This window comes from Paenarthrobacter sp. NPDC091711 (genome assembly GCF_044756605.1).
Taxonomy (GTDB): Bacteria; Actinomycetota; Actinomycetes; order Actinomycetales; family Micrococcaceae; genus Arthrobacter.
This window is the reverse complement of sequence record NZ_JBIVTF010000002.1, coordinates 56,095-113,765: the sequence shown is the minus strand read 5'-3', so window position 1 is coordinate 113,765 and position 57,671 is coordinate 56,095. Positions and strand designations below refer to the sequence as shown.

Genomic DNA, 57,671 nt, shown 5'->3' with positions numbered 1-57,671 from the left:
GTTACCCCATTTTGACCCGGACGCCCTAGTGACGGTATTGTTTAGAGTCGTTGTGCGTGTCCTATCTCGATGACACATGCCTTACGGGGGATCCAGTTGCAGGATCGCTAACTCCTGAGGCATTTCGAGATCCTGGGATAACTGGTACATAGAGCCCTCACCTCTGCTCCGGTAGCGCATACATAGTAGGTACACGCCTTATTGCGTGCCGCCTAAAACATGAACGCCAGAACAAGAACGAGGCAAAACCGTGCGTACGTACACCCCGAAGCCCGGCGATATCAACCGCCAGTGGCACGTCATTGACGCCACCGACGTTGTCCTTGGTCGTCTTGCCAGCCAGACCGCAACACTGCTGCGCGGAAAGCACAAGCCGACCTTTGCGTCCCACATGGACATGGGCGACTTCGTCATCATCATCAACGCTGAAAAGGTTGCCCTCACCGGCGCCAAGCTGGAGCAGAAGCGCGCATACCGCCACTCCGGTTACCCGGGCGGCCTGACCTCCGTCAACTACGCCGAGCTGTTGGAATCCAACCCGGTTCGCGCTGTTGAGAAGGCCATCAAGGGCATGCTCCCCAAGAACTCCCTCGCCGCTCAGCAGCTGGGCAAGCTCAAGGTCTACGCAGGCCCGGAGCACCCCCACGCTGCACAGCAGCCGAAGACTTTCGAAATCACCCAGGTCGCCCAGTAGTCCTGGCCACCAACTAAACTTTTTATTACAAGGAGAACCGTGGCTCAGAACGAAGAACTGACCGCCGAAGCCGTCGAGGCTGAGGAAACACTCACCAGCTACACCTCTGAAAGCACATCTGGTGAAGATGCGCCGAAGAAGGAGCGCCCGGCACTGACCGTTGCCGGCGCAGCTGTTGGCCGCCGCAAGGAAGCCGTTGCACGCGTTCGCGTTGTGCCGGGCTCCGGCAAGTGGACCATCAACGGCCGCACGCTGGACAACTACTTCCCGAACAAGCTGCACCAGCAGGACGTCAACGAGCCCTTCAAGATCCTTGATCTTGAAGGCGCCTACGACGTCATCGCCCGTATCCACGGCGGTGGCATCTCAGGCCAGGCCGGTGCGCTGCGCCTCGGTGTTGCTCGCTCGCTGAACGAGATCGACGTCGACAACAACCGCGCCACCCTCAAGAAGGCCGGTTACTTGAGCCGTGACGCCCGCGTCATCGAGCGCAAGAAGGCTGGTCTCAAGAAGGCACGTAAGGCTCAGCAGTACTCCAAGCGTTAATTCGCTTCGCCCCTTCGCTGGGGTATCGGAAGCCCGTTCCGCCATGTGGCGGGGCGGGCTTTCGTCGTTTCAGAACCCATTTGAAGAGTCAAGGGCGACGGGTGGATGTGACCCTCCGAAGCGCCTTGGACCAGTGGTGTCCTGACGTCGTCTAAACTTGACCCGATGTCTAGATTATTTGGAACAGATGGCGTCCGCGGTCTCGCGAACGGATTGCTCACCGCCGAACTGGCTATGCAGCTCGCGCAGGCAGCCGCCGTCGTACTCGGCCATGACCGCACAACAAACGGCAAGCGGCCGCGCGCCGTCGTCGCAAGGGACCCCAGGGCCAGCGGCGAGTTCCTTGCCGCTGCCGTTGAGGCCGGGCTTTCCAGCTCCGGTATCGACGTCTATGACGCCGGTGTTCTCCCCACGCCTGCCGCGGCTTACCTTGTGGCAGATCTCGACGCCGACTTTGGAGTCATGTTGTCGGCCTCCCATAACCCTGCGCCGGATAACGGTATTAAGTTCTTCGCCCGTGGCGGTCAGAAGCTTCCGGACGATGTTGAGGACGCCATCGAGGCACAGCTGGGCAAAGAGCCGCAGCGCCCGGTGGGGGCCGACGTCGGACGCATCCAGCGGTTCTCAGACGCCGAGGACAGGTACATCGTCCACCTGCTCGGCACGCTGCCCAAGCGCTTGGAAGGCTTGAAAGTAGTTCTCGACTGCGCCCACGGTGCTGCGAGCGGCTGTTCGCCGCAGGTATTCAAGGATGCCGGCGCTGACGTAGTGGTCATCGGAGCTGAGCCCGACGGCCTGAATATCAACGACGGCGTTGGCTCTACGCACTTGGGCCCGCTGAAGGAAGCCGTGGTCAAGCACGGCGCGGACCTTGGCGTAGCGCACGACGGCGACGCGGACCGCTGCCTGGCCGTTGACCACGAAGGCAACGAAGTGGACGGCGACCAGATCATGGCGATCCTGGCGTTGGCCCTCAAGGATGCAGGAAAGCTCAAGGACAACATCCTCGTGGCCACGGTCATGAGCAACCTTGGCTTGAAGATTGCGCTCCGCGATGCCGGTATCACCATCCGCGAGACCGGTGTTGGTGACCGTTATGTCCTGGAGGAAATGCGCGCCGGCGGGTACAACCTTGGTGGCGAGCAGTCCGGCCATGTCATCTTCTCGGACTTCGCGACCACAGGCGATGGGGTCCTTACCGGACTCCAGCTCGCAGCCCAGGTAGCGCTGACTGGCCGCAGCCTCAAGGAACTGTCCAGCGCCATGACAAAACTTCCGCAGCTCATGATCAATGTCAAGGGCGTCGACAAAGCCCGGGCCGCCACCGATGAGGGCGTTGCCGAGGCCGTAGCCGCTGCGGAGCTTGAACTGGGGGAGACCGGCCGCGTGCTGCTCCGCCCTTCAGGCACCGAGGCACTGGTCCGCGTCATGGTGGAAGCCGCTGACATGGAAACGGCGGAGCGCGTGTGCACGCACCTCGCTGCCGTAGTCAAGGAACGTTTGGGCGCTCCCAGCCAAATGGCAGTATAAGAAATCACGCTTTTTAGGCCCGCACTCCTGCTTGAGTAGACGCAGGGGAGCGGGCCTTGGCGTTTAAGGTTCTAGAGGTAGTCCGGCGCTGCTTCGAGCCCGAAGTACTCCTCCAGGGTCGCAATGCCGCGCGTTGACATGTCAGTGGCAGCTTCCACCCCGATGTAGCGTAGGTGCCAGGACTCGTAAAAGTAGCCGGTGGTGTCGTGGAGCATCCATGGATAGCGGACCACGAACCCGAACTTGTGGGCATTGGCTTTGGCCCACACGGCGGCGGGCTGCTCAGCGAAGCACGGCTGGAAGCTGCAGGCACCCGCACCGTCGCCGATGTCAAAGGACCAGCCCGTTTGGTGCTCAGAGTGCCCTGGACGGGCGGAAGCCCGGTCGGCGGCGGCCTGACCGGTGCTGGCGACGTATCCGCCGTAGGTGGCCACCTGGGTGGAATAGGAACGGTAACCAGAGGCCAACGTCATGATGACGCCTTCAGCGGCCGCGGCCCCGAACATCTTTTCAGCGGCAGCCGCCGTCGTGCTGTTAAGCAAAGCAGCTTCGCCGCTGACGGCCAACCGCACGCCCGGCTGAACCAAGTCTGCCGGCACGAAGTCCTGGGGAGCCAAAGGCCGGTGTTTATTGACCACAACCCAGGGACTTGTGGGGTCCGTCAGGGAGTGCTGAGGGGCAACGGCTTGCGAGGGGGCTGCGCTTGAGGGCGTCGCGCTGGCCGCCGTTTCAACGGGCGCGGGTTCGGTGGGCGCAGCGCTTGGCGTGGCCGCGGAGCTCGTTGCGGAAGCTGAAGGGGCTTCGCTGGCGGCGTTGGCGGCAACGGGGGAGGGAGTGGCGTTTTCAGGAGTGCAGGCCGCGAGGGCAGCCATTCCAGCGCCAGCGGTCAGCAGGCTCGCGAATACCCGCCGGCTAGGCAGCGGTTGAGGATTGTGGGGCACGCTAGACCTTCCTCAGCAGCATGCGGCGGATTGAGTGGTCGGCGTCCTTGGTGAGTACCAACTGCGCACGTCCGCGGGTAGGCAGGACATTCTCCTCGAGGTTTGGCTCGTTGATGCGTTTCCAGATGCCTCGTGCCGTGGATTCGGCGTCGTCGTCAGAGAGTGTTGCGTAACGGTGGAAGTAGGACTCGGGCTGGGCGAAGGCCGTGGTCCGCAATTTCCGGAAGCGGTCCACATACCACTCCTCGATGTAGGAGGTCTTGGCATCGACGTAGATGGAGAAATCGAAGAAGTCGCTGACGGCCAGTCCTTGTTTGCCGTCCATGCGGGGACGGGCGGGGGCCAGGACATTGAGGCCTTCCACAATCAGGACGTCGGGCCGGCGCACCACAACTTCCTTGCCCGGAACAATGTCATAGGTGACGTGGGAGTACCACGGCGCACGGACTTCCTCGGCGCCGCCTTTGACTTCTGAAACGAAGCGAAGAAGTCCGCGGCGGTCGTAGGACTCGGGGAATCCTTTTCGCTCCAGCAAGTGCCGGCGCTTCAGCTCGGCCAAGGGGTAGAGGAAGCCATCCGTGGTGATGAGTTCCACGTTGGGGGTACCGGGCCAGCGCCTGAGCATTTCCCGGAGTACACGGGCGATGGTGGACTTACCAACAGCAACTGATCCGGCCACGCCGATCACGAACGGCGTGCGTTGAGTTTGCTCGCCCAGGAACGTGGTGGTGGCTGCGTGGAGTTGGTGCGACGCCTCGACGTACAGGTGGAGAAGGCGTGAGAGCGGGAGGTAGACCTCCCGGACTTCCTTCATGTCCAAGGGGTCTCCGAGGCCGCGGAGGCGGAAGACGTCCTCTTCGTTGAGGGGCTGCTCCATCTGCGCTGCAAGCCTGGACCACGTCTGACGGTCCAGCTCTACAAACGGGGAAGCGCCGTCGCCATTAGCTTCGGTGCGTTGCAAAGTCACGCTCATGATTCTGCCCTCCGCGGGACGGATCAGGAAATGCACGACGACGGGCAGGTGAATTGTGAGCGCTGGATTCCTTGCGTGGGGCCGCAGGAGGGGGGACGTCCCACATCAGTTGTTTGCACTAGCCGCTAGGCTTGTACCCATGTGTGGAATCGTAGGCTATGTTGGCAATTCGTCTCGCAAGGCAGCTGGATACAGCGCTCTTGACGTTGTGGTGGAAGGGCTGCGCCGTCTGGAATACCGCGGCTATGACTCCGCCGGCGTCGCAGTAGTGGCTGACGGGACCATCTCGTCCCGTAAAAAGTCCGGCAAGCTGAGCAACTTGATCGCAGAACTGGAATCAAACCCCGTTCCCGAGTCGCTGACCGGCATCGGCCATACCCGTTGGGCTACGCACGGCGGACCCACCGACCGTAACGCGCACCCGCACCTCTCCGACGGCGGCAAGCTGGCGGTCATTCACAACGGCATCATTGAAAACTTCGCTGAGCTCAAGCAGGAACTGCTCGGCAAGGGCGTGACCTTCGAATCGGAAACAGACACCGAAGTTGCGGCCGCCCTCATTGGTGACATCTTCCGCACCCAGCTCAACGGCGACGGCGGCAACCTCACCGAGGCGATGCGTCTGGCATGCCAGCGACTCGAAGGTGCTTTCACCCTTCTCGCTGTCCACGCGGACCAGCCCGACGTCGTAGTGGCTGCCCGCCGCAACTCCCCGCTGGTTGTAGGCCTGGGCGACGGCGAGAACTTCCTCGGCTCCGACGTCTCCGGCTTCATCGACTACACCCGCCGTGCCGTGGAACTGGGCCAGGACCAGATTGTCACCATCACCGCGGACTCCGTGGAGATCACCGACTTCTTTGGCGCTCCCGCAGAGGGCAAGGAATACCACGTTGACTGGGATCCCGCTTCTGCCGAAAAGGGCGGTTTCAGCTCCTTCATGGAGAAGGAAATCCACGACCAGCCGGACGCCGTGGCTCAGACCCTCCTGGGCCGCTCGGACCTCAACGGCAAGCTCACCCTTGACGAGGTCCGCATCGATCCCGAGCTGCTCAAGCAGGTAGACAAGATCATCGTGCTGGCTTGCGGTACCGCGGCCTACGCCGGCCTGGTGGCCAAGTACGCCATTGAAAACTGGTGCCGCATCCCCACCGAGGTGGAGCTGGCTCACGAGTTCCGCTACCGCGATCCCATTGTGGACTCCAACACGTTGGTGGTTTCCATCAGCCAGTCGGGCGAGACCATGGACACGCTGATGGCTGTCCGTTACGCCCGCGAACAGGGCGCCAAGACGATCTCCATCTGCAACACCAACGGTTCCACCATCCCGCGTGAATCCGACGCCGTGCTCTACACGCACGCCGGTCCGGAGATCGCGGTTGCTTCCACCAAGGCGTTCCTGGCGCAGATCACTGCTGCCTACCTGCTGGGCCTGTACTTGGCTCAGTTGCGGGGGAACATCTTCTCCGGCCAGATCAAGGACGTCCTCGCGGACCTCAACAAGATTCCTGCCAAGATCCAGAAAATCCTGGACAACGCAGGACCCTTGCGCGAGTTGGCCCGCAGCATGAAGGACGAGAAATCCGTCCTCTTCCTGGGCCGCCACGTTGGTTACCCGGTAGCCCTCGAGGGCGCCTTGAAGCTCAAGGAAATCGCCTACATCCACGCCGAAGGCTTCGCCGCCGGCGAGTTGAAGCACGGTCCGATCGCCTTGATCGACGACGGCCAGCCAGTCTTCGTTGTGGTGCCGTCGCCGCGTGGCCGCGACTCCCTGCACTCCAAGGTTGTCAGCAACATCCAGGAAGTCCGTGCACGTGGTGCCCGTACCCTGGTCATCGCTGAAGAGGGCGACGAATCGGTCAAGGACTACGCAGAGCACGTCTTCTACGTACCTGAAACCCCCACGTTGCTGATGCCGCTGCTCACCACCGTTCCGCTGCAGATCTTTGCTGCAGAACTGGCCGGTGCCAAGGGTTACGACGTCGACCAGCCGCGTAACCTCGCCAAGAGCGTCACCGTAGAATAACGCCATGATTGTTGGCATTGGCGTAGACGTCGTAGACATCGAGCGGTTTGGTCGGCAATTGGAACGGACACCGGGCCTCCGGGACCGCTTGTTTGTTCCTGCGGAGCGGGAACTCAACACCCGGTCCCTTGCTGCGCGTTTCGCGGCCAAGGAAGCTGTGGCCAAGGTGCTGGGCGCTCCGGCGGGCATGAACTGGCAGGATTGCTGGATCGGCCTCGACCAGAACGGCCCCACGGTCCAAGTCAAGGGAACAGTGCTTGCCGTGGCCGAGGCCAAGGGTGTCAAGCGCTGGCACCTGTCCATAAGCCACGACGGCGGCATCGCTACGGCGACTGTCATCGCCGAAGGCTAAACGGACACTCAACAGCAATGATCAGCGCCTTCACCGGACAACAGATCAGGGATGCGGAACAGCCGCTCCTGGACTCCGGTGAGGGCGCTGTTCTTATGCAACGGGCGGCTTACGGGTTGGCCCAAGTAGTGGCCCGTGAGGTCAAAAGCAGGCGAAAGCTTGCCGGCGCCAGCGTCACTGTGCTGGTAGGAAAGGGCAACAACGGCGGGGACGGTCTCTTCGCTGCGGCTTTCCTGGCCCGCCGTGGAATACGGACGACGGCGGTACTCGCCGCCGCGGAAGTGCACCAGCAGGCGCTGGCCGCTTTTGTCACAGCCGGTGGGACCTTTGTGACGTTGGAGGCCGCGAACGCGGAAGAGCTCGCTGTCCTGTGCGCGGGCCACGACGTCCTTATTGATGCGTTGCTCGGAACAGGGGCACGCGGCGGCCTGCGCGGCGCTTCAGCAGAACTGGTTGCCTCGCTCCAGGAGCTGCGTCCAGCTTTGGTGGTGGCCTGCGACCTCCCCAGCGGATTGGACGCCAACAGCGGTGAAGTGCATTGGCCGGTGTTGGATGCGGACGTCACCGTCACCTTTGGCGGCATCAAAGCCGGGCTGATGGCGGACCCGGGTGAAGGGTGTAGCGGGCGCGTGGAGTTGGTACCCATCGGGATTGAGGAATCCTTGGAACACCACCGCCCTGAGCTTCGTCGGCTCACGGCTGCGGAGCTCGGGGCTTTGATGCCCCATCCTGACCGGCGCGCCCACAAGTACTCACGGGGAGTTTTGGGAGTAGTAGCGGGTTCGGCGCGCTTTGCCGGAGCTGCTGCCCTGAGTGTGCACGCTGCTGCCCTCACCGGAGCGGGCATGGTGCGCTACATCGGGCCCCCGGAAGCGGCACAGCTGGTGCTGGCCCGCACCCCGGAAGCCCTCTGGGAAGACGACCACCCCGGCCGGGTCCAAGCGTGGCTGCTGGGGTCCGGGGTTGATGGCGAGGAGCAGTTGCAACGGGCAAGGGACGCCAGTATGTCGGCCATTGCCGACGACTTGCCAGTAGTGGTGGACGCCGGAGCTTTGAGTGTCCTGCCGGAACGGTGCCCGGCCCACTGGATACTGACACCGCATGCCGGGGAACTGGCCACGTTGCTGAATTCGCTTCCTTCAACGGGGGAACTAAAGGTAACCCGCGACGACGTCGAATCGCGGACCCTGCACTATGTGCGGCAGGCCGCCGAACAAACCGGCGCCACAGTCCTCCTGAAGGGTGCCACCACACTCGTGTCCTCGCCGTCGGGCGTGGTTTTCAGCCAGTCCGAAGGCACCGCGTGGATGGCCACGGCAGGGAGTGGCGATGTCCTGGCGGGCATACTGGGGGCCTTGCTGGCGCGGTCCACGGAGTTGATTTGCCACGACGACGGCGCGTACGCCGCCTTGGGTTTGGATCCCGCCGACCGATGGGCTGCCGTGGCTGCGGTTGCCGCGAGCGTCCACGGACGAGCAGGAGCCCTGGCATCCGAAGATTTCGGTGGAGGCCCCCTTACAGCCTCGGCCATCATGACGGCGGTTCCGCGCGTCATTGGTTCGCTCAACGCGGAATACGACCGAACAAGACCCTAAGGTTGCTGTCGGTGTCTGAGGGCTTGAGTAGGCTTGCAACAGTTGTTCGCATCATCTAGAGGAGAACGCATGGAAGTCTGGCCTGGATCGGCTTATCCGCTGGGTGCCACCTTTGACGGCACCGGCACTAACTTCGCGCTGTTTAGCGAGAAGGCCGAAAAAGTGGAATTGTGTCTCTTTGACGACGACGGCGGGGAAGTCCGCGTAGATGTTACCGAAGTAGATGGTTACGTATGGCACTGTTATCTGCCGCAAGTCCAACCGGGACAGAAGTACGGCTACAGGGTGCACGGTCAGTACGACCCCGACGCCGGCCAACGCTTCAACCCCAACAAGCTGCTGCTGGATCCTTACGCCAAGGCTGTCCACCGGCAGATTGACTGGGACCCGTCCTTGTTCTCATACAACATGGGTGACCCGGATTCGCGGAATGACGAGGACTCTGCACCGCACATGATGCTGGGCGTGGTCATCAACCCGTTCTTTGACTGGGACGGCGACAAGCTCCTGCGGATTCCGTACCACAAGTCCGTGATCTACGAGGCACACGTCAAGGGCCTCACTCAGATGCATCCCGAAGTACCCGAGGAACAACGTGGCACGTACGCTGGCGTGGCACACCCGGCGGTTATTTCCCATCTGCAGAAGCTGGGCATCACGGCGATCGAACTCATGCCGGTGCACCAGTTCGTCAACGACGGCATCCTGCAGGACAAGGGCCTGAACAACTACTGGGGCTACAACACCATCGGCTTCTTTGCGCCCCACAACAGCTACAGCTCCAAGGGCGATACGGGGCAGCAGGTCCAGGATTTCAAAGCCATGGTTCGGGCGCTGCACACCGCTGGTATCGAGGTCATCCTTGACGTCGTGTACAACCACACCGCTGAGGGGAACCACCTGGGACCCACTCTGTCCTTCAAGGGCATCGACAACTCCGCGTACTACCGACTGGTGGAAGACGACCAGAAGTACTACATGGACTACACCGGCACGGGCAACTCCCTGAATGTCCGCAGCCCGCACTCCCTCCAACTGCTCATGGACTCCCTGCGCTACTGGGTCACCGAGATGCACGTTGACGGATTCCGGTTCGACCTCGCCTCCACGCTGGCACGCGAGTTCTATGACGTGGACAAACTGTCCACCTTCTTCGAACTCATCCAGCAGGACCCCGTGGTCTCCCAGGTGAAGCTCATTGCCGAGCCTTGGGACGTTGGCCCCGGTGGATACCAAGTGGGCAACTTCCCTCCGCAATGGACGGAGTGGAACGGCCAATACCGCGACACCGTACGTGACTTCTGGCGCGGCGAACCTTCCACCCTTGGCGAGTTCGCTTCACGGCTGACCGGCTCGGCGGACCTCTACGAACACTCGGGGCGTCGGCCCGTGGCGTCCATCAACTTCGTCACCGCCCACGATGGCTTCACGCTGGCAGACCTCGTGTCCTACAACGAGAAACACAATGATGCCAACGGCGAGGACAACAACGACGGCGAATCACACAACCGTTCCTGGAACTGCGGTGCGGAAGGGCCCACTGACGATCCCACGGTCCTTGGCCTGAGGGCACGCCAGCAGCGCAACTTCATTGCCTCGCTGTTCCTGTCCCAGGGTGTTCCCATGCTCCTGCACGGCGACGAACTGGGCCGGACGCAGAACGGCAACAACAACGGGTACTGCCAGGATTCCGAACTGACCTGGATCAACTGGGACACCGTGGACCAGCCCCTGATCGAGTTCACAGCAGCTGTCAGCGCGCTCCGCGCCAAACACCCCAGCCTGCGCCGCAGCCGCTTCTTCGACGGCCGTCCGGTGCTGCGTGGTGAGGGCGAGCGACTCCCGGACATCGTATGGCTGGATGCCGATGCCAGCACCATGACTCCGTCCGATTGGGACGAAGCTTTGGGGCGGTCCGTGGGCGTGTTCCTCAACGGCGACGGCATCCATGGAAGGGATACACAGGGCCGACGCATCACTGACGTCAACTTCCTGCTGTACTTCAACGCCGACCAGGACGAGGTGGGCTTCCGGATTCCTTCGGATGAATACGCGCCGGCTTGGGACGTCATGATTGATACCGCCGGAGAAGGTGCTGAAGCAGGTGTGATCAAGCCAGATCAGATCCTGATGGTAGGCGGCAAGTCACTGGTGGTACTCCGCGCCCACAGCACCCCGGAAATTGAACCCGATCACTCGGTGGCAGCTTCCCTTGCGGCGTTGACGCAGACGAGCACTCCGGAAACCGCATCCATTACCGCTCCGGCAGTAACGTCCTTGCCTTTCGACTACAAGAGTTCTGCGCCCGAGGGTAATGACGGTGAAGGTGAAACAAAGGAAACGGAAGCATGAGGACGCCTGTCTCAACGTATCGTCTCCAGATTCGCCCGAGCTTCACGTTGCAGGACGCGGCTGAGCTCACCGGATACTTGCATACCCTGGGGATCGATTGGGTCTATGTTTCACCGATCCTGACAGCAGAAAGGGGCTCGGATCACGGCTATGACGTGACCGATCCCTCCACTGTTGATCCCTCTCGGGGAGGTCCGGAGGGGCTGGCGGCGCTGTCGCGGGCTGCGAAGGATAAGGGCTTGGGCATTCTGGCTGACATCGTGCCCAATCACATGGGCGTAGCTTCGCCCAAGCAGAACCCCTGGTGGTGGCAGCTCCTGAAAGAAGGCCGCGGTTCAAAGTATGCCGAGGCTTTCGATGTCGACTGGGACTTTGGCGGGGGAAAGATCCGCATTCCGGTCTTGGGAAGTGACGACGACCTTGACGAACTGAAGATCGTGGACGACGAACTGCGGTACTACGATCACAGTTTTCCGCTGGCCGAGGGCACATACACCTCAGGGGAGAGCCCGCGCGAGGTCCATGCACGGCAACACTATGAGCTGGTTGGCTGGCGCCGGGCGGACGCCGACTTGAACTACCGCCGGTTCTTCGCAGTGAACACCCTGGCCGGCGTACGCGTGGAGATTCCTTGGGTCTTTGACGAGTCCCATGAAGAGATAGTCCGTTGGTTCCGTGAAGGCTTGGTGGACGGGCTGAGAATCGACCACCCGGATGGGCTCGCCGACCCCGAGGGCTACCTCGCAAGGCTGCGTGAAGCGACCGGAGGTGCCTACCTGCTGGTGGAGAAGATCCTGGAACCCGGGGAACAGTTGCCGGAGACCTTCGAGTGCGAAGGGACCACCGGATACGACGCCTTGGCTGACGTCGACCGTGTCTTGGTGGACCCGACGGCGGAGGAGTACCTGAACTCCCTGGATGCCCGTCTCCGGGATGCCGACGCACCAGCGGACTACCAGGCCATGATTCATGCCACCAAGCGCCGGATCGCCGATGGGATCCTGCGCTCGGAAGTCCTGCGTCTGGCCCGCCTTGTGCCCGAATCCTTGGAGCTGCCGTTCGCCAAAGTAGCCGATGCCCTCGCTGAGGTCATATGCTGCTTCCCCATCTACAGGACGTATCTGCCCTATGGCGGGAAAACACTGACCGAGTCCGTGGAGAACGCCGCCAAGCAGCGCCCTGACCTGGCGACGGTCCTCAGCCACCTTCAGCCGCTCTTGATGGATGAATCCACCCTGCTGGCCCGGCGTTTCCAGCAGACGTCCGGCATGGTGATGGCCAAGGGCGTGGAGGACACCGCCTTCTTCCGTTACACCCGTCTGGGGTCACTGACGGAAGTGGGCGCCGATCCCACGGAATTCTCCATCCCTGGCAATGTTTTCCATGAGCGCATGGCGCGGCGGCAACAGCTTTTGCCGCTGTCCATGACGACGCTGAGCACCCACGACACCAAACGGAGCGAGGATGCCAGGGCAAGAATCTCCGTGATCTCCGAGGCCGTACCGGAATGGGAGCTTTTCCTGGGCATCGTCCATGAGCTCGCGCCCATCCCGGATGGCCCCTTGTCCGCCTTGGTCTGGCAATCCATCGCAGGCGCATGGCCGGCAGATCGCCAACGGTTGCAGTCCTACGCCTTGAAAGCGGCACGGGAGGCCGGCAACTCCACCAACTGGACCGATCCCAACCAGGATTTCGAACGCCAGCTGGCAGCCGCCGTCGACGCCGTTTTCGATGTACCGGAGGTAGGAGCCGCACTGACGAACTTCGTCAACGAGCTCGAACCGTATGGAACCTCCAACTCGCTGTCCGCCAAGTTGATCCAGCTGACCATGCCAGGAGTTCCTGATGTATATCAGGGGACGGAATTCAGGGACGGTTCACTGACCGACCCCGACAACCGGCGGCCCGTGGATTTCAAGGCCCGGATTGCCGCTCTGGAAGAGTTGGATCGCGGTGGCAAGCCAGCATTCACCGATGAGGCCGCCAAACTTCTGGTGGTTTCCCGGGCACTGAGGCTTCGCCGTGACCGGCCGGAGCTGTTCGCCGGTTACCTTCCGGTGGCGGCCCAAGGCGCAGCAGCGGGCCACGTGGTGGCCTTTGATCGCGGAGCCGAACGTCGGGGAGCTCTCACCGTTGCCACCCGCTTGCCCAAGCGACTGGCCGCGGAAGGCGGCTGGCGGGACACGTCCATTGAGTTGACCGTGAACTGCCGGGACGAACTCACGGGGGCCAGCTATGAGGCAGGTACCGTCCCTCTGGCCATCTTGCTGGAGCACTACCCGGTGGCCTTGCTGGTTCCAACGGACTAATTTCCGGACGGTGCGATCACCGTTTGTCGCTGATCGCACCGTCAACACCGTCATTGCAAAGCACGCTTGAAACACGTACAGGGGAGCATGATGCTGGAGCACGCTGCTGGAAAAAATCTTTACGACGTCTGGGCTCCGAATGCCGATTCAGTCCGGTTGCTGGCAGGAGGTCACGAGTACTCCATGGAGAAACATCACGACGGCGCCGCGGCCGGATGGTGGCGGGCGCCGGCTGACGTGGCGGCGCAGGAGACCGACGGGGTGCGGTACGGCTACATCGTGGACGGCGAGGGACCGTTTCCGGATCCGCGCTCGCGGAGGCAGCCGGACGGCGTCCACGCACTGTCCGCCACCTTCGATCCTTCCGCCCATGAGTGGACGGACGACGAATGGAAGGGGCGGAGCCTCAAGGGTTCGGTCATCTACGAACTGCATGTGGGCACCTTCACTCCGGAGGGCACGCTGGATGCCGCCGCAGGAAAACTGGATTACCTGGTGGACCTCGGCGTCGATTTCATTGAATTGCTCCCGGTCAACGGTTTCAACGGTGTTCACAACTGGGGCTACGACGGCGTCCTTTGGTATGCCGTGCACGAGCCCTATGGTGGCCCCGCCGCCTACCAACGCTTTGTGGATGCTGCACACGCTGCGGGCTTGGGCGTTATCCAGGACGTTGTCTACAACCACCTCGGGCCAAGCGGTAACTATCTGCCCAAGTTCGGCCCCTACCTGAAATCGGGGGAGGGCAACACCTGGGGTGATTCTGTCAACCTTGACGGCCACGGCTCGGACGATGTCCGCCGCTACATCCTGGAGAACGCAGCGATGTGGCTCCGGGATTACCACGTGGACGGGCTCCGTCTGGATGCTGTGCACGCTTTGCGTGACGAGCGTGCCGTGCACATCCTTGAGGAGTTCGGGGCACTCGGAGATGAAGTTGAGGCCGAGACGGGGATTCCCCGGACCATGATTGCTGAATCTGATCTGAACAACCCGCGGCTCATCTACCCCCGCAAAGACAACGGCTACGGCTTGGAGGGCCAGTGGAGCGACGACTTCCACCATGCCGTGCACGTCAACCTCAGCCGGGAGACCACGGGTTACTACTCAGACTTTGACTCGCTCGCAGTCCTGGCGAAAGTCCTCGAGCATGGTTTCCTCCACGATGGCAGCTACTCCAGTTTCAGGGAACGGCACCACGGCCGGCCCATCAGGCACGACCTCGCTCACCCGTCCGCTCTTGTGGTCTGCCTGCAGAACCACGACCAGATCGGCAACAGAGCCACTGGCGACAGGCTCACAGCGTCGTTGTCGTACGGGAAGCTGGCAATCGGCGCTGTGCTGACCATGACGTCCCCCTTCACACCCATGTTGTTCATGGGCGAAGAGTTCGGGGCTTCCACTCCATGGCAGTTCTTCACCTCCCACCCGGAACCTGAGCTTGGGAAGGCTACAGCGGAGGGACGGATCAAGGAATTCGAACGCATGGGATGGGACCCTGCGGTTGTACCCGATCCGCAGGACCCCGAGACCTTCCAGCGCTCCAAGCTTAGGTGGGACGAAGCCGGAGAAGGGGAACATGCATGTTTGCTGCAGCTTTACCGGGATTTGGCACAGCTGCGCCGTAACACTCCGGAACTGGTGGACGGTGGCTTCGGTGAGACGTCCGTTGAGTTCGACGACGACGAACACTGGCTGCAGTTCTCTCGCGGCACCGTCCGGGTGGTCTGCAACTTCGGGGACGAAACATTTGGCACGCCCTTGAATGGCTCCGTGATGCTGGCTACCGACGACGAAGTAGCCCTGCAAGACGGGACGCTGACTCTTCCCGGCGGTAGCGCCGCCGTCGTGCGCGTCCACTAAGTCCACTGCAGAAACAGCCGTGACGGCGCCCACATAGCGGACGGCGCCGCCACTGCTGTTTCTGCAGTGGCAGGATGGTACGTATGACTTATTCGGCTGCGGAAAACCGCTACGAAACCATGCCTTACCGCCGCGTCGGACGCAGTGGACTCAAGCTCCCGGCCATCTCCCTGGGCCTCTGGCACAACTTCGGCGATGACAAGCGCTTTGATGAACAGCGTGCCATCCTGCGCCGGGCGTTTGACCTCGGGGTGACCCACTTCGACCTCGCCAACAACTACGGACCACCGGATGGCTCGGCCGAGACCAACTTCGGGCGACACCTGAAGGACGACTTCAAGCCGTACCGTGACGAACTGATCATCTCCACCAAAGCCGGGTACTACATGTGGCCTGGCCCGTACGGTGAGTGGGGATCCCGTAAGAACCTGATCTCCAGCCTGGACCAGTCCCTGGAGCGCATGGGCTTGGACTACGTGGACATTTTCTACAGCCACCGCCCGGACCCGGAGACGCCTCTGGAAGAGACCATGGGCGCGCTGGACTACGCTGTCCGGTCAGGCAAGGCCCTGTACGCGGGCATCTCGTCGTACACGCCGGAGCAGACGCTTGAAGCCGCGCGGATCCTGAAGGAACTCGGAACCCCGCTGCTCATCCACCAGCCCAGCTACTCCATGCTGAACCGGTGGACGGAGAACGGTTCCCCCAACCTGTACGAGGCACTGGATCAGGTGGGTGCAGGCTCCATCGCCTTCTCACCGCTGGCGCAGGGCATGCTCACCAACCGCTACCTCAACGGTGTGCCGGCAGACTCCCGCGCAGCCAAGGAACGGTTCCTGTCCGAGTCGCAGCTGACCGAGGAGAAGCTGGACCGGGTGCGCGGCTTGAACGCCATCGCAGAAGGGCGTGGGCAGACACTCGCGCAGATGGCCATCGCGTGGATCCTGCGCGATCAGCCCAAGGGATCACCAGTGACCTCTGCACTGATTGGTGCCTCCAGCGTGGCCCAGCTTGAGGACACGCTCAGCGCCATCAACAACCTGAAATTCACCGCCGAAGAGCTGACGGCGATCGACGAGTTCGCTGTCGAGTCCGACATCAACAGGTGGGCACAAAAGTAGCCGTCAAGGACCGACACAAATAGCGGAGGCCGGTAGGGAACAAAACCGGCCTCCGCTGTGTTAGCTACAATGCAAGTGTGCGCCGAATGGCGCCGTGCCTTTTAGCCGTGCCCTGGACTCAGTCAGGGATGCGCCTGGCACCTGAGGTTATTTCTCAAAAGGAGTTCCGTGTCTTCACATCCGATTCGTGTTGCCATTGTCGGCGTAGGTAACTGCGCCGCATCGCTGGTCCAAGGGGTTCAGTACTATCGCGACGCTGACCCCAAGGCCACGATCCCGGGTCTGATGCACGTCGAGTTCGGCCAGTATCACGTCAACGACGTTCAGTTCGTTGCTGCCTTCGACGTCGACGGCAAAAAGGTTGGGCTTGACCTCGCAGACGCCATCGGTGCCAGCGAAAACAACACCATCAAGATTGCCGACGTTCCCGCCACCGGTGTGACTGTCCAGCGTGGCCACACCCTGGACGGTCTGGGCAAGTACTACCGCGAGACGATCGTTGAGGCTCCGGAAGAAGCTGTAGACATCGTTGCCGCGCTGCGCGAAGCCAAGGCCGACGTCATGGTTTGCTACCTGCCCGTTGGTTCGGACCAGGCCGCCAAGTTCTACGCCCAGTGCGCCATCGACGCAGGCGTTGCTTTTGTGAACGCCCTTCCCGTCTTCATCGCAGGCACCAAAGAGTGGGCTGACAAGTTCACCGAAGCCGGCGTCCCGATTGTGGGCGACGACATCAAGAGCCAGATCGGTGCCACCATCACGCACCGCGTCATGGCCAAACTGTTCGAAGACCGTGGTGTCACGTTGGACCGCACGTACCAGCTGAACGTCGGCGGCAACATGGACTTCAAGAACATGCTGGAACGTGACCGCCTGGAATCCAAGAAAATCTCCAAGACCCAAGCTGTCACCTCCAACGTGGAGGCTGAACTGCACGCTGACGACGTCCACATCGGACCGTCCGACTACGTGGCTTGGCTCGATGACCGCAAGTGGGCCTTCGTCCGCCTTGAGGGCCGCAACTTTGGTGACGCACCCGTTTCGCTCGAGTACAAGCTCGAAGTGTGGGACTCCCCGAACTCTGCCGGTGTGATCATTGACGCCATCCGTGCGGCGAAGATCGGCCTGGACCGCGGAATCGGCGGCCCGCTGCTCTCCGCTTCCAGCTACTTCATGAAGTCTCCGCCGGAGCAGTTCAACGATGACCTCGCCCGCGACAAGGTTGAAGCCTTCATCCGCGGCGACATCGAACGCTAAACACCGCACTACAGCAAACGCCCCCGTCTTCCGATACGGGGGCGTTTGCTGTCTCCCGAACCCTCTATCACTTCCCTCGGGCTTGAGCGCAACCCTCTCCCACTTTCTTCAAGAAAGTGAGAGAGGGACGGGTTGAAGGGGTAGGGATGTGAGAGAGCGTCAGAAGAGACCGGTCGGGTGGCCGTCAGCGTCCACGTCCATGCGCATGGCGGCAGGTTCCTTGGGGAGGCCGGGCATGGTCATCACCGCACCGGTCAGCGCAACAATGAATCCAGCACCGGTCTTGGGAATCAGATCGCGGACGTGCACCCGGAATCCCTTGGGCGCACCAAGCCTGGACGCATCGTCGGTGAAGGAATACTGGGTCTTGGCCATGCAAACAGGGAACTCCGACCATCCGTTCTTCTCTATTTCGGCCAGGCGCTTGAGGGCCGGGACTGAGAACTCCACGCCGTCGGCGCCGTAGATCTCCTGCACAATAGTCCGGATCTTGTCCTCAACACTGAGCTCCAGCGGGTACAGGTGATGGAAGTCGGACGGCGCATCCAGCGCAGCTGCAACCTTGGCGGCTAGCTCATCACCGCCGTCGCCACCACCTCCGCGCCCCCAAACATCGGAAACCGCCGCCTGCACGCCTTCGGCAGCACACCAGGCAAGGAGCCACTGAAGTTCCTCAGGACTGTCCGTTGCAAATTTGTTGATGGACACAACAGGGGACAGGCCGAACTTCGCCACGTTGCCCACGTGCCTTTTCAAGTTCTCTACACCGGCTGCCACCGCGTCGACGTTTGGCACGCTGAGATTTTCCTTGGCAACGCCGCCCTGCATCTTGAGCGCGCGGATGGTTGCCACCACCACGACGGCGGATGGCGCCACGTCGGCGATGCGCGCCTTGATGTCCATGTACTTCTCCGCACCAAGGTCCGCGCCGAAGCCGGCTTCGGTGACCACGACGTCGGCAAGCTGCATGGCGGTGCGGGTGGCGATCAAGGAGTTGCACCCGTGGGCGATGTTCGCGAAGGGGCCGCCGTGGACCAAAGCGGGCGTACCTGCGATGGTTTGGACGAGGTTGGGCTTGATGGCGTCCTTCAAGAGCATGGTGAGAGCGCCCTCCACACCGAGGTCCGACACCGTGGCTGGTGTGCGGTGGTAGGTGTACCCGAAGGTGATGCGTCCTAGCCGGTCCCGAAGATCGCCAAGGTCTGAGGCGAGACAGAAGACCGCCATGATTTCCGAGGCCACGGTGATGTCGAAGCCGTCTTGCCGGGGCACTCCCTGCATGGGGCCGCCGAGTCCGATGATCACTTCGCGCAAAGCGCGGTCGTTCATGTCCAGCACGCGTTTGAACGTCATGCGGCGTGGATCGATGCCGAGTTGGTTGCCCTGGAAAATGTGGTTGTCCACCAAGGCCATGAGGGCGTTGTTTGCCGAGGTGATGGCGTGGAAGTCGCCCGTGAAGTGCAGGTTGATGTCGTCCATGGGCAACACCTGGGAGTAACCGCCGCCCGTGGCTCCACCTTTCATGCCCAAGATTGGTCCCAGGGAAGGCTCGCGCAGGGCGATCATCACGTTGTGTCCGGCGCGTGCAAGGGAGTCCGCAAGTCCCACAGTGGTAGTTGATTTGCCTTCGCCGGCGGGGGTGGGGGACATGGCAGATACGAGCACTACCTTGCCGCGTGCCTTGCCCTGAGGCAGCACCAGTTTGGCGGTATTGATCTTGGCTTTGTAAGGCCCGTAGAGCTCGAGGGCGTCCAGAGTGATACCGGCGCGTTCGGCGATTGCTTCAATGGGAAGCATGGTGGCGTGGTGGGCAATCTCAAGATCACTCAGGACCTTGTTTTCAGACATCGTTGTCCTTCGGCTCTGCCCGCAGCGGGGATGCTGCTGCTGGGGTTCTTAGGCTGTGCGCGACAATCTACCAGCCCGGGAGCGTATACGAGCTGAACTCAGCGCCGTGGGACCAACAGTCCACCGACGGCTTCCCGGTAGCTTTCCAAGGTGATGGCCGCGGTGCGTTGCCATCCGAACGATTCGGCGTGGGTAGCCGCAAGCCGGCCCATGTCCTCGCGCGTTTGGGTGTCGTCGTAGAGATCCTCCAGGGCGTCTGCCCAATCGGAGGGATCGTGTCCGTCCACCAGGATCCCTGTTCGCCCGTCAGAGATGGCGCGGGAAAGACCACCAACGTTGGTGGCCACCACGGGTGTGCCGCACGCCTGTGCTTCCAACGCCACCAAACCGAAGGACTCGCTGAACGAGGGCATCACCACCACATCTGCTGAACGGAACCAGCTGGCCAGCTCCGGTGCCATTACAGGCGGCCGGTGAGTGACGACGTCGGACAGTCCGGCGTCTTCAATGATGTGCTGGAGGTTGAAGTCCTTGGCCCCGCTGAGGGATCCCAGTATGGTCATTTCCAAATCTATGTCCGGCCGGCGTTTGCGGAGGATTCCGGCGGCCTTGACGAACACTTGAGGTCCTTTAAGCCGTTGGATCCTACCGGCAAAGAGGATGTGGAAACTGTCCGGCCTGACGCCCCGCAAAGAACGTGACTTCCGCCGGAATGAGGGCGTGAACACCTTGAGGTCCACTCCGGGCGGCGCGACATCGATCCGGTCCAGGTCCGCACCGTAGTGCGAAACCAGTTCCTCGGCCTCGGCAGGAGTGTTGGCGACCAGCCTGGAGGCACGGTCCACAATCCGTTGTTCGCCGTCTTCCCTGCGCCGCGGCTCAGGCCGTTCGCCAGACTCCAGGACCAGGTTTTTGACCTTGGCCATGGTGTGCATGGTGTGGATCAGGGGGACCCCCCAAAGTTCTGACAATTCGAGCCCCGCCACGCCTGAAACCCAGTAGTGGGAGTGGATGGCGTCGTAGCGGCCGTGAAGCTGTTGGTGGCGGATCTTGTCGATTTCTTCGACCATGTGGTGCAGGAGTGCAGGGAGTTCTTCCTTGGGCAGTTTGCGGCGTGGTCCTGCCATGACGTTGTGAACGCAGACGCCGGGCCCCGGATGCTCGACGGCGGGCTGGCTTGCTTTGGTGGATCGCGTGAAGATCTCCACCTCCACCCCGGACTCAGCAAGTGCCATGGCCAAGGCACGGACGTAGACGTTCATTCCGCCGGCATCTCCCGCGCCGGGCTGCTCCATGGGGGAGGTGTGGAGCGACAGAAACGCCACACGACGGATCAATGGCATCCGGTCCTCCTCACGATCACAGCAAAATCAACTTTGCACTGCAGAAAACATTACTCCTGCCGTTGAGTCCCACGCCGGGCAAGCTCCGCTATGTGGACAAGACTGCTAGCGTGGCCGCTGTGAGCCAAGAACAATCCTTTGACATCCGTAAAGCAACGCCTGAGGACTGGCCCGGAATGTGGTCGATCCTGCAACCGGTGATCCGTGAGGGTGAGACCTTCACATGGGACCGCGACACCAGCGAACAAGCAGCCAGGACCAAATGGATGAAGGAAGCCCCTGGCCAGACGTTCGTTGCGGTGCGCCAGGACACTGACGAGATCCTGGGAACGGGGGAGTTCCATGCCAACCAAGCGGGCGGTGGAAGCCACGTTGCCAACGCCGGATACATGGTGGGTGCCAACAACTCGGGTCAAGGCATCGCCAGGGCCCTCTGCGCCTACTCACTGAGCGAAGCGAAGGCGGCAGGCTTCCGTTCCATGCAGTACAACGCTGTGGTGGAGAGCAACGTGCGTGCCGTGTGGTTGTGGCAGTCCATGGGTTTCAAGATTCTGGCCACGATTCCGGAGGCCTTTAACCATCCGGAGATCGGCTACGTGGGCCTGCACGTCATGTACCGAAAGCTTTAAGCCCACAACCGGGTTAAATCAGGAAAAGCGGCCTCGTACCCCTCCAGCAATTGCCGGCCCAGGGGGAGCGAACCCACCAACGGGTGGGCGGCGAAGGCTTGCACGGCCGCCTCACGCTCGCCGGAAACCACGGCGCGGATTGTCAGCCGCTCCACTTCCTTGATGTGCTGCATGAGGGTCAGGAACTGTCCGTCCGGGCGGTCCTGCGCGAGCGGCAACGCGCCGTCGGGAGTTACCTCGCAAGGAACCTCAACGACGGCGTCCGCAGGCAAGCCGGGCACTGCAACCTCGGCGCCGGACCCAGCCGGTAGCACGGGCGAGTTGGGAACATTGAGGACCAACTGGGCCGTGCCGCCTCCGGACAGCGCACGCATGACCGAAAGCGCCACACGTTCGTAGCCGCCACCTGCGAGATCGGATTCGTCCCGCTGCTCCCCGTGGGTCCTCGCCTCGGCCAAGTACCCTTCTTCGCGGGAGCGCCGGGCTGCATCCCAGAGCCCGTAAGGATGTGAAGCCTGCAGAAGCGAGGGATACAGCGACTGTTGCTGGCTGTGGATGGTGGCCCCACGCGTTTGGTGTTGCTGTCCAATGGCCTCGGTGGCCTGTGACGTTTTGTAGTAGTAATAGAGATATTCGTTGGGCAGGCAGCCAAGGTGAAGCAGGGTGTGTTGCCCGAACAAGCGGCCTTCCTCCATGGTTTCAAGAGCACCATGATCGGACAGCAGAGCCGGCAAGAGGTCCCGCCCGTCAGGGGCCAATCGGTAAAGCCAGCCCAGGTGGTTCAGCCCGTAGTAGCCCACGCCGTCGAGCACTCCTTCGGCAAGCGGCGCCCCGGCAGCGCGCGCAGCACGCTGCACCAAGCCCCCGGCGGAATCGCAGATGCCGATCACCCGGTTCCCCAGGACCGGCACCAAAGCCTCGGTGACCATGCCGGCCGGATTGGTGAAGTTGATGAGCCAGGCCTCAGGGCAATGCTCCCGCATGGCCTCAGCGACTTCAAGCATCCGGGGGATGGAACGGAGCGCATAGGAGATGCCGCCGGCCCCGGTGGTCTCCTGTCCCAGCAGGCCCAAGCTCAAGGGAACTTGTTCATCAGCGATTCTCCCGGCGGTACCGCCCGGACGGATTGCCGCGAACACCATGTCCGTCCCGGTGAGTGCACGCCCGAGATCCGTGGAAACCATGACGACGGGCGCGGAAGCGCCGGCGGGCATATCGCGGAGCACTGCCTCAATGGCTGCGAGACGTGATTCATCCACGTCAAAGAGAACAAGTTCGTCCACCAAACCCGCAAAAGGACCCTCGCACAAAGCCCGGTACACGAGGGGAACCCGGAATCCGCCGCCACCGGCGATCATGAGCCGCATGCTCCGAGTCTATGCAGGCCCGCAAGTCTATGCAGCCCACAACGGGCAGCGTAGTCTGCCGTGCATGGACGCTATGCCCCAGCGACGATTCGACCCCTTGGCTGCCGTGCGGTCTGACGGGGACCACCAATGCGACCTCCTCCTGACCGGCACGGTCTTCCAGGACATCATCTTTACCGGACTTCCGCACGCACCCGAACCCGGCACGGAGGTGTGGAGCGATGGCATGGGCAGCTGCCCCGGCGGTGTGGCCAACCAAGCCATTGCTGCCGCGCGGCTCGGCTTGCGAACCAACCTCGCGGCAACGTTCGGGGACGACGGCTACGGCGACTACAACTGGCAGATCCTGGAAAGCCAGGAGCACGTTGACCTCTCACTCTCGCAGCGGGTTTCGGGCTGGCACTCACCAGTGACGGTATCCATGTGCGTGAACCAGGACCGGTCCATGGTCACGCACGGCCACCCCGCCCCGATCAGCTCCTCGGAACTGATCGGGAAGCCACCGAAGGCGCTCGCCGCCGTCGCCGATTTAGGCGAGGAGATGGAACCGTGGATGCTCGCAGCGAGGGATGCAGGAACCAAGCTCTTTGGCGTGGTGGGCTGGGACCCCACCGGGGAGTGGTCCGAGCGCCGGCTGGACCAACTGGCCAATTTCCACGCCTTCTTGCCCAATGCTCCCGAAGCGATGGCGTTCACCGGCAAGGCGGACCCGTGGGCGGCGCTGTATTCGCTGGCTGACCGCGTCCCAGTGGCCGTGGTAACTCTCGGCCCTCAAGGCGCGGTGGCGGTGGACTCGGAAACCGGGGAAGAAGAATGGGTGCCGTCCCTGCCCGTATCAGCTTCCGATCCCACGGGTGCCGGAGACTGTTTCGGCGCGGCGTTCATCGTGGGATGCCTGGCAGGGTGGAGACTGGGGGACCGGCTCCGGTTCGCGAACCTTTGCGCCTCCCTGGCGGTCCAGGAAGTGGGAGGTTCGCTGGCCGCACCGGGGTGGGGGGACATCGCCGACTGGTGGCAACGGGCAAACGCACGTAAAGAGCGTCAGTCCAGTCAATGGTTGCGGCGCTTCGCCTTCCTGGAACCGATCGTGAAGGACATCCCGGCAGAAGCGCAACGACGAGCCCGGGCCACCATCGCCCACTTGTCTGACGCCCAGTAGCCCCTGATGGAGCCCCGCAGTTAACCCGAGTTCACTGACAGCACTAGAATCTCTAGGGTGACTTACGAAGCAGCTGCAGATATCGGGATCGGGACGAAAGCCTCCATAGCAAAGTCAGCGGTGCTGGAGCGCTCCGCCGTAATCGACCTCGACGCCGTGCGGCACAACGTTCGTCAGTTCGTCGGCATCGCCTCCCCGGCCGCTGTCATGGCCGTGGTGAAGGCGGACGCGTATGGGCACGGTGCCGTACAGGTGGCCCGGGCAGCCCTCGACGCCGGAGCGGCCTGGCTGGGCGTCGCCCACATATCCGAGGCACTCGCTTTGCGCGCCGCCGGAGTGGATGCTCCACTGCTTGCCTGGCTGCACACCCGCGAAAGTAACTTCCAAGCCGCAGTCGCCGCCGGCATCGACGTCGGCATCTCCGGCTGGGAGCTGGAAGCGGTAGTCGCCGCAGCACGGGAACAGGAACGCCCCGCGCGCGTGCATCTCAAGGTGGACACGGGACTGGGCCGGAACGGCTGCACTATCGCCGATTGGGACCAACTCTTGGGCCAGGCCATGGAATACCAAGACCAGGGCCTCCTCAGGGTGGTGGGTATCTTTTCGCACCTCGCGGTTGCCGACGAGCCGCAACGCCCCGAAACGGACGAGCAACTGGCGGTCTTCCGCGAAGCCATCGCCATGGCCGAGGACGCCGGTGTTGACACCGAGGTCCGGCACATAGCCAATACACCGGCAGCATTGTCACGACCGGACTCCCACTTCGACCTCGTCCGTGTGGGCCTCGGCATCTACGGACTCTCGCCCTTCGAAGGGGCTACCTCAGCAGAGCTCGGCCTGCATCCCGCTATGACGGTCCGGACCCTCCTGTCCAACTGTAAGAAGGTGCCTGAAGGCCAAGGCGTCTCCTACGGACTCAATTACCGGACCAGCGGGGAAAGTACGCTGGGCTTGGTGCCGCTGGGTTATGCAGACGGCGTCCCAAGGATCGCCACCGGCGGTCCCGTGCGGGTGAACGGCCTCAATTACCCGGTAGTGGGCAGGATCGCGATGGACCAGATGGTCATTGATCTGGGGCCACTGTCTCCGGAAGAGTCGTCCCGCCTCAAAGGCTCCGAGGCTGTCATGTTCGGCAACGGTGCCGATGGCGGCCCCACTGCCGATGATTGGGCGGCCGCAGCTGGAACCAACAACTACGAAATCGTGACGCGCATCAGCCCCCGGGTCCCGCGCAGCTACGTCAACGAAATGCCTGCCGTGCCTGAGGCCCCTGCGGCTGTCGCCGGCCACGCTGAAGCGGCCACGCTGTGAGTGAAGCCCAGTGGGAGCGCACGCTCACGGTCACGACGGCGGAGCAGACCCATGCGCTCGCAGCAGCTGTGGGCGGGGTGCTTGAGGCCGGGGATCTCCTGGTCCTGACCGGCGAGCTGGGCGCGGGCAAGACGACGTTCACCCAAGGCCTTGGCGAGGGCCTGGGGGTGCGTGCGGGCATTATCTCGCCAACGTTTGTCCTGGTACGGATCCACCCCAATCTCCCCGACGGCCCCAGGCCAGGGGGTCCGGACCTGGTCCATGTTGACGCCTACCGACTGGATTCGGCAGCGGAAATCGATGACATCGATCTGGAAAACACCATGGACACAGCGGTAACCGTGGTGGAGTGGGGCCGGGATCGGGTGGAGCACCTCTCGGACAGCCGTCTTGAGGTTGACCTGCACAGGTCTGTTGGTGGGGAAAGCCCTGCGAGCTCCCCGGATGGGGTGTTCTTGGACTTCGATACTGATGACGACGACGAACCCCGCACCATCGTGTTCCGTGGGTTCGGTCCCCGTTGGGCCGAAGCACCGCAAGTCCTTGAAATTACGTCACAGGTGGAAGGTCATTGATGCTGATCCTGGCCATTGATACGTCGGCGGTTGCCAGTGCGGCCCTGATTTCGGATGATGCCATGGAGGGCGTTGTTGATTCTTTCGCCACCGAGGACACCCGCAGCCACGCCGAAGTCCTCGCCCCTGGGATCGAGAAGCTCCTGGCTGGTGCCGGGGTCACTGGTGCTGACATCGACGCGATCGTCACAGGCGTGGGACCTGGCCCGTTCACCGGACTCCGTTCCGGCATCGCGACGGCCCGCACCCTCGCCTTCGTGTGGAACAAGCCGTTGTATGGGCTCATGAGCCTGGATGCCATCGCGTTGGAAGTCGCGGAGTCAACGGCCGCCACCCCCGAATTCCTTGTGGCTACGGATGCCCGACGCAAAGAGGTTTACTGGGCCCGTTACACGTTGGCTGAGGGCCAGCTTCCGGAGCTTGTGGACGGCCCGCATGTGGGTTTCGCTTCCGAGCTTCCGGACTTGCCGGTCTTCGGGGCGGGTGCAGGTTTGTATGCTGACGTCCTCACCGCGGATGAGGACTTTGCCCAGACACAACCGGACGCGGCCTCGCTGGGCCAGTTCGCTCTGGCCAGGCTCACGGCCGGGCAGGCGTTGCTTGACTCCACTCCGCTCTACCTTCGCGAATCCGATGCCCAGGTGCCCGGGCCCAGGAAGCGTGCTCTTTGATGGGAAGGACACTGTGAAACTGTCACCCAAGCTGGAACTCGCCGGTGTTTCACTGCGCGACATGACTGAGGCCGATATCCCGGCAGTTGAGGTGTTGGAGCGCCGGTTGTTCCCCGTGGACGCCTGGCCCTTACAGATGTTCTTCGACGAGTTGGCCCAGCCCGAGACCCGGCGATACGTGGTGGCGGAGGTTGCCGGGGAGATCGTGGCTTACGCCGGATTGATGTGCATCGAACCGATCGCGGACGTCCAGACGATCGCCGTCGTGCCTGAATTCGAAGGAAAAGGAATCGGTTCCGCTGTCCTCGCGGAGCTGATTGAGGAAGCCCGGCGTCGCCGTGCGGACGACGTCCTGCTTGAGGTCCGGGCGGACAACCCCCGCGCCCAGCAGCTGTACGTCCGCTTCGGCTTCGAACAGATCCACGTCCGCCCCCGCTATTACCGGGACGGCACCGACGCCCTGATCATGCGGCTCCCGTTGAACAATCCCCAGTCTTCCGAAGGAGCTTCCGCATGAGCGGCCCTGATCACAAGCAGCCGTTGGTGCTGGGCATCGAGTCCTCCTGCGATGAGACCGGCGTTGGAATCGTGCGGGGGACCACGCTGCTGACCAATACTGTGTCTTCTTCCATGGATGAGCACGTCCGGTTCGGCGGTGTCATCCCGGAGATCGCTTCACGTGCACACTTGGACGCTTTTGTTCCGACGCTTCAGGAGTCGCTGCACGAGGCCGGCGTGACCTTGGACGACATCGATGCCATTGCCGTTACATCAGGTCCCGGTCTGGCCGGTGCCCTGATGGTGGGTGTCTGTGCTGCCAAGGCGTTGGCCCTGGCCACGGGCAAGCCGCTCTACGCCATCAACCACTTGGTGGCGCACGTGGGTGTGGGACTGCTTGACGGACGTCAAGGAACTGACGGAAAGCACGACGCCGGTGCTGCCGCCGGCTTGGGTGCCGGAAAGCTGCCCGAGAACCTCGGGGCCCTGCTGGTATCGGGTGGGCACACTGAAATCCTGCGGATCAGGAGCATCACGGACGATGTTGAACTGCTTGGTTCAACCATTGATGACGCAGCCGGTGAAGCGTACGACAAGGTTGCCCGCATCCTTGGCCTCGGTTACCCGGGTGGGCCCGCCATCGACAAACTGGCGCGCCAGGGCAACCCCAAATCCATCCGGTTCCCGCGCGGACTTAGCCAACCCAAGTACATGGGGACCGCCGAGGATAAGGGCCCGCACCGCTATGACTGGTCGTTCAGCGGCCTGAAGACAGCGGTGGCCCGGTGCGTGGAACAGTTCGAGGCCCGTGGCGAGGAAGTACCGGTGGCGGACATCGCAGCGGCTTTCCAGGAAGCCGTGGTTGATGTCATCAGTTCAAAGGCTGTCCTGGCCTGCAAGGAAAACGGCATCACCGATGTCCTGCTGGGCGGTGGCGTTGCAGCGAATTCGAGGCTCCGGGAGTTGACCGGGCAGCGCTGTACCTCGGCTGGAATCAAGCTCCATGTCCCGCCGCTGGACCTTTGCACGGACAACGGCGCCATGGTGGCAGCGCTGGGAGCCCAACTGATCATGGCAGGCGTCGGCCCCAGCGGAATGACGTTCGCGCCGGATTCCTCCATGCCCGTCACTACAGTGTCAGTGCCTGCCTAGGCTTCCCACCAGGGCATGCACACCGGCCGGGACTAGGCGTCCGGGCCGTTGCGCATCTGCTGAACGAGGTCCATGACCACTGCCTGCAGATCGCCGTTGTGTTCGGCGGCGACGCGGCGCTGGCGCTGGTAACTGGCGCCTCGTTCAACGATCTTGAGCACGTCCGCCAACTCTTCGGAACAACCCAGCTTGGCAGCCACAGGCTCCAGCCGCGCAACCGTTTCCGCGAGGTGTTCGGTGACCAACTGCTCGTTGCCCTCGGCATCGAGGATGATGATGGCTTCCATGCCGTAGCGGGCAGCGCGCCACTTGTTCTCCTGCACATGCCATGGCGGCATGGTGGGGATGGTGCCGCCGGCGTCCAGGATGGAGGAGAACTCGTCCACCAGGCACTGGGTCAGTGCAGCGATGGCGCCTACTTCTTCAAGGGTGGCCAGGCCGTCGCAGATCCGCATCTCGATGGTGCCCAGGTTGGACACGGGCCGGATATCCCAACGGATCTCAGACGTGGCATCGATGACACCGGTGGTGAACATGTCCTGGACGTAGGACTCGTAGGCTTCCCACGAATCAAACTGGAAGGGAAGTCCCGCGGTGGGCAATTGCTGGAACATGAGCGCACGCTGGGACGCGTAGCCGGTTTCCTCGCCTGCCCAGTAGGGGCTGGAGGCGGACAGTGCCTGGAAATGCGGGAAGTAGTTGACCAGGCCGTCCAGGACGGGGAGGACCTTTTCCTTGCGGTCGATGCCCACGTGGACGTGAACGCCGTAGATGACCATCTGGCGTCCCCACCATTGGGTCCGCTCGATCAGCTTGGCATAGCGCTCTTTGTCGGTGACGGGCTGGAGCAGGGGAGGGCTGAAGGGGTGGCTGCCTGCGCAGAACACTTCAACGCCCATGGGGTCGGTGACTTCACGGACTGCTGCCAGCGATCGGCTGAGATCGTCTTTGGCGTCTTTGACAGTCTCGCAAATACCGGTGACGAGCTCCACGGTGTTGAGGAGCAACTCGCGCTTGATATGGGGGTGTTCGTCGTCCTCGTTGAGGTCGGGGTGGTTCGCAGCGACGCCCTTGAGGACATCGTTGGCCACTGATACCAATTCCCCGGTGCGTGCATTGACAAGCGCCAACTCCCATTCCACACCCAGTGTCGATTGCCTGGATGGCGCAAAATCAATCTGCACGTAGTCCCCTTAGTCCCCTCATTGTTTTGTCTCAGCCGGACGCGGTTCCCCGCTGCGGGGCCGCCAGCGGTCGGATCAAGTCTAATGCAGCCAGAACGCCGCTGATATCGAGCCTTTACGTGCAGCAATGAGCCGTCATTTGCTAATAAGAATGATTCTCAATAGAATTGACGCATGCACCTCTCAGTCGTCAGTTCCCTGGACAGCCAATGCCGTGAGGCAGCCACCAGCAGGCTGGGCCGAACGCACTCCAACTCGGTAGTGGTCCTCCATGACCTCCTGGACGGTTCGCTGGTCCTTCGCCGTGTTTACCGTGGTGGCCGTCTGTTCGAACGCGAAACAACAGTCCTGGAACATGGTTGCCTCAGCTGCACGGTTCGGTTGGACGTGGTCCCGACGGCGGAACGCCTCGCCGCGTGCGGTTTCGACCACGTTGTCCTTGGCCTGCCACCAGGAGTGGCAGCCGGGATGGCCGTTGCGGAGCTTCGTGGTGGCCTCAGCCGCCCGGCGGTGATAGACAACGCGGTGTTGGCACTGGACCCGGCGGATCTGGAGGACCATATTTGGGACCGGCACACGCTGTTTGAATCCGGATTCACCTCAATGCCGCAGGATGACCGCACCAGCGGCGAGTTCCTCATCGGTGAGTTCGGGCAAGTGGACACCGTCATGGTGCATCCGGGCCTCGGAGCCGTGTTGACCGGCGATCACCGTGAAGGATCGGCGCAGTGGGGGACCGGAATGGAGTTACTGGGCGAGTTGGCGCCCCACGCAGCCAGGGTCGGGGAAGCCGACGAGTTCCGGCCGGGGTGCTTTGATGATGCCGAAGCGGCGGCCCGCAACCGCCCCGGCGTCGTACGTGTTCCTGTTAGCGAGACGCCAGGTTCCTTCCGGACGGTGCTCCACAAAGCGGGTCGGCCACTACACCCCGGGCGTTTCCGAGATGCGCTGCCGCACCTGGCTGTGGGCACGCACTGGCTGCGTGGCCGCCTCTGGATCGCATCGGCACCGAAAACGCGGATCGCCGTCCAGGGAATCGGGCCGCGGGTGTGGCTTGAAAGCACCGGAAAATGGTTGGCTGATTCCGCTGAATCAGCGCCCGGCCTTGCACGCCCTGGAACTGCGGGTGCCGACGTCGACTCCCTTCTTGACTGGCACCCCAGCCATGGCGACCGCGGAACTGTCCTGGCCATCACTGGACGGTCCGAGGATATTGACCCGCAGGAAATCAGTGATCTGCTGGAAGGTTGCCAGCTGACGGAAGCAGAGATGGAACAGAATTTCGGCGTCTGGGACGACCCCCTGGAACTTAACGACGCCCTCTAAGCCAGCAACAACCAGACCAGCAACAACAATCAGGCCTAACACCCAACTAAAAGGAGAAACACCATGAAAGTCAGGAATTCGCTGCGTGCGCTCAAGAAGATCCCCGGCGCCCAGATTGTGCGCCGGCGCGGACGCACGTTCGTCATCAACAAGAACAACCCGCGAATGAAGGCGCGGCAAGGCTGAGCACGGGCCGTTGTTTAATGGGGGAATGCCAATCCTGAACAAAGACATGTCCCTGTGCATTTCGCTCGCGGCCCGGCCCAGCAACATCGGTACCCGGTTCCACAACTACCTGTACGATCTGCTCGGCTTGAACTTTGTCTACAAGGCATTCGCCCCTGCTGACATCACCCTTGCGGTGGCGGGCATCCGCGGCCTCCCGATCCGGGGCGCCGCGGTGTCCATGCCGTACAAGGAAGCAGTCATCCCCCTGGTTGACGTGATGGACCCGTCGGCCAAGGCCATTGATTCGGTCAACACCATCGTCAACAACAACGGCGTCCTCACGGCCTACAACACCGACTACATCGCCATCGCCCGGCTCTTGAAGGACCATCAGGTTCCCAGCGGCCACACCGTGCTGCTCCGTGGTGCAGGCGGCATGGCCAAGGCTGTCGCCGCAGCCCTGCGGGACGCCGGGTTCACCGCTGTCACCATCGTGGCCCGCAACGAGGACACCGGCCGTGCCCTTGCCGATCTCTACGGTTTCGCATGGCAGAACGACGTCAACGGTTCCACCGCGGACCTCATCATCAATGTCACTCCGCTGGGAATGGCGGGCGCGGACGAAACGGCCCAGTCGTTCGACGACGCCACAATCGCCGCCGCACGGGTGGTGTTCGACGTCGTTGCCTTGCCGTCCGAGACACCACTCATCAGTGCTGCCCGTAAGGCTGACAAGAAGGTGATCACGGGCGCTGAGGTCATTGCCATCCAGGCGGAAGAGCAGTTCGTCCTCTACACGGGCGTGCGCCCCACAGCGGGGCAGGTCCGCGAAGCGTCGGAATTCTCGCGTCGCTGACGGCAGGAGCGCGTTAGAACGTCACAGGCTCCACAACAACAGCCACTCTCTCCTCGCCAATCCGGGTGAGGACCAGGGTGGCTGTTTTTGCGTCCTTGCCCTTTGCCGGTTTGGCGGGAAGCAACTGCTTCCGCAGCTCTTCCGGGGTTACCGCCGTGCCGCGCTTCTTGATGTCCAGTACTGTGATGCCGTTTGTCTTCACCCAGGCCTTGAGGGCCTTGACGTTGTACGGCATGACATCAAGGACCTTGTAGGCCCGGGCGAAGGGTGTGTCCTGCAGTTCCGGAGCGCAAATGTAAGCGATGTGCTCATCCACCAGATGCCCACCCAGCCGTTCGGCGACGTCGGCCACCAGCCCTGCGCGGATCACCGCACCGTCCGGTTCGTAGAGGAAACCCTCAACAGGCCCGACGGCGGCTACCGGGCCGCCGTCGAAATCTGCGCTGCTGGTGATTTCAGCCGCGCCCTGACTGCCGATCACCAGCGCGGCGCGGCGCACGCCGGGGCGGGACACAGCGTTGAACCACAGGGTCACTTCGGTGACGTCGCCGCTTACTGAAACCCACTGGGCTTCGCAGCCTGAGGGCACGGAGTCATGGGGAATGCCAGGACCCATTTTGACGCCGATGGCGCGGCCAGTAGCCGCCAGGCGCTCCACGAAGGACAACGGGGGAGAGAAGGCTTCAGGGTCCCAGATCCGTTTGGTTCCGGAGGTGGACGTGGTCCGCCGGGCGGGATCCAGCCACACGCCGTCTATCCCTTCCAGGTCCACGGTTGTTGCATCAGAGTGGACCACGGTGGCATGCGGAAAAGGAATGAGGTTGATGGTGGCGCAGGCGGCAGTGGTTTCGTCCATCTCTACGGCGGTCACCGAAATGTCCATGGACGCCATCGCCATGGAATCGGCACCCAGGCCGCAACCAAGGTCTGCAACGTGGGAAATGCCGGCCTTCGCGAAACGCTCGGCGTGCCGGGCCGCGACGTTCAAGCGGGTGGCCTGCTCCAAACCGGCCTGGGTGAACAGCATCTGCCGGGCAAACTCACCGAACTTTGCCTCTGCGCGTGTCCGAAGCCGGGACTGTGTGAGGACCGCTGCTACGAGTTCAGGGGAGTGCCCCGCCTTCCGGAGGTCGGCGTTGACGCTGAATGAGTCGGCCTCCCGGTAGGGTCCCAAAGAGGCAAGAAGTTCCCATCCTTCAGTAGTCAGCAAGGGTGCGATCTGTTCCTGCGGTGCGTGAGACATGGGATCAAGCCTAACGGCGCGGCGCTTGACGGTGTGACTGGCGAATCAGCCGGATAGGGTTGATTTCATGGAAGACAACGCTGCCCCGCACACCTCCACCCTGACAAAGTTCGCGCGCCCCGCCCTGATAGCGGGGGTCGTGATCGCGGTGGTCTGCATCGGCCTGCTGATCATCATCTTCGCCTTGGATTCCTTCAATGCCGCTACCTATTCGGTGGCTGGCAAGAGCGTCAATGACGCCACCGATGAAGCGCGAGGCATCCGCGAACTTTACAGCGGCGCCCGGACCGGTGGAATCATCACGCTGGTGATCTCCGGCGTCGTGGCTGTTGCCTCTGCCGTGGTGCTCTACCTGAACCGCGGTAATGCTCCCCTTGACGAGGATGACGACGGCGAAGACTACGATCTGGACGACCTCACGGGCAGGTGAAGGACGTTCACCCATGACGAAATGCTGGCACTCACCTTGACCGAGTGCTAACGCTTACATAGAGTCGTATTAGCACTCTCCCCCGGAGGGTGCTAACCACGCCAAGCGTCTTCCGGCACCGCGACGACGGTTGAACGCCCAGGCACCCTAGTTCTTAGTCCATGAATCAGCTCATGAAAAGGAGAGTCCGAGTGTCGGTCTCGATTAAGCCTCTTGAGGATCGTATTGTTGTTCGCCCGCTCGAAGCAGAGCAGACCACGGCTTCCGGCCTGGTCATTCCGGACTCCGCGCAGGAGAAGCCGCAGGAAGGCGAAGTTGTTGCAATCGGCCCCGGCCGCTTCGATGACAACGGCAACCGCGTACCGGTTGACGTAGCTGTTGGCGACGTCGTCATCTACTCCAAGTACGGTGGAACCGAAGTCAAGACCGGCGGCAACGAGTACCTCGTTCTGTCCGCCCGCGACGTCCTTGCGATCGTCGTAAAGTAACTTCCCGGAGCCCCGCACCGCCGTCGCGTTGGAATCATTCCAGCCGTCAGCGGTGCGGGTTTTCTGTCTTGAAAGGACACAACCATGGCAAAGCAGCTTGCTTTTAACGATGCTGCCCGCCGGTCTCTTGAGGCCGGTATCGACAAGCTCGCCAACACTGTCAAGGTGACGCTTGGCCCGCGCGGCCGCAACGTCGTGCTGGACAAGAAGTGGGGCGCTCCCACGATCACCAACGACGGCGTGACCATCGCCCGCGAAGTTGAGCTTGATGACCCCTACGAGAACCTTGGCGCACAGCTGGCCAAGGAAGTAGCCACCAAGACCAACGACGTCGCCGGCGACGGCACCACCACGGCTACCGTGCTGGCACAGGCCCTGGTCAAGGAAGGCCTGCGCAACGTTGCTGCCGGCGCCGCTCCTGGCGAGATCAAGCGCGGCATCGAGGTTTCTGTTGAAGCAGTCGCAGCCCGCCTCCTGGAGAATGCCCGCGAAGTCGAAGGCACCCAGGTTGCCAGCGTTGCAGCCATCTCCGCGCAGAGCGACGAGGTTGGCGAACTGCTGGCCGAAGCGTTCGGCAAGGTTGGCAAGGATGGTGTCATCACCATCGAAGAATCCTCCACCACCCAGACCGAACTGGTCCTCACCGAGGGCATGCAGTTCGACAAGGGCTACCTTTCCCCGTACTTCGTCACCGACGCTGAGCGCCAGGAAGCCGTCCTCGAGGACGCCCTCATCCTGATCAACCAGGGCAAGATCTCCTCGCTGCAGGACTTCCTGCCGCTGCTTGAGAAGGCCCTGCAGGCCAACAAGCCGCTCTTCATCATTGCTGAAGACATTGAAGGCGAAGCCCTGTCCACGCTGATCGTCAACCGCATCCGCGGCACGCTCAACGTAGTTGCCGTCAAGGCTCCGGGCTTCGGCGACCGCCGCAAGGCCATGCTCCAGGACATCGCAACGCTCACGGGCGCCCAGGTTGTTTCCCCGGATCTTGGCCTGAGCCTGGACACTGTTGGCCTGGAGGTACTTGGTACCGCCCGCCGCATCACGGTGACCAAGGACAACACCACCATTGTTGACGGTGCCGGCACGGCTGAGGACGTTGCGGACCGCGTTGCACAGCTGCGCGCTGAACTCACCCGGACGGACTCCGACTGGGACAAGGAAAAGCTGCAGGAACGCCTGGCCAAGCTGGCCGGCGGCATCGGCGTGATCAAGGTTGGCGCAGCCACCGAGGTTGAGCTGAAGGAAAAGAAGCACCGCATCGAGGACGCCGTTTCCTCCACGCGTGCAGCCCTCGAAGAAGGCATCGTTTCCGGTGGCGGTTCCGCTCTCATCCACGCCCTCAAGGCACTGGACGAGTCCCCGGCCGTCAAGGCGCTGGAAGGTGACGCAGCAGCTGCTGTGGGCATCGTCCGCCGCGCCCTGGTCCAGCCGTTGCGCTGGATCGCCCAGAACGCCGGATTCGACGGCTTCGTAGTTGTTGCCAAGGTTTCCGAGCTGGAAGCCAACCACGGCTTCAACGCAAAGTCCGGCGAGTACGAGGACCTGATCGCCGCTGGCGTGATCGACCCCGTCAAGGTCACCCGCTCGGCTCTCCGCAACGCCGCTTCCATCGCTGCCCTGGTTCTCACCACCGAGACCCTGGTTGCCGAGAAGCCGGCTGAGGAAGAAGACGCACACGCAGGCCACCAGCACTAACGGCCCTGTTCACCACAAGCCCCGGTCATGATGACCGGGGCTTGTGGTGTTTCCGGAGGTGGTGTCCGGCCAGCGCCGCCAAGCTCTTGTGAGCGTACGACGGCGGCGGTAACCTGACGCTACTAGGACGGCTTGGGTGCGCCAACCGGCTGTTCCCGGTCGCAAGGTGAACCATGACAGTTCCGGACACAGACTTGGATTTGGGGCGCTCGGCGTTCCACGAGCGCCGTTGGCGCGATGCGCTTGAGTGCCTCTCCCGCGCCGATTCAGAGGGCGGTCTCCCTCCACAGGACATTGAATTGGCGGCGTCAGTGGCGATGTTGCTCGGCTTGAATAGCCAGAGCATCGAGTACCTGGCCAGGGCTCATGACGAATTCCTGACTGTGGGCGACACGGACAGCGCCGCGAGGTGTGCGGCGTGGCTGGTCATGTTCCTGATGGACATGGGTGAGGCCGCCCGTGGCAATGGTTGGTTGTCCCGCGCCAAGCACTTGCTGGAGGGGATGCCTGATCCGGGTGCGGCCGAGGGGTACCTCCTGATCCCGGCTGCCCTGGGGTTGTTGCGCAGCGGAGCCCCGGAGGCCGGACAGGGCCTGTTCGCCAGGGCATTGGAGCTGGGTACCTCGTTTCACGATAAAGACCTCCAAGCCTTGGGCCGGCTTGGCGTCGGAACGTCCCACGTTTCCCTTGGACACGTGGAAGAGGGGTTGCAGCTGCTGGATGAAGTGATGGTTTCGGTCACCGCAGGTGAAGTCTCCCCCATCCCCGCGGGCATCATCTATTGCGCCGTCCTGGGCAGTTGCCGTCTTTCCAACGACGTTCGCCGCGCCCACGAGTGGACTGCGGCTTTGGAACGCTGGTGCGGGGATCGCCCGGACATGGTGATGTTCAGCGGACAATGCCAGGCCTACCGCGCCGAACTCCTGATACTCCATGGAGCGTGGGACGACGCACTGGCTGTTGCCCGGGCCGCCGAAGGAAGGGTGAGGAAGGGCGATCCGGATGCAACGTTCGGATCCTGGTACCAGCAGGGTGAAGCACTCCGGCTGCAGGGGTTCGTGGAGGAAGCGGCCAAAGCCTACGCCACAGCCGCCGGAACCGGTTTTGAGCCCGTTCCAGGCATCGCCCTTCTTCAGCTCGCCCAAGGGAAAACGGCCCAGGCCCAGGCCACCATGCGGCGCGCGATGGCGGGCGCCGACTCAGCCAACCGTCGTCGCTTACTGCCCACCGTCGTCGAGATTGAACTTGCCGCTGGAGACGTGGCTGCAGCCAGGCAGGCACTGGACGAGTTGTCAGAACCTCTTCAGGAGAACGGTCGGCCACTGGAGCTGGCCCTTGCCGCCCACGCCGCAGCGCAGGTCCTGCTGGCTGAAGGCCAACCCCAGCATGCCCTTCGTGAGTCCAGGCGTGCGTGGAGGACCTGGTACAGCCTCGAGGCTCCCTATCAGGCCGCCCGGTGCAGGGTCCTCGCCGGGCGGGCGTGTGCCTTGTTGGGCGACCCCGACTCTGCCGCCATGGAGTTCGAAGCTGCCAGGGCCGAGTTTTCAGATCTTGGGGCGACCCCGGCAGTAACTGACGTCCTGGAACTCACCGGCGAGAAGGGCAAAGGCAGCTCCCCTCTGACAAACCGTGAAGTGGAGGTGCTCCGCCTCGTGGCTGGAGGGCACGCGAACCGGACCATCGCCCGGGAGCTGTATCTGAGTGAAAAGACTGTGGCCAGACACGTGAGCAACATCCTCTCCAAGCTCGCCGTGCAATCCCGGGCCGCAGCCACCGGGTACGCCTTCGAACACGGACTGATGCGCTGACGCCCTTGCGCAGAAATACCCATGCCTCGCGGCGTGAGTGGCTCATTTGGCCGATGCGTCGCCACGGTCCGGGCTCATAGCGTGGCTCTTATCAAATCACTGCGAGCACAGTGATTCACGGCAAGCGAGATAGGAGTCGATGATGTCCATAAACCGGAATCCAGAGGTTGACACCGTCATTGTGGGAGGTGGCCAGGCCGGGCTCGCCCTCGGATACTGGTTGGCCAAACAAGGCAGGAAGTTCCTCATCCTGGATCAGCATCAAAGGCCGGGGGATGCTTGGCGTCAGCGCTGGGACTCCTTGCGGCTCTTCACACCGGCCAAATATGACGGCCTTCCAGGATTGCCTTTCCCCGGCGACCCCCTGGCCTTTCCCACCAAAGATCAACTGGCCGACTACCTGGAGGAATACGTACGCCGCTTCGACCTTCCCTACGTTCCAGGCGTCAGCGTGGAGGACATCAGCCGTGAGGGTGAGGCTTTCCTGCTCAGGGCGGGGAACCGTGAGTGGAGCAGCAGGAATGTGGTGATTGCCACCGGCGGGCATCGTATCCCGAAGGTGCCGGAGTTTGCAGGAGAGCTGGATAGGGGCATCCTGCAACTGCACTCGCAAGATTACAAAAACCCCGATCAGTTGAAGGAAGGCCCTGTGCTGGTGGTGGGGCTGGGAAATTCCGGGGCAGAGATCGCCCTTGAAGTTGCCCGCTTCCGTCCCACACTTCTTGCGGGCAAGCCAAGCGCCGAGATGCCCATGCGGCATGGCCGGACGGCTGCACGTTTCGCCCTGCCAGTGGTCCGATTCCTGGGCCTCTACATTCTCAACCTCAACACCCCCATGGGACGCAAAGCCGCCCCCAAGTTCGTATCCATGGCCGCACCGCTAATCCGTACCAAGACCAAGGATCTGGCCGCTGCCGGCGTCCGCCTCAACCCCAGGCTGGCTGGTGCTCAGGATGGACTCCCGGTGCTGGAAGACGGGACACGGGTGGAGGCCGCGAACGTCATCTGGTGCACGGGGTATCACGAGGATTACTCATGGGTGAACCTGCCGGCCTTTGACGCCAACGGTGAACCTCAACAGACCAGGGGAGTGGCCAACAGCGTCCCGGGCCTGTACTTCATTGGCCAGGAGTTCCTGTTTGCGGCGGCCTCGGCAACGCTACCGGGAGTCTGCCGGGACGCCCGGTACCTTGCCGGGAGGGTCACGGCGCCGCGTTCCAGCGGACTCGTCAACGTGTGAAAGCTCACGTTATGGAGGGCTGTGCCAAGCACCAAGACTGTCGGGCTGAGAGAGCATCAGCACAGGTCACGCACAGGTTTGGGTGGCACAATGTATGGCTGGACCTGTGCTGATGGGGCATCGAATGGCGGCCAGGAACACTTTCCCACATGGGTTGCGCGACTGAAAACGCGTAATATTGATGCTTTGTGCCACAGCTTTGAGGAACTGCCTACCGTGACGACGCCAACGATTCCAGCCCCTGCCCACCGCGGTAGGCGGGCTTCCGGACCCGTTGCGAAGTCTAAGTTCCGCCCCGAAATCCAAGGACTTCGGTCCTTGGCCGTCCTCATGGTGGTGAGCTACCACATCTGGATCGGAAGGGTCTCCGGAGGTGTCGATGTCTTCCTCCTGATCTCAGCCTTCCTCATGACCCTCCAGTTCACGGGCCGGTACAAGCAGGGCCGGCCCATGGACCTTGTGCGGCACTGGCTGCACCTGTTCCGGCGCTTGCTGCCCGCCGTCGTCGTGGTTCTGGTGTCCACTCTGGCAGCAACCTTCATTTTCCTGCCGGCCACGCGCTGGTTTGAGATCGTCCAGCAAACCTGGGCCTCCCTGTTCTACTTTGAAAACCGGCTGCTGCAGGACCTGGCGGTTGACTATTACGCCACTGACCACAGCATGGCCAGCCCGGTGCAGCACTTCTGGTCGCTGTCCATCCAGGGCCAGGTGTTCATTCTGTGGCCCATCATCTTCGCCACTGCAGCGCTGGTGTGCCGCCGCTTTGCGCTCCGCTACCGCGCCACCCTGGTGTACGTGTTCGCGATCATCTTTTTGGTCTCGTTCGTCTACTCCATCATCTTCACCGCCAGCAACCAGGCAGTGGCGTACTTCGATACCTTTGCCCGTTTGTGGGAATTTGCCCTGGGCACACTGGTGGCCTTGATCCTGCCCGCGCTGAACTTTTCCAAGCCTGTACGCATTGTCATGGGATGGGTGGGTGTGGCCGCCATGCTCAGCTGCGGAATACTGCTCCAGGTACAGACGGCGTTCCCCGGCTTCGTCGCTTTATGGCCCACGCTGGCTGCGGTAGCCGTGATCGCGGCCGGCCAAACCGGAAGCCGCTTAGGTGTGGACCGGATCCTGAGTTCGAAGTTCCTTGTCCGGCTCGGTGATAACTCCTACGCCCTCTACCTCTGGCATTGGCCCATTCTTGTGATTGCTTTGGCATGGAGCGGCAAGGACCATGCTGGCTGGCTGTCCGGTACGGTGATTATCGCGTTGTCGCTGACCCTGGCTTTCCTGACCACCAAGTTCGTGGAAAAACCGTTCCGGGAATGGAAATGGCCGGAGGTAAAGCGGCGCCGTTCAGTGATTGCCATCGCTGCGTGCCTCGCTGTTGTGTCCGCGCCCCTCATGGCGTTCCAGTATCGTCTGGATCTGGATGAGCAAGCAGCCGAGGCACGCATGGTGTTCGATAACCCGGGAGCGAAGATCCTCTCGCCTGACTACGTCAATGAAGCAGCTCCGAATGCACCCATCCAGCCCACAGTGGAAAGGGTTGGGCGCGACTGGGCGAGCCTGCCCGCCGACTGCTCCGGAGACGTCAAACCTGAAGCGAAGTTGCTCCAGGAGAACTGCAAACAGAACGGCGTCGGGGCGGACGCCACAAAAACGGTACTGGTTGTGGGCAACTCCCATTCCCAGCAGTGGCTTGCTGCAATGGCGGTCCTGGCCGAAGAGCATCATTGGCGCCTCTACTCCCTTCTATACGGGGGGTGCCCTTTCACGACTGAAGATCCCGAATCCGAGCCAGCCTGCAACCAATTCAACAGTGATGTGGTCAACCACATTCGGGAACACACTCCGGATGCTCTCTTCATGGTGGGAACTGCGGCGGTGCCCTCTTGGCCTGATGAAACACTGACGTACGGTTTTGAGGATCTCATCCCCCAAGTCACTGAGCTGGGCATCCACGTCGTGGCGGTGCGGGACAATCCCCGCTTCAACTACAGCCTGAGAGACTGCACCCTGGCCAAAGGCGTGGACAGTCCGGACTGCCGGCCGCTCAAGGCCGACGTCCTGGCCGAACCAAGCCCGTTTGATGCAGTGACGGGCAAATTCGAGAACCTGTCCTTATTGGATCTGACTGATCTGATCTGCCCGGAACTCTATTGCCCACCTGTCATCGGCAATACCTTCGTCTACCTCGATGACAACCACCTGACCAAAACCTACGTCCAGAGCATGGCAGGCATGCTGGACGAAAGGTGGTTTGCCGCGACAGGGTGGCAGCGATGATGCCAAAACCGGCTACGCCGCCGCAACAGCCTTCCTCCTCCGGGCAGCAAGCCAAACCCGGCTTCCGGCGCGAAGTACAAGGCCTCCGCGCACTGGCCGTGCTGATGGTCGCGGCCTACCATATCTGGTTGGGCAAGGTCTCAGGTGGCGTTGACGTCTTCCTGCTGATCTCGGCTTTCCTGCTGACACTGTCCTTCACCCGCAAGCTCGAAAGCCGCACGCCACTGAAGCTTGTGCGGCACTGGCTCCACGTGTTCAAGCGTCTGCTGCCCGCCGTCGTCGTTGTCCTGCTGGCGATCCTCGCCGGGACCTGGGCTCTGATCCCGCAGAGCCGATGGCCTGATGTCCTCACCGAAGCGTGGGCATCGCTGATGTACCGGCAAAACTGGCAGCTTGCCGCCTTCGCGGTGGACTACTACGCCCAGCAGCACGTGGACGCCAGCCCCCTTCAACACTTCTGGTCCCTGTCAGTACAAGGCCAGGTCTTTATTCTGTGGCCACTCATCTTCGCTGGGGTGGCCCTGCTGCAGCCACTGCTGGCCAGGCTGTTTCCACAGCGAAAAGCCGTGGGACACCGGCAACTGCTGTTCATCGCCTTCGGTGCAGTCTTCCTGGCATCGCTCGTGTTCTCCATCGAGCAAACCGCCTCCAACCAGGCATATGCCTACTTTGACACCCGTGCCCGCCTCTGGGAGTTCGCCCTGGGATCCCTCCTTGCCTTGGCCATCCCGTACCTGAAACCCGGGCGCAAGCTCCGTGTCTTCCTCGGGTGGATCGGTATCGCAGCGATGGTGGCCTGCGGGCTAGTGCTCCCCGTAGACCGATCCTTCCCTGGGTTCGTGGCTCTCTGGCCCACTCTCGCGGCTGCATCGGTCATTGTCGCCGGGCAAAGCGGCAGCCGTTTTGGCGTGGATCGCCTCCTGAGTGCCCGCCCGTTGGTCATGTTGGGAGACAATTCATACGCCTTATACCTGTGGCACTGGCCAATTCTGGTGTTTTTCCTTCTAGCCGCCGGAACCACCAAACCAAGCCTCCTGGAAGGCTTGGGAATCATGGCGGTTTCCCTGCTGCTCGCTGTGCTGACCACGAGGTTCGTGGAAGTACCCCTGCGCAGCTGGAAGTGGCCGGACGTGCGGTCCTGGCGGGCCGCCGTCGTGATTGCCTCCTGCGGTGCGCTGTTGGCACTACCGGTCACGGCCTGGCAAAGCGCCATCACTGCCGAGGCTGCGGCGATTGCGGATCAACCGCACGAGCTGACGCCTGGTGCCGCGGCGCTGGCCCCGGACTACGCCGGCCAGCCTAGTGAGGAAGCCCTGATCATCCCGGCACCGGCGGCCATGAAGGACGAGTGGGCCAATGTGGACGGTGTTTGCACAGGAGACAATGTGCCTACCGATCCGGTGCTGGAGGAATGTTTGCAGAACGAGGAGCCCGAGGTTGTCACCAAAAGGATTGTTGTTTTGGGTGACTCCCACTCCCAGCAATACTTGGCCGCCCTCGGCCCCATTGCCAAGCAGCACGGCTGGGAAGTGGTGACACTGATTAAGGGTGGCTGCCGGTTCGGTGCTCAATCCCCGGAGCGTGCAGATTTCTGCAACGACTTCAACAGGGCAAGTGCAGCCTATGTTCTGGAGCATAAGCCGGACGCCGTGTTCACCGTGGCGTCGCTGACGCACGTGGACGCACCCTTTGAAACTGAAGTGCCCGGGTACCTTGAAGGCATCAAACCTTTCACGGACTTGGGGATCGATGTGGTGGGTGTCCGCGACAACCCGCGTTTTAGTTTCAACATGCCGGAGTGCGTCCAGAAGAAGGGCAAGGATTCTCCGGACTGCAATGTGCCGCTTGAAGAATCCTTGGCGGAGTCCTCACCTTTGGACGATTACTTCGGCAAGGTGGAGAGGCTCTACCTGATGGATATGAGCGACTTCATCTGCGAGCAGGGGACGTGTCCGGCTGTGGTGGGCAATGTCTATGTCTATAAGGACGACAATCACCTCTCCAAGACCTACGTGCAGACCATGATCCCGATGTTTGAAGAGCGGCTGCTGGCCGCCACCGGATGGTCCGCCAGTTAGGTTCCTCGAGTGCTGTTACTCACACTCAGGCCTCCCGGAATATGGCGATCGCCGGGAAGGTTCTAGTATTTATCCAATACCATCTGCACAGGTAATTTCTGCATAGGTACCTCAATGCACAGGCCAGTCCCGTAATGACGGGCTGGTCATCAGTTGCAACCCCTACCAGTTAAGCCCCCGGAAACCCAGGTAAGAGGCGCACACTCATGACCCAGCCCGAACACGATCCCTTTGGCTTTGTTGGCCTGACCTACGACGACGTCCTGTTGCTCCCCGGCCACACGGACGTCATCCCGTCCGACGCAGACACATCGTCCCGTATCTCCAAGCGCATCTCCGTTCAGACTCCGTTGCTTTCAGCAGCCATGGACACCGTCACGGAGTCCCGGATGGCCATCGCCATGGCACGCCAAGGTGGTCTGGGCGTGGTTCACCGGAACCTGTCCATCGATGACCAGGCCGAGCACGTTGATCGCGTTAAGCGCAGCGAATCCGGCATGATCACCAACCCGTTGACCATTGGCCCGCAGGCAACGTTGCAGGAACTGGACGAGTTGTGTTCCCGCTACCGTGTCTCCGGCCTTCCCGTGGTGGACACCGACGGACGTCTGCTGGGTATTGTCACCAACCGCGACACCCGCTTCATTCCGGAATCGGAATTCCCCTTGCGCAGCGTCAGCGACGCCATGACCAAAATGCCGCTCATCACCGGTCATGTGGGCATCAGCCGTGAGGAAGCCTCACACAAGCTGGCCACCAACAAGATCGAGAAGCTTCCCCTCGTTGACGAACAGGGCCGCTTGATGGGCCTCATCACCACCAAGGACTTCACCAAGGCCGAGCAGTACCCGTTGGCCACAAAGGATGACGAGGGCCGCCTTCGCGTGGGTGCCGCAATCGGCTTCTTCGGTGACGGCTGGGAACGCGCCATGAAGCTCATCGACGCCGGCGTGGACGCATTGTTCGTTGATACGGCCAACGGCCACTCCCAGGGCGTGCTGGACATGATCCGCCGCCTCAAGTCCGATCCCATTGCCGCGCACGTGGACATCATCGGCGGCCAGGCTGCCACCCGTGAAGGTGCCCAGGCGCTGATCGACGCCGGCGCTGACGGCATCAAGGTGGGTGTGGGTCCGGGATCCATCTGCACCACCCGCGTGGTTGCCGGTGTTGGCGTTCCGCAGATCACCGCCATCTACGAATCTGCCAAGGCGGCAATTCCTGCCGGCGTTCCGCTGATTGCCGACGGCGGCCTCCAGTACTCGGGCGACATCGGCAAGGCACTGGTCGCCGGCGCCGACACCGTGATGCTGGGCTCCCTCCTTGCCGGCTGCGAGGAGTCCCCGGGCGAACTCATCTTCGTCAATGGCAAGCAGTTCAAGAGCTACCGTGGCATGGGCTCCCTTGGCGCAATGCAGTCCCGCGGCAAGAACACGTCCTACTCCAAGGACCGCTATTTCCAGGCTGACGTCTCCGGCGATGACAAGCTCATCCCCGAAGGTATTGAGGGCCGGGTCGCGTTCCGGGGCCCGCTGGCTTCCGTGGCTTACCAGCTGGTCGGCGGCCTCCGCCAGACCATGTTCTACACTGGCGCCCCCACCATTCCGGAGTTGAAAGCACGCGGCAAGTTCGTCCGCATCACCCCGGCCGGGCTCAAGGAATCGCACCCGCATGACATCCAGATGACAGTGGAAGCGCCCAACTACGGTTCCCGCTGATCCGTCACCTTCTCAACAGTTGTTCCCCGTGGAAGTTTCCACGGGGAACAACTGTTTAACAGGACGCGGCAGAATTGTCGGTCCCTAAGAATAGGCTGAGCACATGTCAGAAAAGCCCGTGCAGCCGCGGCACCCGGAGTCGGTCCGGCTGAACTCCGGCAAGCCGCCGCCCCGCAAGCTGGCCTTGCGGCCGTACGCACGCGCCGTCGGGCAGGTCCTTAAGGTGAGCTTCAAAGCCTCACCCGGTGCGGTCATCATGAAGGTGGCAGGCTCCTTGATCTCGGCAACCCTTCCGCTGGTGACCACCTACTTCGCCGCTTTAACCACCACAGCGCTGGCCGCCGGATACGCGGGGGACCCCGACGCCGGCCCACGGGCCATTCTGTACGTCATCATCACTGCCGCGCTGGGATTGTTCTGGGGAGCCTTCAGCAGTGTTGACCGGTATATCCAGCAACTGATGAGCTTCAAAGTGGGTGCAATCGTGGGGGACATGATGTACCAGCGGTTCCTGGCGCTGGAGTTCTGGCGATATGACGACAAGGAAACGGTGGATCTTTACGACCGCGCCAAGCGGTTCTCCGATTCCTATGCCCGCGTGCTGGACCGGATAGCTGCCATATTTACGCAGTTTGTTTCCGTGGTCCTGGCCATCGGTGCTTTGCTGCTGGTGAGCTGGTGGATCGCGGTCATTGTGTTGGTAGCCATCGTGCCCAGTGTGTACCTGCAGTTCAAACTGTCCCGCGAACAGATTGCACACTGGAATACGCAAGTGGATTCGCGTCGCCAACGCCGCATGATCGAACAAAACCTGCTCCGTCCCCAGCACATCGCCGAAATGCGCCTTTATGGGATCGTTGGGTACCTCATGGACCTGCGGTCGAGGCTGCGCGACGCCGACGAGCGCAGGCGCTTGGACTTCCAAAAGCGTTACATCCCCAAGCAGCTTGCCGCCGATTCCCTTCAGTACGGAGCCGAGGTGGTGTCCTTGGTTTGGGTGGTTGGACAAATCATCGCAAGGGCGCAGCCGGTGGGACAGTTCCTCTACGTCCAGCAGATTGTGAGCCGTGCGCTGTCCACCGCCAACAGCCTCGTCTCCTCGCTGAGCTCCATAGATGAGGACCTGGCCAACCTCAAGGACTATGAGCTTTTCATGGCCCTGCCCGTCCCCAGCGGAAAAGAGGAGCCCCTCCCAACATCGCCAACCACCGTGGAAATGCGGGACATCCGGTTCAGTTACACGGGGAGCGACATCGAGGTCATCAAGGGCATCTCCATGACCATTAAAGCCGGTCAGCACATCGCGATTGTGGGGGAGAACGGTGCCGGCAAGTCCACGCTGATCCGTATCCTGGCAGGGCTGTACCGGCCGGATTCCGGCCAAGTCCTGTTGGACGGCGTGGACCTCGCCAAGGTTGACGTGACCAGCTGGCACCGGCACCTTGCTGTTCTGAGCCAGGAGTTCTTGAAGTACGAGTTCGCCACGGCCGCGGAGAACATCTATCTGGGAGACGTGGACCAGCCCCGGGACGATGACCGCATCCGGCGGGCGGCCGCTGACGCCGAAGCCATGGAATTCATCAATAAGTTGCCTAACGGCTTGGAGAACCACGTCAGCAACTGGATGGAAGACCCTCGGGGGCGCAAGGGAAGCGGGCTCTCAGGTGGCCAATGGCAGCGGCTGGCCATGGCTCGGAACTTCTATCGCGACGCCTCGTTCATGGTCATGGACGAGCCCACATCCGCCATTGATGCTTTGGCCGAGCACCGGATCTTCACCAGGCTGTTCGCGGACCGGAGCAGCACCATCATTGCCATCAGTCATCGCCTGGCCACCATAGAGAAAGCTGACATTGTGTACATGCTGGAGGACGGGCGCATTGCGGAGCAAGGCACACACAAAGAACTCGTGGCGTTGAGGGGACGGTACTTCCGGATGTTCGAATCCCAGCTCTCCGTGGATGAGAGCAGTCAGAACACACCCTGAGGCTTAGAGCGGGCCGTATCCTGCGTTGCCGTAGGGATCACGCCACGTGGCGAGGTCCTGCTCCAGCAGCGCCCGGAAATGGGGATCAGTTGCAGCCTTGCGGCGAAGCGACTCCCTCGAACGGCCTGCGATGGTGGCCGGGACGATGATGCCAACCACGAGGAGGCAGACGATGAACGCAAGAACTGTGGCCAGCGTCAGCAGGAGGGCGGAATCCTGCCAGGTGGATGGTTTGGCCATGAGGGCAAACAGCCCAATGAAGGCGAACAGGATGAACCCCACGAAGGAAAGGGCCCCCCGCAAACTCCCGGGCCCACGATTGACCAGCGCCCGGCCCGTTTGCGGCAACCGGTCCCGTACCCGCACATAGAAGACGCAGCAGAGCACGGCGATGGCCACGCCGGGAAGGCTAAGGGCAGGAATCAGCGCGAACGTGCCGAGCCGAACAGCCAGGACTACACCCATGAGGACGAGGCTTGCGCCGATCCCGATCCCGGCAGCCCAAGCTCCCATGTAAGACCCGCGAGCGCTGGCGATTTCACGCAGGCGGGAGCGCGCATTCGCTGGAGTAATGGCGGATAGCTCCGCCGAAAGCCAGTAATCCAGGGGGCGGGCAGGATGGGACAGTGGAGTGGGGCCTGTCTGGTAGCTCACCCGGGGTACTGCTCCAGCCCTGCGCGGATGCGGGCGTTGAATTGCTCAGGGGACAGGGCTGACGACTTCAGGTTCTCGCCTTCACCTGCTGCAATCGACAGGGAGCCATCGGCCTCCGCCTTGACGTGAACTGCACGGGAGGTTCCGTCAATGAAGTGCTGGCGGGTTGTGGCGGCGGCGGGGAATCCGTCCGGCGCCTGTTTCAGATAGTAATCAGCCATCTGCACTGCCGTGGCGATCATGCCTTCGGAGCCCGTCAGGGGATGCAGTTCGTGAACGCCGTACTTGTTCAGGTTGAGAAGAAGGGCGCCCTGTTCTGCGCCGAACATAAAGGAGACATGCTCGGAGGTGGGGGTCACAAGAGCTGTTTCCAGCCATGACGTGGCATCTGCCAGGACAGCCGTCACCGTGGCGGCCGGACCGACTGGCTGGAGCGAGTCGTTGTCAATCTTCATCAACCCACGCTCCAGCAGCGTGGAGACACCGGCCTGTTCCAGCGGGGCGCCGGAGGCATGGTCGAGGCGGAACAAGGTCTGGCATCTCAGCGCGGCATCGGTGCCAGCTAGCGCAATGAGAGCGATGAGCTCATGCTCGGTGATGAGCAGAGCCGGGATTTCTTCGGTCTGGGTGGTCATTTCTGCCTTCTGTTCTGCGGTTCTGTATCCAGTCTAGGAAGTGGGGCGATCATGTGAGCCATCCCCAGACCTTCTTTGCGCCGTCGGCTACAGCCTCGCCAACATCCTGGGCGCCTTCCCACACATGCTTGGCGCCGTCAGCCACCATGGAAGAAGCGGAGTCGTAGCCCATGTTGGTGGCCAAAAGGCCCAGCCCGCCCCAAGCGATGCCGGCGATGGCACAGGCGGGGCCGATAACCGGCACAAAGCTGCCCACGGCCAGGGCAGCGGAGATGCCGCCGTCCACTGCCACCCCTGGATGTCCCGTCTGGATGCCCTGATAGACCTGCAACCCACCAGTGACAAGACCCAGGGCTCCGGAGAGTCGCCCGAGCATCGCGCTGCCATTGAGTAATTGGGTGCCCTTGACGTAACCGGCGCCGGCGGTTTGACCGTATTGGGCGCTCAGCCAGGGCCATTTAGTCAGCTCCGTGACCAACCCGCCCCTGGCCATCTGTGCCAGGAGCGAATCCGCCAGCACGCCGTTCGCGGTCACCAGGGCGTTTCCGGCCCACCACTCCGTGCTGCCGGTGACGCTGAAGAGTCCTTCCAGGCCGGTGGCTGAAGTGTCCTGGCTTCCGTTGCCGCCAGGAACCGGTGAACCATTCGGCCCGCCCGGACCGCCTTGGGCGCTGGCCTTGTGCTGTTCATCGGCTTGGGTGCGGAGCGTCTTGGACACGTCATCCAGGGAACGGGACGCCTTGTGCAGCATGGGCCGCAGTGTGCCGCTCCATTCGCGGCGGAAACGCTCGCCGTCCGTTCCTTTCCATGCAACGCTGGAGATCAGGCCGTTGATTTGGAGCTCCTGGTTCTGGAGCTGGCTTCCGGCCTGTCCCATTTGTTTGGATAACGACCGGAGCTGTTCAATATCGGCTCCGAATAATCCAGGCGCCATGGGTCCCCCTTGCATGGTTTGTGTGTTGTGGCAGGCTATCGGATACGTCCGGGGGACTGCCATGGGCACCCCTGCCCATGGGGAAAGCTGCCCGGCACGCGCGCGGAGGCCTCGCTTGCCGGGGACATAGTTCAGCTGTCGAATCGGGGTTCCGGGAGGGGTCCAGTAAAGTAAGAGCCGTGACTTATGAGATTGAGATTGGCCGTGGCAAGCGTGGGCGTCGTGCCTACTCCCTGGATGACATCGCGATCGTTCCGAACCGCCGGACGCGTGACCCGAAGGACGTCTCTGTCTCCTGGCAGATCGACGCCTACAAATTCGACATGCCTGTCATCGCTGCGCCGATGGATTCGGTGATGTCACCGGAGTCCGCCATCGCGTTGGGGCGCCTGGGTGGCCTCGGTGTCCTGGACCTCGAAGGGCTGTGGACCCGGTACGAGAACCCGCAGAAGGTCCTGGACGAGATCGCCGCCCTGGCTGATGAGACCAGCAGCCCTGCCGTTACGCGGCGCATGCAGGACCTGTACCAGGCTCCCGTGCAGCCGGAACTCATCAGCTCCCGCTTGGCCGAGATCCGCGCCGCGGGCGTGACCATCGCCGGTTCCCTCACGCCGCAGCGCACCCAGGAGCACTACAAGACCGTGGTGGCAGCAGGCGTCGATATCTTTGTTATCCGCGGAACCACCGTCTCTGCCGAGCATGTGTCCAAGAACCATGAACCGCTGAACCTCAAGCAGTTCATCTACGAACTCGATGTTCCCGTCATCGTTGGCGGCGCAGCTGGTTACACCCCTGCCCTCCACTTGATGCGAACGGGCGCCGCCGGCGTCCTGGTGGGATTCGGTGGCGGCGCCACATCCACCACACGCCGTGCCCTTGGCATCCACTCGCCCATGGCTTCGGCCATCTCCGATGTCGCTGCCGCACGCCGTGACTACATGGATGAGTCCGGCGGACGTTACGTCCACGTCATTGCCGACGGCGGCATGGGCAGCTCCGGCGACATCGTCAAGGCCATCGCCATGGGAGCCGACGCCGTCATGCTCGGCAGCGCACTTGCCCGCGCAGAAGAAGCGCCTGGCCGTGGCTGGCACTGGGGTCCCGAAGCCCACCACCTCGAGTCCCCGCGTGGTGACCGCGTCAACGTGGGTACCGTTGGTCCGCTGGAAGAGGTCCTCTTCGGACCAGGCCACCACACTGACGGAACGTCAAACCTGATCGGTGCCCTGCGCCGCTCGATGGCAACCACCGGCTATTCGGACCTGAAGGAATTCCAACGGGTAGACGTGGTCGTCTCGCCGTATCTCGGCTAAACCTCAGCCAGGAAGGCCCGGGAGGAGACCATACATACTTCCGGGCCGCCTTTGTTGGTGAGTGCTCAGGATGCAGCAGTTCGAGCCCTGCCCAACGAGGCAAGCAGCAAGTAGGGTAGGGGACTACCAGCTGTTGCGTTTGAGGAGGGGTCCGATGAGCAATGTCGCAGGCGGTCCGCAGGTAAATTCACCGGGAGCACTCAGCCCGGAAGCCCGCGCCGCATCAATCGAAGTCCTGAAGGCTACTGCTCAGGCGGGTAAAGAGCTCGACATCCTGATTGTCGGAGGCGGCGTCGTCGGTGCCGGCGCGGCCCTGGACGCCGTCACCCGTGGCCTCACTGTGGGCATTGTTGAGGCCCGGGACTGGTCCTCCGGCACGTCGTCCCGGTCGTCAAAGCTCATCCACGGTGGACTTCGGTACCTGGAGATGCTGGATTTTGGCCTGGTCCAGGAAGCCCTCCAAGAGCGGGGCCTGCTGATCCAACGCATCGCACCACACCTGGTGCGTCCTGTCCCTTTCCTTTACCCGTTGACACGCCGTATCTGGGAACGCCCCTATGTTGGCGCGGGAATCATGCTCTATGACACGTTGGGTCTGACATCCGGCAACAGCCGCGGTGTCCCCATGCATAAGCACCTGTTCCGGCGCGGAACCCTCCGAGCTGCTCCCAGCCTCAAGGAAGATGCCTTCGTGGGCTCCATCCGCTACTACGACGCCCAAGTGGACGACGCCCGTCTGGTGGTCAACCTCGTCAGGACCGCCGCACACTACGGAGCCCATGCGGCCAACCGGGTCCGTGTGGTGGATTTCCTGCGTGAAGGGGAACGCGTTGTCGGGGCCAAGGTGGAAAACCAAGAGGACGGCAGCGTCTTCGAAGTGAGGGCCAAGCAAGTGGTCAACGCCACCGGTGTGTGGACCGACGAAACGCAGGCCATGGTGACGGACCGCGGCCAGCTCAAGGTCCGTGCATCCAAGGGAATCCACTTGGTGGTTCCACGGGACCGGTTCCAGTCCACCGTCGGGCTGATTCTTCGCACCGAAAAGTCGGTGCTCTTTGTGATCCCCTGGGGCCGGCACTGGATTATCGGCACTACTGATACCGATTGGACACTGGACAAGGCTCACCCGGCGGCCTCCAGCAAGGACATCGACTACGTTCTGGAGCATGTCAACAAGGTCCTCAAACGCCCGCTGACCCGCGAGGACGTAGAAGGCGTGTACGCGGGCCTCCGCCCACTGCTGGCGGGGGACAACGACTCGACAGCCAAGTTGTCCAGGGAACATGTGGTGGCACATCCGGTGCCGGGACTCGTTGTGGTGGCCGGCGGGAAGTACACCACCTACCGCGTCATGGCCAAAGACGCCGTGGACGAAGCAACCAGGGCCATGGACGAACGCGTGCCATCCAGCTGCACCGAAACCATTCCGCTGCTCGGAGCGGAGGGATTCAAAGCTGCGTGGAACCGGCGGGGCAGATCAGCAGAACAGTCCGGGGTTCACGTGGCCCGTGTGGAGCACCTGCTCAACCGCTTCGGATCCATGACCCCGGAAGTCCTGGAGATCATCGCCGCACGGCCGGAATTGGGAGAGCCCCTTCCCGGAGCAGATGACTATCTGGCCGCGGAAGTTGTTTATGCAACAACCCACGAGGGCGCACGGCACGTTGACGACGTCCTGACCCGCCGCACCCGGATCTCCATCGAAGCATGGGACCGGGGTGTGTCTGCGGCGCCCGTAGTAGCTAAGCTGATGGGAGAAATCCTTGGCTGGAGCGAGACTCAGCGCGAAAGCGAAATCAAGCACTACCTGGCGCGTGTGGAAGCTGAACGGCTTAGTCAGCAGCAACCCGATGACGAATCGGCCGATGCTGCGCGCATGGGAGTGGATGACATCGTTCCCCTTCGCTGACCAGTTCAAGGGACTGAGGCCGGCAGGCCACACGGAGGGAACACAACTTGGCTGAACCACTTGACCGGTACGACGCGGAACTGACAACCCCGGATACGGTCATCCTTGAACTTGTTGCCCGGGACAAGATCGATGCCGCAGCTCAACTGGCGCACAGGCTCCACGCAGCCGGCAGGATTTCCAACCTTGAGGGCTTCCTGGAGCAAGTGCACTCACGGGAGCACCAACTTGCCACCGGTCTGCCCGGCGGGATTGGTCTTCCGCATGCCCGCAGCGAATTCGTAGACAGGATCTCCATAGCGGTTGGCGTGACCAAATTTGGCCATGCCCTGGACTTCGGCGCCACTGACGGTCCGGCAACCTTGGTCCTCCTCATCGCCACGCCAGCCAGTTCCTTCTCCGACCACCTCGAGGTCCTGGCCACGTTGGCCCGTTCCCTGTCAAAGGAATCTTTCCGGGAGTCCCTTCGCCGGGCCCACGATACCGAGGTCATTTCCGAACTCATCAACTCCAGCCTGGTGTTCTTCGACCACTGAGATTGGGGCAGGCCCTTTCGTGTCGACTTCGTCGCCACACAGGGACCCGGCTGCCCCACTCTAGGGCAGGCCCTTTCGTGTCGACTTCGTTGCCACGCAGGGACCCGGCTGCCCCACTCTAGGGCAGGCCCTTTCGTGTCGACTTCGTCGCCACACAGGGACCCGGCTGCCCCACTCCAGGGCCGTTGCTTGGCCCGTTTCGTTGTTCTACAGCCGGACGAAGTACGGTTAAGGGGTGTTGAAAACCGCGTTGAAACCCCGCTGGATCGCAGGACTGGTCTTTGCGCTTCTGTTGTCCGGGGTGTTTGTGCTGCTCAGCCAATGGCAGCTCAGCCGGTCTGCCCAACATGAGCCCCCGGCGCCGTCCAGCATCGAAGAAGTAAAACCCCTGGTGGATGTCCTCCAGCCGGGCCAGTTCTTCCCCGGTTCGGTCTCGGACCAGATGGTCACCGCCACAGGAACCTACGATCCCCAGAAGCAGGTTCTAGTTGAGGGACGTCTCTACAACGACCAAAAAGGCTTCTGGATCGTCTCCGCCTTCGCGGTCAACAACGCCCCGGCCCTGAAAGGTGTCGGCGCCTCGCCGCAAACCTGGATCCCTGTGGCCCGCGGCTGGGTGGCTGACGCCGCCCAAGCCGGCCCGCCGCCGTCGGGAACCATCACGCTGACCGGTCGCCTCATCCCCTCTGAAGCGCCGGTTCCAAACGTCGACGCCGGTCCAGGCCGGGCGTCTGCAGTCTCCGCGGCGGAACTCATCAACACGTGGGAAGTGTCCAGTTACCAAGGCTTCATCGCCGCAACGTCTGAAGTTTCGGGCGGCGTCGCGATTCCCCTCGGAGACGACGTCAAGGCACTCAACATCCCGCCGCAGCCCCCTGCAGAGCAGGTCAACTGGCTGAACCTCTTCTATGCAGTGGAATGGGTTGTTTTCGCTGGGTTCTCGATCTTCATCTGGTGGCGGCTGGTGAAGGACGACTACCGGCGCGACCTTGAAGAAGACGAGGACGAGGATGACGAGTTCGACGACGACGGCCATCCCGAGGCAACCACAGAACCCACCAGCCCAGAGCCAGAACAAAAGGTGCAGCAATGATTGAGCCAAAACCGGCTATCCAGCCCGAACAATCCGGACCCAAGCCCAAGAAGCGGCGCTTCGGTGGGACAGAAGCACAAATCCGTTCGGCGTTGAAGTTCTACAAAGTCATGGCGTACCTCACCGGTGCCATGCTTCTGTTGCTGTGTGCTGAACTGATCGCCCGCTACGGATTCGGCGTCTCGCTCTTCGCTGGCGGCACGAATGCAGTTACAGGCCAGCCGTTCGGCTTTGGCTTTGCTGAATCCGAACCCAAGGGAGTCATTGGCGGCTTCAACATCTCAACCTCGGTGCTGATTGTGCACGGTTGGATGTACGTGGTCTACCTGGTTTCCAACTTCCGACTGTGGTCGCTCATGCGCTGGCCCTTCTCCAAGATGGTCCTTTTGGCGCTCGGCGGAGTCATCCCGCTGCTGTCCTTCATCGTGGAGAAGAAATTCCATGCGCAGGTGGAAGCGGAACTGGCAGCTAATCCGCAGGCGTCCAAGCGCTACTAGCACCTGCGGCGTCCAGATGTGAGATGCCTAACGGCGGGGCCGTTTTGGGCCTTGGACGCCTTCGTCAACGTGCGCCCGGGCAGCCCGGCAAAGTAGTCTTGTCTGGTGACTACTCCCACCGCACCCCAAACTTCCCAGAAGCCGGTGCTGGTTGTTGACTACGGTGCCCAGTACGCGCAGCTGATTGCCCGCCGCGTCCGCGAAGCGAATGTGTATTCGGAAATTGTTCCGCATACCTTCACCACCGAGCAGCTTCTGGCCAAGAACCCGGCAGCCATCATTCTCTCCGGAGGGCCCTCAAGCGTTTACGCAGAGGGCGCCCCGAGCGTTGGCGCTGACCTCTTCGAAGCCGGGGTGCCCGTTTTCGGCATCTGCTACGGCTTCCAGGCCATGGCCAACGCCTTGGGTGGCAAGGTGGCGCAGACCGGTCTCCGGGAGTACGGCGCAACCGAAGCACTGGTTGTAGGCGACGCGCGCTCCATCCTGGATGGCGTTCCTTCTTCCCAGAACACCTGGATGAGCCACGGTGACTCCGTTCACGAAGCCCCTGAGGGCTTCGAAGTGCTCGCCTCCACGGCCGGTGCGCCGGTAGCGGCCTTCGCCAACGAGGAGAAGCGCCTCTACGGTGTCCAGTGGCACCCTGAGGTCAAGCACTCCGTGCACGGCCAGCACGTCCTGGAGAACTTCCTGTTCAAGGGAGCGGGCCTGAGCCCCAACTGGACCACGGGCAATATCCTCGACGAGCAGGTGGACAGGATCCGCCAGCAGATCGGGGACTCCAAAGTCATCTGTGGCCTCTCCGGTGGTGTGGACTCGGCAGTTGCTGCCGCTCTTGTCCAGCGCGCCGTCGGCGACCAACTGACGTGCGTTTTCGTTGACCACGGTCTCCTGCGTGAAGGTGAAGCCGAGCAGGTTGAACGCGACTTCGTAGCAGCCACCGGTGTCAACCTGTACGTTGCCAACGAGCAGGAACGCTTCCAGTCAGCATTGGCCGGCGTCAGCGATCCCGAGACCAAACGCAAGATCATCGGCCGGGAGTTCATTCGCGCCTTCGAGGAAGCGGAGAGGGCCATCATCGCCCAGGCCGCTGCTGAGGGTGAAAAGATCAAGTTCCTCGTCCAAGGCACCCTGTACCCGGACGTCGTCGAATCCGGCGGCGGCGAAGGTGCAGCAAACATCAAGAGCCACCACAATGTGGGTGGCCTTCCCGAGGATCTGCAGTTCGAGCTCGTCGAGCCGCTGCGGGCCCTGTTCAAGGACGAAGTCCGCGCCGTTGGTGCCCAGCTCGGCCTGCCTCAGGAAATCGTCGGACGCCAGCCGTTCCCCGGCCCCGGCCTGGGAATCCGCATCGTGGGCGAAGTGACCAAGGAGCGCCTGGACCTGCTGCGCAAGGCTGACGCCATTGCCCGTGCAGAGCTCACGGCCGCAGGTTTGGACAACGACGTTTGGCAGATGCCGGTGGTTCTCTTGGCCGATGTCCGCAGTGTTGGTGTTCAGGGTGACGGCCGTACCTACGGTCACCCGATCGTGCTGCGTCCGGTGTCTTCCGAAGACGCCATGACAGCGGACTGGTCGCGGTTGCCGTATGACCTGCTTGCCCGCATCTCCAACAGGATCACCAATGAGGTGGACGGAGTTAACCGCGTGGTGCTGGATGTCACCAGCAAGCCACCGGGAACCATCGAGTGGGAATAGCATTCTGAGTGGCCGGCCTCCTCCGGGAGGCCGGCCACTTTCTTTGAACCCGAGGGCGTCGTTATCCCCGGTTATGGCTCGCACTTGTGAAATGGCCGCTAATTTCGCAGTGGAACAGCGTTGCGGAGCGAGCTGTCCGAGGATTCCCGCTACCCTCGAAAGTATGCCGGTATGGTCCAAGGCGTCTAAAGCTAGTACAGAAAAGAAGGCAGAAGTCGTGTCAGTAGGTCAAGGCCAGGAAGAGGGCTCCGAAGAGCTCCGCAAATGGCTGTCTGGTCTCAAACCCGTTACCGGGGCAGACACAATGCTGCGCTTCGTCAAGACGCCTGAAGGCGCCATCGATCTCAGCAACGCTCATCCCTCCGGGCTGGCGCAGTTGCTTGCAGGCCGGCGAACACGGCTGTCCACGCTCATCAGGGATCGCCAGCAGTATTTGGTGGCGGCCAGGGCTGCCCGCAACATCCGATCCAAAATCTTCGAGCTCAGCAACGACCGCGGCATCGAGGCAGGCTACCTGTCCGCCGGGACCGTGGTGTGGACCTCTGCCGTTGGCGGCAAGCCCCAACGCGTTTCTGCGCCAGTGATGCTGACCTCGATTGTTCTTACCGTCAGGCCTGGCGAAGACGACTTTGAACTTCAGCTCACCGAGCAGGCAAGAATGAACCCGGCCTTGGTGCGCCATCTGAAGACAGTTCATGGCATCGTCTTTGACGTTAACGCTGTGGCACGCATGGCCTACAACACTGCCCGGCTTGATCCCCAGCCGGTGTTGGACCGTTTGTCCACGCTGATTCAGCCGATTCATGGTGCAGAGGTGGAGTTCAACCTGCTGGTCACCACGCTGGCTGACCTCTCGGGCAACCTTGATGATCCATGGATCAACATGAACAACCCCACGGTGGCGGCCCTCTCTACTGCAGCCAACGGCGGCGATATTGAGCCGGAGCCGATCAAGGCGGGCCGGTTCCCCAGCCTGGACCTGCGGGATCCCGCTGATGAGCTTCTTTTGCTCGATGCTGATACGGATCAGCAGTATGTGGTGGACGCCGTCCGCGCGGGTGACTCGCTCGTAGTCAGCACCCCGCCCGGAAGCGGCCAGACGCAAACCGCAATCAACGCAATCGGTGCGTTGGTCAGCGAGGGCAAGTCCGTGCTGGTGGTGGGTGACAGGCAGTCCAGCCTTGGAGGACTTTCCGGCCACCTCGAATCGCTGGGCCTCGAGTCAATGCTCTTCCGTCCCGGCAACGGAACCACCCCCCAGCAACTCAAGGGCCAGCTGGTCAGGGCCATCATGCGCAATGAGAAAGCGCTTGAGCCACAGCTTGGAAACCTTCACCAGACACTGACCGGCCACCGTCATGCCCTGATGGACCATGTCGCCTCCCTGCATAACGTCCGTGAACGTTGGGGTTGCTCGCCCTATCAGGCTATGCAGTCACTTGCTGAGCTGACGTCCATCCACCCGGCACCCTCCACGACGGTGCGCTTGAAGCGAAGTGTCCTGGACAACATCAAGGACCGTGAAGAGCTCGCTGGCCGGCTGCGTCGTGCTGCCGAGCTTGGCAGCTTCAGCCGGGCCTCCACCTCCAGCCCTTGGTACGGCGCCCGTCTGGTGACCCGCAAGGAGACCGAGGAAGCACAGCAGCTTGCCCGCGTGGCCGAGGAGAAACTTCCTGTCCTGCGGGATCGCATGAAGCAGGTTTCCGATCACGCCGAGATTCGTCTGGGCGAGACTTTCACTGAGTGGGGTGCTCAGCTGGAACTGCTGATCGCCGTTCGGGAAAGCCTGGATAAG

At 62.3% G+C, this 57,671-nt stretch carries 47 protein-coding genes (1 of these 47 running past the window's edge); 37 read left to right on the top strand and 10 right to left on the bottom strand.

What is annotated here, in order from left to right; all coding sequences use genetic code 11:
• Window positions 1-250 precede the first annotated feature (250 nt).
• From rplM to glmM, 3 genes are all read left to right on the top strand, one after another.
• Window positions 251-694: a 50S ribosomal protein L13 gene (rplM, locus tag ACIQH5_RS03790; protein WP_011775554.1), complete on the top strand. Its 444-nt coding sequence runs from the start codon at window positions 251-253 to the stop codon at window positions 692-694.
• A gap of 39 nt (window positions 695-733) precedes the next feature.
• Entirely contained in the window at window positions 734-1,240 is a 507-nt protein-coding gene (gene rpsI, locus ACIQH5_RS03785) for a 30S ribosomal protein S9 (RefSeq protein WP_017200290.1), read from the top strand.
• A 165-nt stretch (window positions 1,241-1,405) separates the two neighbouring features.
• Entirely contained in the window at window positions 1,406-2,770 is a 1,365-nt protein-coding gene (gene glmM / locus ACIQH5_RS03780) for a phosphoglucosamine mutase (RefSeq protein ID WP_400400425.1), read from the top strand.
• A gap of 71 nt (window positions 2,771-2,841) precedes the next feature.
• Here the strand turns inward: glmM and ACIQH5_RS03775 are convergent, their stop codons facing one another.
• The gene (locus ACIQH5_RS03775) at window positions 2,842-3,711 is read right to left on the bottom strand and encodes a D-alanyl-D-alanine carboxypeptidase family protein (RefSeq protein ID WP_400400422.1); all 870 of its coding nucleotides are present in this window, start codon (window positions 3,709-3,711) and stop codon (window positions 2,842-2,844) included.
• 1 nt (window position 3,712) lies between these two features.
• The gene (gene coaA / locus ACIQH5_RS03770) at window positions 3,713-4,684 is read right to left on the bottom strand and encodes a type I pantothenate kinase (RefSeq protein ID WP_105690383.1); all 972 of its coding nucleotides are present in this window, start codon (window positions 4,682-4,684) and stop codon (window positions 3,713-3,715) included.
• 139 nt (window positions 4,685-4,823) lie between these two features.
• Here coaA and glmS point away from each other — a divergent pair, with 139 nt between their 5' ends.
• The 8 genes from glmS to ACIQH5_RS03730 all read left to right on the top strand — a co-directional run bounded on the left by glmS (window position 4,824) and on the right by ACIQH5_RS03730 (window position 17,553).
• Window positions 4,824-6,707, top strand: coding sequence for a glutamine--fructose-6-phosphate transaminase (isomerizing) (gene glmS, locus ACIQH5_RS03765; RefSeq protein ID WP_400400419.1), 1,884 nt, complete (start codon window positions 4,824-4,826; stop codon window positions 6,705-6,707).
• A 4-nt stretch (window positions 6,708-6,711) separates the two neighbouring features.
• The gene (locus tag ACIQH5_RS03760) at window positions 6,712-7,059 is read left to right on the top strand and encodes a holo-ACP synthase (RefSeq protein ID WP_024817557.1); all 348 of its coding nucleotides are present in this window, start codon (window positions 6,712-6,714) and stop codon (window positions 7,057-7,059) included.
• 17 nt (window positions 7,060-7,076) lie between these two features.
• Complete coding sequence (locus tag ACIQH5_RS03755; RefSeq protein ID WP_400400417.1) at window positions 7,077-8,654, top strand: NAD(P)H-hydrate dehydratase; 1,578 nt, start codon at window positions 7,077-7,079, stop codon at window positions 8,652-8,654.
• 69 nt (window positions 8,655-8,723) lie between these two features.
• Complete coding sequence (gene glgX, locus ACIQH5_RS03750) at window positions 8,724-11,006, top strand: glycogen debranching protein GlgX (RefSeq protein WP_400400414.1); 2,283 nt, start codon at window positions 8,724-8,726, stop codon at window positions 11,004-11,006.
• Complete coding sequence (treY, locus tag ACIQH5_RS03745; protein ID WP_400400411.1) at window positions 11,003-13,315, top strand: malto-oligosyltrehalose synthase; 2,313 nt, start codon at window positions 11,003-11,005, stop codon at window positions 13,313-13,315. The genes glgX and treY overlap by 4 nt, the downstream gene beginning before the upstream one ends.
• A gap of 90 nt (window positions 13,316-13,405) precedes the next feature.
• Complete coding sequence (gene treZ, locus ACIQH5_RS03740) at window positions 13,406-15,178, top strand: malto-oligosyltrehalose trehalohydrolase (protein ID WP_400401081.1); 1,773 nt, start codon at window positions 13,406-13,408, stop codon at window positions 15,176-15,178.
• A gap of 83 nt (window positions 15,179-15,261) precedes the next feature.
• Window positions 15,262-16,299, top strand: a complete 1,038-nt coding sequence (gene mgrA, locus ACIQH5_RS03735; protein ID WP_400400408.1) for an L-glyceraldehyde 3-phosphate reductase — start codon at window positions 15,262-15,264, stop codon at window positions 16,297-16,299.
• Between the two features lie 168 nt (window positions 16,300-16,467).
• Window positions 16,468-17,553: an inositol-3-phosphate synthase gene (locus tag ACIQH5_RS03730; RefSeq protein ID WP_062073111.1), complete on the top strand. Its 1,086-nt coding sequence runs from the start codon at window positions 16,468-16,470 to the stop codon at window positions 17,551-17,553.
• A 159-nt stretch (window positions 17,554-17,712) separates the two neighbouring features.
• Here the strand turns inward: ACIQH5_RS03730 and ACIQH5_RS03725 are convergent, their stop codons facing one another.
• Together ACIQH5_RS03725 and mshA are read right to left on the bottom strand one after the other, a co-directional pair.
• Window positions 17,713-19,401, bottom strand: coding sequence for a formate--tetrahydrofolate ligase (locus ACIQH5_RS03725; RefSeq protein WP_400400405.1), 1,689 nt, complete (start codon window positions 19,399-19,401; stop codon window positions 17,713-17,715).
• A 98-nt stretch (window positions 19,402-19,499) separates the two neighbouring features.
• Entirely contained in the window at window positions 19,500-20,744 is a 1,245-nt protein-coding gene (gene mshA / locus ACIQH5_RS03720; RefSeq protein ID WP_400400402.1) for a D-inositol-3-phosphate glycosyltransferase, read from the bottom strand.
• A gap of 119 nt (window positions 20,745-20,863) precedes the next feature.
• Between mshA and ACIQH5_RS03715 the strand changes: the two genes are divergently transcribed.
• Window positions 20,864-21,373, top strand: a complete 510-nt coding sequence (locus ACIQH5_RS03715; protein ID WP_400400399.1) for a GNAT family N-acetyltransferase — start codon at window positions 20,864-20,866, stop codon at window positions 21,371-21,373.
• On the opposite strand, the gene ACIQH5_RS03710 is transcribed toward ACIQH5_RS03715, so the two are convergent.
• Window positions 21,370-22,740: a 6-phospho-beta-glucosidase gene (locus ACIQH5_RS03710; RefSeq protein ID WP_400400396.1), complete on the bottom strand. Its 1,371-nt coding sequence runs from the start codon at window positions 22,738-22,740 to the stop codon at window positions 21,370-21,372. The genes ACIQH5_RS03715 and ACIQH5_RS03710 overlap by 4 nt on opposite strands.
• Here ACIQH5_RS03710 and ACIQH5_RS03705 point away from each other — a divergent pair.
• Genes ACIQH5_RS03705 through tsaD form a run of 6 tightly spaced genes read left to right on the top strand, consistent with a single transcriptional unit; the run spans window position 22,730 to window position 28,106 of the window.
• Window positions 22,730-23,899, top strand: coding sequence for a carbohydrate kinase family protein (locus tag ACIQH5_RS03705; protein ID WP_400400393.1), 1,170 nt, complete (start codon window positions 22,730-22,732; stop codon window positions 23,897-23,899). The genes ACIQH5_RS03710 and ACIQH5_RS03705 overlap by 11 nt on opposite strands.
• A 57-nt stretch (window positions 23,900-23,956) precedes the next feature.
• Entirely contained in the window at window positions 23,957-25,210 is a 1,254-nt protein-coding gene (gene alr, locus ACIQH5_RS03700; RefSeq protein ID WP_400400391.1) for an alanine racemase, read from the top strand.
• Window positions 25,207-25,785, top strand: coding sequence for a tRNA (adenosine(37)-N6)-threonylcarbamoyltransferase complex ATPase subunit type 1 TsaE (gene tsaE / locus ACIQH5_RS03695; protein ID WP_400400388.1), 579 nt, complete (start codon window positions 25,207-25,209; stop codon window positions 25,783-25,785). Before alr ends, tsaE begins: the two co-directional genes overlap by 4 nt.
• Window positions 25,785-26,456, top strand: a complete 672-nt coding sequence (gene tsaB / locus ACIQH5_RS03690; RefSeq protein WP_400400385.1) for a tRNA (adenosine(37)-N6)-threonylcarbamoyltransferase complex dimerization subunit type 1 TsaB — start codon at window positions 25,785-25,787, stop codon at window positions 26,454-26,456. The genes tsaE and tsaB overlap by 1 nt, the downstream gene beginning before the upstream one ends.
• A gap of 13 nt (window positions 26,457-26,469) precedes the next feature.
• Window positions 26,470-26,973, top strand: a complete 504-nt coding sequence (gene rimI / locus ACIQH5_RS03685; protein ID WP_400400383.1) for a ribosomal protein S18-alanine N-acetyltransferase — start codon at window positions 26,470-26,472, stop codon at window positions 26,971-26,973.
• Entirely contained in the window at window positions 26,970-28,106 is a 1,137-nt protein-coding gene (gene tsaD / locus ACIQH5_RS03680) for a tRNA (adenosine(37)-N6)-threonylcarbamoyltransferase complex transferase subunit TsaD (RefSeq protein WP_400400381.1), read from the top strand. The genes rimI and tsaD overlap by 4 nt, the downstream gene beginning before the upstream one ends.
• Window positions 28,107-28,138: 32 nt before the next feature.
• Here tsaD and ACIQH5_RS03675 read toward each other — a convergent pair whose 3' ends face one another.
• A complete protein-coding gene (locus ACIQH5_RS03675; protein WP_400400378.1) occupies window positions 28,139-29,290 on the bottom strand; it encodes a glutamate--cysteine ligase in 1,152 nt (383 codons plus the stop codon).
• A gap of 174 nt (window positions 29,291-29,464) precedes the next feature.
• On the opposite strand from ACIQH5_RS03675, the gene ACIQH5_RS03670 reads away from it, so the two are divergent.
• From ACIQH5_RS03670 to ACIQH5_RS03660, 3 genes are all read left to right on the top strand, one after another.
• A complete protein-coding gene (locus ACIQH5_RS03670; RefSeq protein ID WP_400400375.1) occupies window positions 29,465-30,616 on the top strand; it encodes a GTP-binding protein in 1,152 nt (383 codons plus the stop codon).
• A gap of 63 nt (window positions 30,617-30,679) precedes the next feature.
• Window positions 30,680-30,802 carry a type B 50S ribosomal protein L36 gene (ykgO, locus tag ACIQH5_RS03665; RefSeq protein WP_011775528.1) on the top strand — a complete coding sequence of 41 codons (123 nt, stop codon included), beginning with the start codon at window positions 30,680-30,682 and terminating at the stop codon, window positions 30,800-30,802.
• A gap of 25 nt (window positions 30,803-30,827) precedes the next feature.
• Entirely contained in the window at window positions 30,828-31,640 is an 813-nt protein-coding gene (locus tag ACIQH5_RS03660; RefSeq protein WP_400400372.1) for a shikimate 5-dehydrogenase, read from the top strand.
• A gap of 13 nt (window positions 31,641-31,653) precedes the next feature.
• Here the strand turns inward: ACIQH5_RS03660 and ACIQH5_RS03655 are convergent, their stop codons facing one another.
• Complete coding sequence (locus ACIQH5_RS03655; RefSeq protein ID WP_400400369.1) at window positions 31,654-32,883, bottom strand: SAM-dependent methyltransferase; 1,230 nt, start codon at window positions 32,881-32,883, stop codon at window positions 31,654-31,656.
• Window positions 32,884-32,950: 67 nt separating this feature from the next.
• Here ACIQH5_RS03655 and ACIQH5_RS03650 point away from each other — a divergent pair, with 67 nt between their 5' ends.
• The 9 genes from ACIQH5_RS03650 (at window position 32,951) to ACIQH5_RS03610 (ending at window position 46,610) form a co-directional block, all read left to right on the top strand.
• Window positions 32,951-33,313 (top strand): hypothetical protein, encoded by a 363-nt coding sequence (locus ACIQH5_RS03650; protein ID WP_105690057.1) that lies wholly within the window; start codon window positions 32,951-32,953, stop codon window positions 33,311-33,313.
• Window positions 33,314-33,504: 191 nt separating this feature from the next.
• Window positions 33,505-33,801: a co-chaperone GroES gene (gene groES / locus ACIQH5_RS03645; protein WP_011775524.1), complete on the top strand. Its 297-nt coding sequence runs from the start codon at window positions 33,505-33,507 to the stop codon at window positions 33,799-33,801.
• An 84-nt stretch (window positions 33,802-33,885) separates the two neighbouring features.
• The gene (groL, locus tag ACIQH5_RS03640; RefSeq protein ID WP_062073085.1) at window positions 33,886-35,499 is read left to right on the top strand and encodes a chaperonin GroEL; all 1,614 of its coding nucleotides are present in this window, start codon (window positions 33,886-33,888) and stop codon (window positions 35,497-35,499) included.
• Window positions 35,500-35,672: 173 nt separating this feature from the next.
• Window positions 35,673-37,307, top strand: a complete 1,635-nt coding sequence (locus tag ACIQH5_RS03635) for a LuxR C-terminal-related transcriptional regulator (protein ID WP_400400365.1) — start codon at window positions 35,673-35,675, stop codon at window positions 37,305-37,307.
• A 142-nt stretch (window positions 37,308-37,449) separates the two neighbouring features.
• Window positions 37,450-38,547: a flavin-containing monooxygenase gene (locus ACIQH5_RS03630; protein ID WP_400401079.1), complete on the top strand. Its 1,098-nt coding sequence runs from the start codon at window positions 37,450-37,452 to the stop codon at window positions 38,545-38,547.
• A gap of 330 nt (window positions 38,548-38,877) precedes the next feature.
• Complete coding sequence (locus tag ACIQH5_RS03625) at window positions 38,878-40,827, top strand: acyltransferase family protein (protein WP_400401075.1); 1,950 nt, start codon at window positions 38,878-38,880, stop codon at window positions 40,825-40,827.
• Window positions 40,827-42,905: an acyltransferase family protein gene (locus ACIQH5_RS03620; RefSeq protein WP_400401073.1), complete on the top strand. Its 2,079-nt coding sequence runs from the start codon at window positions 40,827-40,829 to the stop codon at window positions 42,903-42,905. Before ACIQH5_RS03625 ends, ACIQH5_RS03620 begins: the two co-directional genes overlap by 1 nt.
• Window positions 42,906-43,111: 206 nt before the next feature.
• Window positions 43,112-44,623, top strand: a complete 1,512-nt coding sequence (gene guaB, locus ACIQH5_RS03615; protein ID WP_011775516.1) for an IMP dehydrogenase — start codon at window positions 43,112-43,114, stop codon at window positions 44,621-44,623.
• Between the two features lie 103 nt (window positions 44,624-44,726).
• A complete protein-coding gene (locus ACIQH5_RS03610) occupies window positions 44,727-46,610 on the top strand; it encodes an ABC transporter ATP-binding protein (RefSeq protein ID WP_400400362.1) in 1,884 nt (627 codons plus the stop codon).
• Window positions 46,611-46,613: 3 nt separating this feature from the next.
• On the opposite strand, the gene ACIQH5_RS03605 is transcribed toward ACIQH5_RS03610, so the two are convergent.
• The 3 genes from ACIQH5_RS03605 to ACIQH5_RS03595 are packed head-to-tail and all read right to left on the bottom strand — an operon-like array spanning window position 46,614 to window position 48,833.
• Complete coding sequence (locus ACIQH5_RS03605; RefSeq protein ID WP_400400360.1) at window positions 46,614-47,264, bottom strand: hypothetical protein; 651 nt, start codon at window positions 47,262-47,264, stop codon at window positions 46,614-46,616.
• The gene (locus tag ACIQH5_RS03600) at window positions 47,261-47,899 is read right to left on the bottom strand and encodes a hypothetical protein (protein ID WP_400400357.1); all 639 of its coding nucleotides are present in this window, start codon (window positions 47,897-47,899) and stop codon (window positions 47,261-47,263) included. Before ACIQH5_RS03600 ends, ACIQH5_RS03605 begins: the two co-directional genes overlap by 4 nt.
• Before the next feature lie 49 nt (window positions 47,900-47,948).
• Window positions 47,949-48,833, bottom strand: a complete 885-nt coding sequence (locus ACIQH5_RS03595) for a WXG100 family type VII secretion target (RefSeq protein ID WP_400400355.1) — start codon at window positions 48,831-48,833, stop codon at window positions 47,949-47,951.
• Window positions 48,834-49,012: 179 nt separating this feature from the next.
• Here ACIQH5_RS03595 and ACIQH5_RS03590 point away from each other — a divergent pair, with 179 nt between their 5' ends.
• From ACIQH5_RS03590 to ACIQH5_RS03560, 7 genes are all read left to right on the top strand, one after another.
• On the top strand, window positions 49,013-50,146 hold the full coding sequence (locus ACIQH5_RS03590) for a GuaB3 family IMP dehydrogenase-related protein (RefSeq protein WP_400400353.1): 1,134 nt from the start codon (window positions 49,013-49,015) through the stop codon (window positions 50,144-50,146).
• A gap of 154 nt (window positions 50,147-50,300) precedes the next feature.
• Complete coding sequence (locus ACIQH5_RS03585) at window positions 50,301-52,055, top strand: glycerol-3-phosphate dehydrogenase/oxidase (protein WP_400400351.1); 1,755 nt, start codon at window positions 50,301-50,303, stop codon at window positions 52,053-52,055.
• A 47-nt stretch (window positions 52,056-52,102) separates the two neighbouring features.
• On the top strand, window positions 52,103-52,591 hold the full coding sequence (locus tag ACIQH5_RS03580; RefSeq protein ID WP_400400349.1) for a PTS sugar transporter subunit IIA: 489 nt from the start codon (window positions 52,103-52,105) through the stop codon (window positions 52,589-52,591).
• Between the two features lie 235 nt (window positions 52,592-52,826).
• Window positions 52,827-53,684: an SURF1 family protein gene (locus ACIQH5_RS03575; RefSeq protein WP_400400347.1), complete on the top strand. Its 858-nt coding sequence runs from the start codon at window positions 52,827-52,829 to the stop codon at window positions 53,682-53,684.
• Complete coding sequence (locus tag ACIQH5_RS03570) at window positions 53,681-54,181, top strand: DUF3817 domain-containing protein (protein WP_017200326.1); 501 nt, start codon at window positions 53,681-53,683, stop codon at window positions 54,179-54,181. Before ACIQH5_RS03575 ends, ACIQH5_RS03570 begins: the two co-directional genes overlap by 4 nt.
• Before the next feature lie 105 nt (window positions 54,182-54,286).
• A complete protein-coding gene (guaA, locus tag ACIQH5_RS03565; protein WP_400400344.1) occupies window positions 54,287-55,876 on the top strand; it encodes a glutamine-hydrolyzing GMP synthase in 1,590 nt (529 codons plus the stop codon).
• 163 nt (window positions 55,877-56,039) lie between these two features.
• Window positions 56,040-57,671, top strand: partial view of an AAA family ATPase gene (locus ACIQH5_RS03560; RefSeq protein ID WP_400400342.1) — the start only. It continues 2,523 nt past the right edge of the window; the window shows 1,632 of its 4,155 coding nt (coding positions 1-1,632); the start codon lies at window positions 56,040-56,042; its stop codon lies off the right edge, out of view.

What these genes read in the sequence shown, in the direction of transcription:
- glgX (WP_400400414.1), top strand. Translation starts at nt 8,724, where the DNA reads ATGGAAGTCTGGCCTGGATCGGCTTATCCGCTGGGTGCCACCTTTGAC.
- ACIQH5_RS03755 (WP_400400417.1), top strand. Translation starts at nt 7,077, where the DNA reads ATGATCAGCGCCTTCACCGGACAACAGATCAGGGATGCGGAACAGCCG.
- tsaB (WP_400400385.1), top strand. Translation starts at nt 25,785, where the DNA reads ATGCTGATCCTGGCCATTGATACGTCGGCGGTTGCCAGTGCGGCCCTG.
- ACIQH5_RS03650 (WP_105690057.1), top strand. Translation starts at nt 32,951, where the DNA reads ATGGAAGACAACGCTGCCCCGCACACCTCCACCCTGACAAAGTTCGCG.
- tsaD (WP_400400381.1), top strand. Translation starts at nt 26,970, where the DNA reads ATGAGCGGCCCTGATCACAAGCAGCCGTTGGTGCTGGGCATCGAGTCC.
- ACIQH5_RS03705 (WP_400400393.1), top strand. Translation starts at nt 22,730, where the DNA reads ATGAGCCGCATGCTCCGAGTCTATGCAGGCCCGCAAGTCTATGCAGCC.
- ACIQH5_RS03595 (WP_400400355.1), bottom strand. Translation starts at nt 48,833, where the DNA reads ATGGCGCCTGGATTATTCGGAGCCGATATTGAACAGCTCCGGTCGTTA.
- mgrA (WP_400400408.1), top strand. Translation starts at nt 15,262, where the DNA reads ATGACTTATTCGGCTGCGGAAAACCGCTACGAAACCATGCCTTACCGC.
- ykgO (WP_011775528.1), top strand. Translation starts at nt 30,680, where the DNA reads ATGAAAGTCAGGAATTCGCTGCGTGCGCTCAAGAAGATCCCCGGCGCC.
- coaA (WP_105690383.1), bottom strand. Translation starts at nt 4,684, where the DNA reads ATGAGCGTGACTTTGCAACGCACCGAAGCTAATGGCGACGGCGCTTCC.
- ACIQH5_RS03610 (WP_400400362.1), top strand. Translation starts at nt 44,727, where the DNA reads ATGTCAGAAAAGCCCGTGCAGCCGCGGCACCCGGAGTCGGTCCGGCTG.
- mshA (WP_400400402.1), bottom strand. Translation starts at nt 20,744, where the DNA reads ATGCCATTGATCCGTCGTGTGGCGTTTCTGTCGCTCCACACCTCCCCC.
- ACIQH5_RS03585 (WP_400400351.1), top strand. Translation starts at nt 50,301, where the DNA reads ATGAGCAATGTCGCAGGCGGTCCGCAGGTAAATTCACCGGGAGCACTC.
- guaB (WP_011775516.1), top strand. Translation starts at nt 43,112, where the DNA reads ATGACCCAGCCCGAACACGATCCCTTTGGCTTTGTTGGCCTGACCTAC.
- ACIQH5_RS03600 (WP_400400357.1), bottom strand. Translation starts at nt 47,899, where the DNA reads ATGACCACCCAGACCGAAGAAATCCCGGCTCTGCTCATCACCGAGCAT.
- ACIQH5_RS03655 (WP_400400369.1), bottom strand. Translation starts at nt 32,883, where the DNA reads ATGTCTCACGCACCGCAGGAACAGATCGCACCCTTGCTGACTACTGAA.
- ACIQH5_RS03625 (WP_400401075.1), top strand. Translation starts at nt 38,878, where the DNA reads ATGGTGGTGAGCTACCACATCTGGATCGGAAGGGTCTCCGGAGGTGTC.
- ACIQH5_RS03760 (WP_024817557.1), top strand. Translation starts at nt 6,712, where the DNA reads ATGATTGTTGGCATTGGCGTAGACGTCGTAGACATCGAGCGGTTTGGT.
- glmS (WP_400400419.1), top strand. Translation starts at nt 4,824, where the DNA reads ATGTGTGGAATCGTAGGCTATGTTGGCAATTCGTCTCGCAAGGCAGCT.
- ACIQH5_RS03635 (WP_400400365.1), top strand. Translation starts at nt 35,673, where the DNA reads ATGACAGTTCCGGACACAGACTTGGATTTGGGGCGCTCGGCGTTCCAC.
- ACIQH5_RS03725 (WP_400400405.1), bottom strand. Translation starts at nt 19,401, where the DNA reads ATGTCTGAAAACAAGGTCCTGAGTGATCTTGAGATTGCCCACCACGCC.
- groL (WP_062073085.1), top strand. Translation starts at nt 33,886, where the DNA reads ATGGCAAAGCAGCTTGCTTTTAACGATGCTGCCCGCCGGTCTCTTGAG.
- ACIQH5_RS03570 (WP_017200326.1), top strand. Translation starts at nt 53,681, where the DNA reads ATGATTGAGCCAAAACCGGCTATCCAGCCCGAACAATCCGGACCCAAG.
- ACIQH5_RS03660 (WP_400400372.1), top strand. Translation starts at nt 30,828, where the DNA reads ATGCCAATCCTGAACAAAGACATGTCCCTGTGCATTTCGCTCGCGGCC.
- ACIQH5_RS03620 (WP_400401073.1), top strand. Translation starts at nt 40,827, where the DNA reads ATGCCAAAACCGGCTACGCCGCCGCAACAGCCTTCCTCCTCCGGGCAG.
- treZ (WP_400401081.1), top strand. Translation starts at nt 13,406, where the DNA reads ATGCTGGAGCACGCTGCTGGAAAAAATCTTTACGACGTCTGGGCTCCG.
- ACIQH5_RS03630 (WP_400401079.1), top strand. Translation starts at nt 37,450, where the DNA reads ATGTCCATAAACCGGAATCCAGAGGTTGACACCGTCATTGTGGGAGGT.
- glmM (WP_400400425.1), top strand. Translation starts at nt 1,406, where the DNA reads ATGTCTAGATTATTTGGAACAGATGGCGTCCGCGGTCTCGCGAACGGA.
- ACIQH5_RS03670 (WP_400400375.1), top strand. Translation starts at nt 29,465, where the DNA reads ATGCACCTCTCAGTCGTCAGTTCCCTGGACAGCCAATGCCGTGAGGCA.
- treY (WP_400400411.1), top strand. Translation starts at nt 11,003, where the DNA reads ATGAGGACGCCTGTCTCAACGTATCGTCTCCAGATTCGCCCGAGCTTC.
- ACIQH5_RS03710 (WP_400400396.1), bottom strand. Translation starts at nt 22,740, where the DNA reads ATGCGGCTCATGATCGCCGGTGGCGGCGGATTCCGGGTTCCCCTCGTG.